The sequence below is a fragment of the Nocardia sp. NPDC056611 genome, from assembly GCF_042792755.1.
In the GTDB taxonomy this organism is placed as follows: Bacteria; Actinomycetota; Actinomycetes; order Mycobacteriales; family Mycobacteriaceae; genus Nocardia.
The window spans coordinates 1-55,846 of record NZ_JBHTVV010000005.1 but is presented as its reverse complement, the minus strand read 5'-3'; the positions used below and the strand labels follow the sequence as shown (position 1 = coordinate 55,846).

At 68.8% G+C, this 55,846-nt stretch carries 55 protein-coding genes (1 of these 55 cut by a window edge); 31 read left to right on the top strand and 24 right to left on the bottom strand.

Features of this window, described 5'->3' with window-relative positions; translation table 11 throughout:
- The 3 genes in view from ACFRAQ_RS25740 to dmpG are tightly spaced (each overlapping or abutting the next) and all read left to right on the top strand, a layout consistent with a single transcriptional unit that may run on beyond the window.
- Positions 1-225, top strand: partial view of a 2-keto-4-pentenoate hydratase gene (locus tag ACFRAQ_RS25740; protein WP_379103934.1) — the 3' end only. 594 nt of this gene lie to the left of the window's left edge; the window shows 225 of its 819 coding nt (coding positions 595-819); the start codon falls outside the window, past its left edge; the stop codon is at positions 223-225.
- Positions 222-1,184, top strand: coding sequence for an acetaldehyde dehydrogenase (acetylating) (locus ACFRAQ_RS25735; RefSeq protein WP_379103932.1), 963 nt, complete (start codon positions 222-224; stop codon positions 1,182-1,184). The genes ACFRAQ_RS25740 and ACFRAQ_RS25735 overlap by 4 nt, the downstream gene beginning before the upstream one ends.
- Positions 1,181-2,197, top strand: coding sequence for a 4-hydroxy-2-oxovalerate aldolase (dmpG, locus tag ACFRAQ_RS25730; protein WP_379103930.1), 1,017 nt, complete (start codon positions 1,181-1,183; stop codon positions 2,195-2,197). The genes ACFRAQ_RS25735 and dmpG overlap by 4 nt, the downstream gene beginning before the upstream one ends.
- 2 nt (positions 2,198-2,199) lie before the next feature.
- Here dmpG and ACFRAQ_RS25725 read toward each other — a convergent pair whose 3' ends face one another.
- Positions 2,200-2,838: a TetR/AcrR family transcriptional regulator gene (locus tag ACFRAQ_RS25725; protein WP_379103928.1), complete on the bottom strand. Its 639-nt coding sequence runs from the start codon at positions 2,836-2,838 to the stop codon at positions 2,200-2,202.
- 91 nt (positions 2,839-2,929) lie between these two features.
- On the opposite strand from ACFRAQ_RS25725, the gene ACFRAQ_RS25720 reads away from it, so the two are divergent.
- Both ACFRAQ_RS25720 and ACFRAQ_RS25715 read left to right on the top strand, forming a co-directional pair.
- Entirely contained in the window at positions 2,930-4,054 is a 1,125-nt protein-coding gene (locus ACFRAQ_RS25720; protein ID WP_379103926.1) for an amidohydrolase family protein, read from the top strand.
- Positions 4,055-4,119: 65 nt separating this feature from the next.
- Positions 4,120-4,791: an O-methyltransferase gene (locus ACFRAQ_RS25715; RefSeq protein WP_379103924.1), complete on the top strand. Its 672-nt coding sequence runs from the start codon at positions 4,120-4,122 to the stop codon at positions 4,789-4,791.
- A 4-nt stretch (positions 4,792-4,795) separates the two neighbouring features.
- On the opposite strand, the gene ACFRAQ_RS25710 is transcribed toward ACFRAQ_RS25715, so the two are convergent.
- Entirely contained in the window at positions 4,796-5,338 is a 543-nt protein-coding gene (locus ACFRAQ_RS25710) for a PadR family transcriptional regulator (RefSeq protein ID WP_379103922.1), read from the bottom strand.
- A gap of 87 nt (positions 5,339-5,425) precedes the next feature.
- Here ACFRAQ_RS25710 and ACFRAQ_RS25705 point away from each other — a divergent pair, with 87 nt between their 5' ends.
- Together ACFRAQ_RS25705 and ACFRAQ_RS25700 are read left to right on the top strand one after the other, a co-directional pair.
- Complete coding sequence (locus ACFRAQ_RS25705; RefSeq protein ID WP_379104933.1) at positions 5,426-5,833, top strand: nuclear transport factor 2 family protein; 408 nt, start codon at positions 5,426-5,428, stop codon at positions 5,831-5,833.
- Positions 5,834-5,837: 4 nt separating this feature from the next.
- Entirely contained in the window at positions 5,838-6,248 is a 411-nt protein-coding gene (locus tag ACFRAQ_RS25700) for a YchJ family protein (protein ID WP_379103920.1), read from the top strand.
- Between the two features lie 153 nt (positions 6,249-6,401).
- On the opposite strand, the gene ACFRAQ_RS25695 is transcribed toward ACFRAQ_RS25700, so the two are convergent.
- Entirely contained in the window at positions 6,402-8,753 is a 2,352-nt protein-coding gene (locus ACFRAQ_RS25695; RefSeq protein WP_379103918.1) for an arylsulfatase, read from the bottom strand.
- Between the two features lie 216 nt (positions 8,754-8,969).
- The gene (locus ACFRAQ_RS25690) at positions 8,970-9,638 is read right to left on the bottom strand and encodes a TetR/AcrR family transcriptional regulator (RefSeq protein ID WP_379103916.1); all 669 of its coding nucleotides are present in this window, start codon (positions 9,636-9,638) and stop codon (positions 8,970-8,972) included.
- Between the two features lie 127 nt (positions 9,639-9,765).
- Here ACFRAQ_RS25690 and ACFRAQ_RS25685 point away from each other — a divergent pair, with 127 nt between their 5' ends.
- Entirely contained in the window at positions 9,766-11,265 is a 1,500-nt protein-coding gene (locus ACFRAQ_RS25685) for an MFS transporter (RefSeq protein ID WP_379103914.1), read from the top strand.
- On the opposite strand, the gene ACFRAQ_RS25680 is transcribed toward ACFRAQ_RS25685, so the two are convergent.
- Positions 11,262-12,101 (bottom strand): hypothetical protein, encoded by an 840-nt coding sequence (locus ACFRAQ_RS25680; RefSeq protein ID WP_379103911.1) that lies wholly within the window; start codon positions 12,099-12,101, stop codon positions 11,262-11,264. The genes ACFRAQ_RS25685 and ACFRAQ_RS25680 overlap by 4 nt on opposite strands.
- A gap of 114 nt (positions 12,102-12,215) precedes the next feature.
- Here ACFRAQ_RS25680 and ACFRAQ_RS25675 point away from each other — a divergent pair, with 114 nt between their 5' ends.
- A complete protein-coding gene (locus ACFRAQ_RS25675; RefSeq protein WP_379103909.1) occupies positions 12,216-13,112 on the top strand; it encodes an SDR family NAD(P)-dependent oxidoreductase in 897 nt (298 codons plus the stop codon).
- Here ACFRAQ_RS25675 and ACFRAQ_RS25670 read toward each other — a convergent pair.
- Positions 13,101-14,078, bottom strand: a complete 978-nt coding sequence (locus tag ACFRAQ_RS25670) for a zinc-binding dehydrogenase (protein WP_379103906.1) — start codon at positions 14,076-14,078, stop codon at positions 13,101-13,103. The two genes, ACFRAQ_RS25675 and ACFRAQ_RS25670, sit on opposite strands and share 12 nt — an antisense overlap.
- Before the next feature lie 167 nt (positions 14,079-14,245).
- Here ACFRAQ_RS25670 and ACFRAQ_RS25665 point away from each other — a divergent pair, with 167 nt between their 5' ends.
- The 4 genes from ACFRAQ_RS25665 to ACFRAQ_RS25650 all read left to right on the top strand — a co-directional run bounded on the left by ACFRAQ_RS25665 (position 14,246) and on the right by ACFRAQ_RS25650 (position 16,647).
- Positions 14,246-14,467 (top strand): hypothetical protein, encoded by a 222-nt coding sequence (locus ACFRAQ_RS25665; protein WP_379103904.1) that lies wholly within the window; start codon positions 14,246-14,248, stop codon positions 14,465-14,467.
- A gap of 61 nt (positions 14,468-14,528) precedes the next feature.
- Positions 14,529-15,161 (top strand): urease accessory protein UreF, encoded by a 633-nt coding sequence (locus ACFRAQ_RS25660; protein ID WP_379103902.1) that lies wholly within the window; start codon positions 14,529-14,531, stop codon positions 15,159-15,161.
- Positions 15,162-15,227: 66 nt separating this feature from the next.
- Positions 15,228-16,007 (top strand): urease accessory protein UreG, encoded by a 780-nt coding sequence (ureG, locus tag ACFRAQ_RS25655; protein ID WP_379103900.1) that lies wholly within the window; start codon positions 15,228-15,230, stop codon positions 16,005-16,007.
- A complete protein-coding gene (locus ACFRAQ_RS25650) occupies positions 15,997-16,647 on the top strand; it encodes an urease accessory protein UreD (RefSeq protein ID WP_379104931.1) in 651 nt (216 codons plus the stop codon). The genes ureG and ACFRAQ_RS25650 overlap by 11 nt, the downstream gene beginning before the upstream one ends.
- Before the next feature lie 155 nt (positions 16,648-16,802).
- Here ACFRAQ_RS25650 and ACFRAQ_RS25645 read toward each other — a convergent pair whose 3' ends face one another.
- The 5 genes from ACFRAQ_RS25645 to ACFRAQ_RS25625 all read right to left on the bottom strand — a co-directional run bounded on the left by ACFRAQ_RS25645 (position 16,803) and on the right by ACFRAQ_RS25625 (position 21,635).
- Positions 16,803-17,582: a hypothetical protein gene (locus tag ACFRAQ_RS25645; protein ID WP_379103898.1), complete on the bottom strand. Its 780-nt coding sequence runs from the start codon at positions 17,580-17,582 to the stop codon at positions 16,803-16,805.
- A 188-nt stretch (positions 17,583-17,770) separates the two neighbouring features.
- Positions 17,771-18,640 (bottom strand): hypothetical protein, encoded by an 870-nt coding sequence (locus ACFRAQ_RS25640; protein ID WP_379103896.1) that lies wholly within the window; start codon positions 18,638-18,640, stop codon positions 17,771-17,773.
- Positions 18,641-18,759: 119 nt separating this feature from the next.
- Positions 18,760-20,211: an NAD(P)/FAD-dependent oxidoreductase gene (locus ACFRAQ_RS25635; RefSeq protein WP_379103894.1), complete on the bottom strand. Its 1,452-nt coding sequence runs from the start codon at positions 20,209-20,211 to the stop codon at positions 18,760-18,762.
- Between the two features lie 217 nt (positions 20,212-20,428).
- A complete protein-coding gene (locus tag ACFRAQ_RS25630) occupies positions 20,429-21,319 on the bottom strand; it encodes a tat pathway signal sequence (protein WP_379103892.1) in 891 nt (296 codons plus the stop codon).
- A gap of 109 nt (positions 21,320-21,428) precedes the next feature.
- Entirely contained in the window at positions 21,429-21,635 is a 207-nt protein-coding gene (locus ACFRAQ_RS25625) for a hypothetical protein (protein WP_357277243.1), read from the bottom strand.
- A gap of 178 nt (positions 21,636-21,813) precedes the next feature.
- Between ACFRAQ_RS25625 and recC the strand changes: the two genes are divergently transcribed.
- From recC to ACFRAQ_RS25600, 5 genes are all read left to right on the top strand, one after another.
- Complete coding sequence (gene recC / locus ACFRAQ_RS25620) at positions 21,814-25,212, top strand: exodeoxyribonuclease V subunit gamma (protein WP_379103889.1); 3,399 nt, start codon at positions 21,814-21,816, stop codon at positions 25,210-25,212.
- Between the two features lie 49 nt (positions 25,213-25,261).
- On the top strand, positions 25,262-29,053 hold the full coding sequence (locus tag ACFRAQ_RS25615) for a UvrD-helicase domain-containing protein (RefSeq protein ID WP_379103887.1): 3,792 nt from the start codon (positions 25,262-25,264) through the stop codon (positions 29,051-29,053).
- The gene (gene recD, locus ACFRAQ_RS25610; protein ID WP_379103884.1) at positions 29,050-30,969 is read left to right on the top strand and encodes an exodeoxyribonuclease V subunit alpha; all 1,920 of its coding nucleotides are present in this window, start codon (positions 29,050-29,052) and stop codon (positions 30,967-30,969) included. Before ACFRAQ_RS25615 ends, recD begins: the two co-directional genes overlap by 4 nt.
- 144 nt (positions 30,970-31,113) lie before the next feature.
- Complete coding sequence (locus tag ACFRAQ_RS25605; RefSeq protein WP_379103882.1) at positions 31,114-31,956, top strand: alpha/beta fold hydrolase; 843 nt, start codon at positions 31,114-31,116, stop codon at positions 31,954-31,956.
- A 45-nt stretch (positions 31,957-32,001) separates the two neighbouring features.
- Positions 32,002-33,501 carry a flavin-containing monooxygenase gene (locus ACFRAQ_RS25600; protein WP_379103880.1) on the top strand — a complete coding sequence of 500 codons (1,500 nt, stop codon included), beginning with the start codon at positions 32,002-32,004 and terminating at the stop codon, positions 33,499-33,501.
- Here ACFRAQ_RS25600 and ACFRAQ_RS25595 read toward each other — a convergent pair.
- A complete protein-coding gene (locus ACFRAQ_RS25595; protein WP_379103877.1) occupies positions 33,467-34,294 on the bottom strand; it encodes an ankyrin repeat domain-containing protein in 828 nt (275 codons plus the stop codon). The two genes, ACFRAQ_RS25600 and ACFRAQ_RS25595, sit on opposite strands and share 35 nt — an antisense overlap.
- A gap of 108 nt (positions 34,295-34,402) precedes the next feature.
- Here ACFRAQ_RS25595 and ACFRAQ_RS25590 point away from each other — a divergent pair, with 108 nt between their 5' ends.
- Positions 34,403-34,903, top strand: a complete 501-nt coding sequence (locus ACFRAQ_RS25590; protein ID WP_379103875.1) for a DUF2199 domain-containing protein — start codon at positions 34,403-34,405, stop codon at positions 34,901-34,903.
- On the opposite strand, the gene ACFRAQ_RS25585 is transcribed toward ACFRAQ_RS25590, so the two are convergent.
- Positions 34,857-35,825, bottom strand: coding sequence for a DMT family transporter (locus tag ACFRAQ_RS25585; protein WP_379103873.1), 969 nt, complete (start codon positions 35,823-35,825; stop codon positions 34,857-34,859). The genes ACFRAQ_RS25590 and ACFRAQ_RS25585 overlap by 47 nt on opposite strands.
- A 54-nt stretch (positions 35,826-35,879) precedes the next feature.
- Complete coding sequence (locus ACFRAQ_RS25580) at positions 35,880-37,073, bottom strand: hypothetical protein (RefSeq protein WP_379103870.1); 1,194 nt, start codon at positions 37,071-37,073, stop codon at positions 35,880-35,882.
- Positions 37,074-37,328: 255 nt separating this feature from the next.
- Here ACFRAQ_RS25580 and ACFRAQ_RS25575 point away from each other — a divergent pair, with 255 nt between their 5' ends.
- On the top strand, positions 37,329-38,588 hold the full coding sequence (locus tag ACFRAQ_RS25575) for a glycosyltransferase (protein WP_379103868.1): 1,260 nt from the start codon (positions 37,329-37,331) through the stop codon (positions 38,586-38,588).
- 72 nt (positions 38,589-38,660) lie between these two features.
- On the opposite strand, the gene ACFRAQ_RS25570 is transcribed toward ACFRAQ_RS25575, so the two are convergent.
- Complete coding sequence (locus ACFRAQ_RS25570; protein WP_379103866.1) at positions 38,661-39,362, bottom strand: TetR/AcrR family transcriptional regulator; 702 nt, start codon at positions 39,360-39,362, stop codon at positions 38,661-38,663.
- 89 nt (positions 39,363-39,451) lie between these two features.
- Between ACFRAQ_RS25570 and ACFRAQ_RS25565 the strand changes: the two genes are divergently transcribed.
- The 3 genes from ACFRAQ_RS25565 to ACFRAQ_RS25555 all read left to right on the top strand — a co-directional run bounded on the left by ACFRAQ_RS25565 (position 39,452) and on the right by ACFRAQ_RS25555 (position 43,183).
- Complete coding sequence (locus ACFRAQ_RS25565; RefSeq protein ID WP_379103864.1) at positions 39,452-41,023, top strand: succinic semialdehyde dehydrogenase; 1,572 nt, start codon at positions 39,452-39,454, stop codon at positions 41,021-41,023.
- Positions 41,024-41,057: 34 nt separating this feature from the next.
- On the top strand, positions 41,058-41,885 hold the full coding sequence (locus tag ACFRAQ_RS25560; protein ID WP_379103862.1) for an SDR family NAD(P)-dependent oxidoreductase: 828 nt from the start codon (positions 41,058-41,060) through the stop codon (positions 41,883-41,885).
- 407 nt (positions 41,886-42,292) lie between these two features.
- Positions 42,293-43,183, top strand: a complete 891-nt coding sequence (locus tag ACFRAQ_RS25555; protein ID WP_379103860.1) for an SAM-dependent methyltransferase — start codon at positions 42,293-42,295, stop codon at positions 43,181-43,183.
- A 40-nt stretch (positions 43,184-43,223) separates the two neighbouring features.
- On the opposite strand, the gene ACFRAQ_RS25550 is transcribed toward ACFRAQ_RS25555, so the two are convergent.
- Positions 43,224-43,565, bottom strand: a complete 342-nt coding sequence (locus ACFRAQ_RS25550) for a hypothetical protein (RefSeq protein WP_379103858.1) — start codon at positions 43,563-43,565, stop codon at positions 43,224-43,226.
- A 140-nt stretch (positions 43,566-43,705) separates the two neighbouring features.
- On the bottom strand, positions 43,706-43,921 hold the full coding sequence (locus tag ACFRAQ_RS25545) for a hypothetical protein (protein ID WP_379103856.1): 216 nt from the start codon (positions 43,919-43,921) through the stop codon (positions 43,706-43,708).
- 241 nt (positions 43,922-44,162) lie between these two features.
- Between ACFRAQ_RS25545 and ACFRAQ_RS25540 the strand changes: the two genes are divergently transcribed.
- Entirely contained in the window at positions 44,163-44,750 is a 588-nt protein-coding gene (locus ACFRAQ_RS25540) for a suppressor of fused domain protein (RefSeq protein WP_379103854.1), read from the top strand.
- Positions 44,751-44,783: 33 nt separating this feature from the next.
- Here the strand turns inward: ACFRAQ_RS25540 and ACFRAQ_RS25535 are convergent, their stop codons facing one another.
- Positions 44,784-44,936: a hypothetical protein gene (locus ACFRAQ_RS25535; RefSeq protein ID WP_379103852.1), complete on the bottom strand. Its 153-nt coding sequence runs from the start codon at positions 44,934-44,936 to the stop codon at positions 44,784-44,786.
- Between the two features lie 18 nt (positions 44,937-44,954).
- Between ACFRAQ_RS25535 and ACFRAQ_RS25530 the strand changes: the two genes are divergently transcribed.
- Complete coding sequence (locus tag ACFRAQ_RS25530; protein ID WP_379103850.1) at positions 44,955-45,608, top strand: hypothetical protein; 654 nt, start codon at positions 44,955-44,957, stop codon at positions 45,606-45,608.
- 21 nt (positions 45,609-45,629) lie between these two features.
- Here the strand turns inward: ACFRAQ_RS25530 and ACFRAQ_RS25525 are convergent, their stop codons facing one another.
- Together ACFRAQ_RS25525 and ACFRAQ_RS25520 are read right to left on the bottom strand one after the other, a co-directional pair.
- The gene (locus ACFRAQ_RS25525) at positions 45,630-45,935 is read right to left on the bottom strand and encodes a hypothetical protein (RefSeq protein ID WP_379103848.1); all 306 of its coding nucleotides are present in this window, start codon (positions 45,933-45,935) and stop codon (positions 45,630-45,632) included.
- On the bottom strand, positions 45,922-46,305 hold the full coding sequence (locus tag ACFRAQ_RS25520) for a hypothetical protein (RefSeq protein WP_379103846.1): 384 nt from the start codon (positions 46,303-46,305) through the stop codon (positions 45,922-45,924). The genes ACFRAQ_RS25525 and ACFRAQ_RS25520 overlap by 14 nt, the downstream gene beginning before the upstream one ends.
- Before the next feature lie 163 nt (positions 46,306-46,468).
- On the opposite strand from ACFRAQ_RS25520, the gene ACFRAQ_RS25515 reads away from it, so the two are divergent.
- The 5 genes from ACFRAQ_RS25515 (at position 46,469) to ACFRAQ_RS25495 (ending at position 51,419) form a co-directional block, all read left to right on the top strand.
- Positions 46,469-47,353: a helix-turn-helix domain-containing protein gene (locus ACFRAQ_RS25515; RefSeq protein ID WP_379103844.1), complete on the top strand. Its 885-nt coding sequence runs from the start codon at positions 46,469-46,471 to the stop codon at positions 47,351-47,353.
- Between the two features lie 2 nt (positions 47,354-47,355).
- The gene (locus tag ACFRAQ_RS25510) at positions 47,356-47,568 is read left to right on the top strand and encodes a DUF397 domain-containing protein (protein ID WP_379103842.1); all 213 of its coding nucleotides are present in this window, start codon (positions 47,356-47,358) and stop codon (positions 47,566-47,568) included.
- Between the two features lie 189 nt (positions 47,569-47,757).
- Positions 47,758-48,942, top strand: coding sequence for an SPFH domain-containing protein (locus ACFRAQ_RS25505; RefSeq protein ID WP_379103840.1), 1,185 nt, complete (start codon positions 47,758-47,760; stop codon positions 48,940-48,942).
- Positions 48,943-49,828: 886 nt separating this feature from the next.
- Positions 49,829-50,893 (top strand): hypothetical protein, encoded by a 1,065-nt coding sequence (locus tag ACFRAQ_RS25500; RefSeq protein ID WP_379103838.1) that lies wholly within the window; start codon positions 49,829-49,831, stop codon positions 50,891-50,893.
- A 25-nt stretch (positions 50,894-50,918) separates the two neighbouring features.
- Complete coding sequence (locus ACFRAQ_RS25495; protein WP_379103836.1) at positions 50,919-51,419, top strand: hypothetical protein; 501 nt, start codon at positions 50,919-50,921, stop codon at positions 51,417-51,419.
- A gap of 107 nt (positions 51,420-51,526) precedes the next feature.
- Here the strand turns inward: ACFRAQ_RS25495 and ACFRAQ_RS25490 are convergent, their stop codons facing one another.
- From ACFRAQ_RS25490 to ACFRAQ_RS25480, 3 genes are all read right to left on the bottom strand, one after another.
- Entirely contained in the window at positions 51,527-51,931 is a 405-nt protein-coding gene (locus ACFRAQ_RS25490) for a hypothetical protein (RefSeq protein WP_379103833.1), read from the bottom strand.
- Positions 51,928-52,719 (bottom strand): GNAT family N-acetyltransferase, encoded by a 792-nt coding sequence (locus ACFRAQ_RS25485; protein ID WP_379103830.1) that lies wholly within the window; start codon positions 52,717-52,719, stop codon positions 51,928-51,930. Before ACFRAQ_RS25485 ends, ACFRAQ_RS25490 begins: the two co-directional genes overlap by 4 nt.
- Before the next feature lie 674 nt (positions 52,720-53,393).
- Positions 53,394-54,236, bottom strand: a complete 843-nt coding sequence (locus ACFRAQ_RS25480; protein ID WP_379103828.1) for an SDR family NAD(P)-dependent oxidoreductase — start codon at positions 54,234-54,236, stop codon at positions 53,394-53,396.
- A gap of 374 nt (positions 54,237-54,610) precedes the next feature.
- Here ACFRAQ_RS25480 and ACFRAQ_RS25475 point away from each other — a divergent pair, with 374 nt between their 5' ends.
- Complete coding sequence (locus ACFRAQ_RS25475; RefSeq protein WP_379103825.1) at positions 54,611-55,222, top strand: TenA family protein; 612 nt, start codon at positions 54,611-54,613, stop codon at positions 55,220-55,222.
- A 224-nt stretch (positions 55,223-55,446) separates the two neighbouring features.
- On the opposite strand, the gene ACFRAQ_RS25470 is transcribed toward ACFRAQ_RS25475, so the two are convergent.
- Positions 55,447-55,656 (bottom strand): hypothetical protein, encoded by a 210-nt coding sequence (locus ACFRAQ_RS25470; RefSeq protein ID WP_379103823.1) that lies wholly within the window; start codon positions 55,654-55,656, stop codon positions 55,447-55,449.
- Between the last annotated feature and the right edge of the window lie 190 nt (positions 55,657-55,846).

The window sequence follows — 55,846 nt, the reverse complement described above, 5'->3', positions numbered from 1 at the left end:
ACCGGAACAGGTTCCGCGTGTCTCGGCGATCCGCTCAACGCCCTGGCCTGGCTGGCGCGGACCGCCCGTGACTTCGGGGAACCGCTGCGCGCGGGGGAGCTCGTGCTGTCGGGGGCGCTGGGACCCATGGCCGTGCCGCGGCCCGGCGCACGGGTTCGATCCCAACTGTTCGGTGGCGCCAGGCTGCTCGGTGCCGTCGACTTCCTGCTGGAGGAGGAGCAATGAGCCGCACCAAGGTAGCCGTCATCGGCTCGGGCAATATCGGCACCGATCTGATGATCAAGGTGCTGCGGTCGTCGCCATCGCTGGAGATGGCCGCCCTGGTGGGCATCGATCCGGCCTCCGACGGGCTGGCCCGCGCGGCGCGACTCGGTGTTCCGGTCACCGCCGACGGTGTGGACGGGCTGATCGCCATGCCGCACTTCGGGGAGATCGACATCGTCTTCGATGCCACGTCCGCCAGTGCGCACCACGCCAATTCGGCCGCGCTCGCATCGCACGGCAAACGCCTGATCGACCTGACACCGGCGGCGCTGGGCCCCTTCGTGGTCCCGGCGGTCAATCTGGACGCACACCGGGGCGCGGTGAACGTGAACATGGTGACCTGCGGCGGACAGGCGACGATCCCGGTCGTCGCCGCCGTCTCCCGGGTGACCGCGGTGCCCTACGCCGAGATCGTGGCCTCGATCGCGTCGAAGTCCGCGGGGCCGGGCACCCGCGCGAACATCGACGAATTCACCGAAACCACCTCGCGCGCCATCGAAGACGTCGGCGGCGCGGCGCGCGGGCGGGCCATCATCGTGCTCAATCCGGCCGAACCCCCGCTCATCATGCGCGACACCGTTCTGGCGCTCATCGACGATCCCGACTCCGAACTCGAAGCGGCCGTGCGGGACTCGATCACCGCCATGGTGGCCGAGGTCGCGGCCTATGTGCCCGGCTATCGGCTGAAGCAGGACGTCCAGATCACCCCGCTCGCCCCGGACGCCGCGCTGCACACGCTGACCGGCAACGCCCCCGTCACCCACCAGGTGTCGGTCTTCCTCGAGGTGGAAGGCGCCGCCCACTACCTTCCGGCCTACGCCGGCAACCTCGACATCATGACCTCGGCCGCGGTGCGCGTCGCCGAAGACCTTGCCGCGGCCGCGATTTCGGCCGCGCCGACCCCGGAGCCCGCCCGATGACCGGCCTGTACCTGCAAGACGTGACCCTGCGCGACGGCATGCACGCGCTGCGCCACCGCATCAGCCCGCGGACCGTCGCCACCATCGCGGCGGCCCTGGACGCGGCCGGAGTCGACGCGGTGGAAGTGGCCCACGGCGACGGCCTGCACGGCGGCAGCCTCACCTACGGCCCCGGCAGCCACACCGATGGGGAATGGCTGGAAGCCGCCGCGGGCGCACTCACCCGCGCCCGGCTCACCACGCTGCTGCTGCCCGGCATCGGCACCGTCGCGGACCTGCGGCGCGCCCACGACCTCGGGGTGCGGTCGGTCCGGGTGGCCACCCACTGCACCGAGGCCGATATCGCCGCTCAGCACATCGGGTGCGCCCGCGAACTCGGGATGGACGTCTCCGGATTCCTGATGATGAGTCACCTGAACAGCCCCGAGGGGCTGGCCGCGCAGGCGAAGCTGATGGAATCCTATGGCGCGCACTGCGTCTACGTCACCGACTCCGGGGGTCGTCTCACCATGGACGGCGTGCGGGACCGGGTCCGCGCGTACCGCGATGTCCTCGACCCCACCACCGAGATCGGGATCCACGCCCACCAGAACCTGTCCCTCGCGGTGGCCAACAGCGTGGTCGCGGTGGAGCAGGGTGCGATCCGGGTCGACGCCTCCCTCGCGGGTCTGGGTGCGGGCGCGGGCAATACGCCGCTGGAAGCCTTCGTCGCGGTCGCCGATCTGTCGGGGTGGGAGCACCGCGCCGACCTGGACGCGCTCACCGATGCCGCCGACGACCTGATCCGCCCGCTGCTCGAACGTCCGGTCCAGGTCGATCGCGAGACCCTCACCCTCGGCTACGCGGGCGTGTACTCGAGCTTCCTGCGGCACGCCGAACAGGCTTCCGGCACCTACGGCGTCGACGTGCGGTCACTGCTGGTGGAGGCCGGACACCGCCGCCTGGTGGGCGGCCAGGAGGACATGCTCGCCGATATCGCCCTGGACCTGAGCGCGCGGGACGTCAGGCGATGAATTCAGAGCTGTGGCAGCGGGGGCAGCTCGCCGGTGGTCAGCTTCTCCGCCGCGCGCTTGGTCATGCCGAACATGCGCAGCATGTGAAAGGTCATCTCATCGGTGAGCGCGCCCGCGTCGGCTTCGGGTCGCGCGTCGAGCATCTGGAGCAGACCGAGCAGCGCGCCACCCGCGGCCATGACCGCCATATCGGGATCCATCGGCTCGAAGCGGCCCGCCTCCTGGGCGGCCACGATGTCGTGGCGGGCCCGCGGGGCCAGACCCTCGTCGCGCAGCAGGATGGAAGTGCCGGAGTTCAGGATCACCCGGACCCCTTCGGGCAGTTGCCGTTGCAGCCGGCCGGTCATGCGGAAGCTGACCGCGAACACCTCGGCGGGGTCGGTGTAGACCGCCACGATGTCATCGCGCATCTCGCTGTAGATGTTCAGTACCGCGCGGACGGCCTCGTCGAAAAGCTCTTCCTTGGAACCGAAGTGGTTGTAGAAGGAGCCGAAGCCGACATCGGCGGCGTCGGTGATCTCCTGAATGCTCACCGCGGAACGGCCCTCCGACAGGAACTTCTGCGCCGCGCCCAGCAAGGCGGTGCGCGTGCGTTCCCGCCGCCGATCGGTGCGGGTCCGCGCCTCCGGTGCTGCGGCCATGTGCTCCCTCGTTCCGCTCGGCACTGTTACCCGAATCGTATCTGACGAAAATATCAGAAGCGATGTCGACCATGATCGAAAGGCGAACCCCGTGACGAACTCTCGACCGGCACTCCGCATCGACCTCACCCGGCGCGCCGCACTCGGCGGCGGCCTGGCCGGACTCGCCGCGGCGGCCTGGCCGGCGAGCCTGGGCACACCGGCGCGCGCCGAGCAGCCCGCACCGGCCGGGACCTACCGCATCGACCTGCACGCGCACTTCCTGCCGCCGGACTACCGGGCCGCGCTGCTCGAGCACGGCCACCTCACCATCGGCGGCTACCCGACCCCGGACTGGTCGCCCGAGCAGGCCATCGGCTTCATGGACTACTACGGCATTCAGGCGCAGGCGCTTTCGGTGTCCGACCCGGGCGTGTCGTTCCTGAGCGGCCGGGACGCCATCGACATGGCCCGGTACTGCAACACCTACGCCGCCGGACTGTTCACGACCCACCCCACCCGGTTCGGCGCGTTCGCGGTCCTGCCGATGCCCGATATCGCCGCCTCGATCGCGGAGGCGATCTACGCCCTCGACGAACTGCGGCTCGACGGTGTGATCCTGCTGTCCGCCTACAACGGCGTCTACCTCGGCGATCCCCGCTTCGAACCGCTGATGGCCGCTTTGCGCCAGCGCAACGCCTACGTCTTCGTGCACCCGGCGGCGATCCCCGACAACGCCAAACCCGCACTGCCACTACCGGACTTCCTCGAGGAGTTCACCTTCGACACCACCCGCGCGGCCACCATGATGATGGTCACCGGCATGACCCAGCGCTATCCCGGCATCCGTTTCCAGCTCGCGCACGCCGGCGGCGCCGTGCCGTTCCTGTCCCATCGCATCAGCGTCGCCTCTCAGTCGGTGCTGGGCCGGTTGTGGCCCGAGGACCTGCCGAAACCCTCGATCCTCGACACCCAGAACCAGATCTCGCGCTTCTACTACGACACCGCGCTCAGCGGCTCGGCCGCGGCCATGGCGAGCGTGCTCGCCGTCACCGGCCGCGACCACATCGTCTTCGGATCCGACTGGCCCTTCAGCGCACTCACCCTGCCCCAGACCGGATCCCACGACCCGGCTCCGGGCCTGTCCGCGATCTTCGACGCCGACCAGCGCATGGAGATCGAACACCACAATCCACTCCGCCAACTCCCGCGGCTCGCGGACGCGGTCAAGTCCTGAGCGCGAAACTGTCAGCGTGAGGACAATGCTGGGCGGGTGCCCGAACCCCTGGCAGACTGCGAGGTATGACGACTGCCGACTGGGCCGATGTTGATCGCTACCTCGTCGAAACCCTGGTGGGGGACGAGGATTCGGGGACGTTGCGGGCCAATGCGGAGGCGGGGTTGCCCGCCATCGACGTGTCGCCGCCGCAGGGGAAGTTCCTGTATCTGCTCGGGAAGTCAGTGCGGGCGCGGCGGGTGCTCGAGATCGGGACGCTCGGCGGGTACAGCACCACGTGGCTGGCGCGGGCCGTGGGGAAGTCCGGGCGGGTGGTGACGCTCGAATTCGAGCCGCTGCATGCGGAAGTCGCGCGTGAGAACCTGGATCGGGCCGGGGTGGGGGATCGGGTGGAGATTCGGGTCGGCGCGGCGCTGGACTCGCTGCCCGCGCTCGAGGCCGAGCGGCCCGAGCCGTTCGATCTGGTGTTCATCGATGCCGACAAGGTCAACAACACCAACTATGTGCGGTGGGCGTTGACGCTGACCCGGCCCGGATCGGTGATCGTCGTCGACAATGTGGTGCGCAACGGCGCGATCGCGGACGCGGATTCGGCGGACGCGGCGGTGCGAGCCAGCCGGGAGGTCATCGAATTCATCGCCGCCGAGCCGCGATTGGACGGGACCGTGGTGCAGACCGTCGGCGGCAAGGGGTGGGACGGGTTCGCCTACGCGGTCGTGGCCGGCGACGACGACTGACCGGTCACGGCCGCGGATCGGGGTTCGCGGCCAATTCCTTCCAATAGTCCACGTACGCCTGCTCGTGCATGATGCCCAGGCGCAGGATGCGGGCCCGCGAGGTGGCGCGGACGCTGTCGGTGGGGTCGATCTCGTCGTAGAGCGCGCGGTACATGTCCAGCCAATGCCGGTGCTCGGCGACCTGATTGCGGGCCAGGGCCACCACGTCGCCGGGCTCGCCCAGGTCGGCGAAGAACAGTTTCAGCTGGGCGGGGTCGCGGGTCTCGGGCTGGGGTGAGGTGGGATCGCCCAGCCAGCGGGTCAATTCGGCGCGCCCGGCGTCGGTGAGGTGGAAGATGCGCCGCCGGCGGCCGGACTCCTCGGCCTCCTCGCGGAGCAGGCCCTGATCGGCCAGGCGCGGGGGGACGCGGTAGAGCTGCGCGTGGGGGATGGGCCAGAACTTGTCGACGCTCTCCTCCAGCCGCGCCTTGATGTCGTAGGGGGTCAGCGGTCCGTGGCGGGCGATGAGTCCCAGCACGATGTGGTCCTGCGGGCCTAGCTCGGCCATTCCGAATCCCCTCTCGTTTGACACCGTATCGCTGAGACTATACCTTGATGCCAGTCATACGGTATCAATGAGACTATTGGAGTGGATATGCGCGACTACGCCATCGACCTGTTCGACCGCTGGACCCAGATGTGGAACGGCGACCTCGCGTTGGCCGACGAGATCATGGCCCCCGCGTTCACCCTGCGCTACGCCCAGCCGGGCGCGGACGCCTACGACAGCGTGCAGGACCGCGCGGCCTTCACCGCCGCCATCGACACCTTCCGGGCCGAGCGGCCGGGCCTGGAGTTCTCCACGCAGGGCATCCCGGTCGTCGAAATGGACGACACCCGAACCGGAATCATCGCCCGCCCCTACGGCGCCCGGATCACCGCACCGGACGGGACGATCGTGCGCGAACTCAGCGGCACCGACATCCTGCGCGCCGAGAACGGGCAGATCGTGGAGGTGTGGTCGGTGTCCGGCGGGGCCGAAGGACGGAGCTTCTACGCTTGAGCCCATGTCGAAGCGCCGCGAGAACCGTCCCGCGCCCGAGGCCTGCCCGTGCGGCCTGCCCGCCGCCTATGCCGACTGTTGCGGGCGGCTGCACCGCGGCGAACGGGCCGCCACCACCGCCGAGCAACTGATGCGGTCGCGATTCAGTGCCTTCGCGGTCGAGGACGAGGCGTACCTGCTGCGCAGCTGGGACCCCGAAACCCGGCCCGCCGAGGTCGATTTCGATCCGGGCATGCGCTGGGATCGGCTCGAGATCCTCGGCGCGACCGGTGGGGGACCGTTCCACACCGAGGGGACCGTGGAATTCCGGGCGCACTACCGCGTGCACGGGGCAGCGGGAGAACTGCACGAGAACAGCCGATTTCGCCGGGATGAGGGGAAGTGGGTGTACCTCGACGGCGATATCGAGCGCTGACCGGGGCTCGTAACTCCTTGCCGCCTCTGCGTATTCGCACACCGCGTGACCGTGCACGATCGGCAATCGTGCACAGCGTGCCACAACGGCTGCGCTCGGGGCGGCGACCAGCGGAAAGTTCCGACGGGAACACCGCCGCCCCGAGCGCGCGGCTCAGTCGCGCGAGAACGCGGCGGCCGCAGCCATTTCCAGATCCATGTACGGCTTCCCGCTCACGTCCTCGATCACCTGGTGCATGGTTCCGCCGGTGAACGGGAACGGCGAGTGGTACCGGCCCGACACGGACTGGCCGGTGTCCCGGCCGACCCGGACGCCCTCCCCGACCCCGGAGAACACGGTCGGCTGGATCCGCATGTCATCGAGTGAGCCCACCGGGTTCTCGTCGATGTAGAGGATGGCCTCACCCGTGGGCGTGTAGTGGTCGGGCCGGGTGCCGTGCCGTTCGTAGCGCACCCCGAGAATGTGATCGCCGAGCGGCACCCGGCAATCGGAGACGATGGCCTGCTCCTCCTCGCCGAGGAAGTTGTAGACGTAGCAGAGGTGACCGTCCTGGACGAACAGGGCGTGCCCGCCGAGCCGCCCGCCGTGGGCGAACAGCACGCCCTCCGCGTCCGGGCTGACGATCGTCGTCTCGGCGAGCAGCGCGAACGAACGGCCCAGAATCTCGAGCGCCGCGCCCGGTCCGACCTCCGCGCTGTCCGGGTAGTAGACGGCACGGTCCAGGCCCCTGGCGTACGTCGGCCGATAGCGCACCAGCGCGGAGACGATATCGAGATCATTGAGCGGCATCCCGTTGTACTTCTCCGCCTCGGAGAACCACAGCGCCTTCAATTCCTCCAGCTTCTCGGGATGCTCCGCGGCCAGGTCGTGCATCTGGCTGCGGTCCTGATCGATATGGAACAGCTCCCAGCGGTCCTGATCGAAGTGTCCCCAGCCGGACGGGCAGGCCGCGTGCACGGTGTCGGCGAACCAGCCGCGATGCCAGATGCCGCGCGTGCCCAGCATCGAATAGAACTGGGTGTGCTTGCCGACATCGGCGTCGGCGTCGTCGAACAGGGCCCGGAAACTGACTCCCTCGAGGGGACGCTGCGGCACGTTCTTCACCGTGTCCGGCGGCGTGATGCCCAGCAGCTCGTAGACGGTGGGGGTGACGTCGCAGACATTGAGGTACTGATGGCGGATCTCGCCGCGAGCCGGGATGCCCGCCGGCCACGCCATCAGGCAGGGATCGGCGATGCCGCCCTCGTGTGAGGCGTACCGCTTGTACAGCTTGTACGGGGTGTTGAAGGCCATCGCCCACCCGATGCTGTAGTGGTTGTAGGTGGTCGGCAGACCCAGCTCGTCGAGCTTGACCAGGCTGTCCTCGATCGTGTCGATGTAGCCGTTGAAGAACTTCATCTCGTTGACCGAACCGTTCGGGCCGCCCTCGCCGCTGGCGCCGTTGTCGGAGAAGGCCACGATGATGGTGTTGTCCAGCTGGCCGGTCTCCTCGAGGTAGTCCAGCACCCGCCCGATCTGGGCGTCGGTGTAGGAGAGGAATCCGGCGAACACCTCCGCCTGTCGGGCGAAGAGCCGTTTCTCGTTCTCCGACAGCGAATCCCAGGCGCGCACCGTGTCCTGCGCCGGCCACGGCTTGCCATCGGCGCTGGTGACATCGCTGTACGGGTTCATGGGCGACAGCTCGGTGTTCTCCGGAATCAGGCCCATGCGCTTCTGGTTGTCGAGCACGATCTCGCGGTACTTCTCGTAGCCCAGGTCGAACTTGCCGCGGTATTGATCGGCCCACTCCTGAGCGACATGGTGCGGGGCGTGCCCGCAGCCCGGGCACAGGTACATGAACCACGGCTTGTCGGGGGCGATCACCTTGGCGTCGCGAATGAACTCGATCGACTTGTCGGCCAGATCCTTCGACAGGTGATACCCGTCCTCCGGCGAATACGGCTGCGCGATCGGGTGGTTGTCGTACACGAGATTCGGATACCACTGGTCGGCCTCGCCGCCCAGGAAACCGTAGAACCGTTCGAATCCGCGCCCCAGCGGCCAGTGCCGCTTCGAGGCCGCGAGATTCTCCTCCTCCAACGGCGTCATATGCCATTTGCCGACGGCGTAGGTGTTCCACCCGCGTTCGCCGAGCACCTCCGAGCACAGGGCGGTGTCGGCGGGGATGCGTCCCGACAGGCTCGGGAATCCGTCACTGAACTCCTCGATGGTCGCCATGCCGACCGACGACGCGTTTCGCCCGGTCAGCAGGGAGGCGCGGGTGGGTGAACACAGTGCGGTGGTGTGGAATTGCGTGAATTGCACGCCACTGTCGGCGATCCGTTTCATGTTCGGCATGTCGACCAGGCCGCCGTAGCAGTCCCAGGTGGCGATGCCGATGTCGTCCCACACCAGGTACAGCACATTGGGCGCGCCCGGCGGGGCGGTCGGTTCCGCGTACGGTCCCCAGTCGGCGACCGAATCACGAATATCGAGCGCGATATGTCCTTCGAACTTCCTGGCCATCATTCACCTCGGAAAAGGAGAATCGTTGGTAGTGAGACCCAGCTCCGGCGTGACCGCTGGGAGTTCATCGACGCGTCGGTGACCACGCTGTTCCGGGACTCGGCGTCCGGAACCCGTGCGGATCACCCACCTTTCGCACGCCTCAAAGAGTACCGACCGGAATGTACTTGCGGTGGCGGTTGAACCAGCCCGATACCGAACGGTTTTCGGGGCGGATCAGAGCGCGGCGCGGGCCGCGAAGCCGTCGCAGAGCGCGGTGAGGCCGGTGTCGAGCAGATGCTCCGGGTTCAGCAGGGCGGTGTCGCGGGTGCCCTCGAGTCCGGCCAGGGCGGGTGGCACCGGCCAGTGCGGATCGCCGTCGAGCAGCGCGGTCAGACCTGACCGGTCTTCCCCATCACTGTCGCGGCCGCGCAGCATCCGGGCGCTGACCTCCTGCAAAGCCACGCCCGCGATATAGCTCCACACCGACAGCGACATCCGCGTCGCCTCGCGGGCGTCCACGCCGAGTTCGGCGAAGCCCTCGACCAGCCAGCTCAGCACGATCAGGCTGTGCTCGCCGAAGTTGTAGCGCGGCACCGCGAAGGTGAACAGCACCCACGGATGCTCCTGGTAGAGCCGCCAATCCACCTCGGCGGCGATGCGCACGCGGTCGCGCCAGGTCCAGTCCCGCCCCTCGGCCGGGGGATAGGGATTGCGGCGCGAGACCTCGTCGGTCATGGCGGCGAGCAGGGTGTCCTTGTTGGGGACGTGCCGGTAGAGCGACATGGCCCCGGCGTTCATCCGCTCGGCGATGCGGCGCATGGACAGCGCGTCGAGTCCGGACTCGTCGGCGAGGGCGATGGCGGTGTCGACGATGGCGGCCCGGGTGAGCTTGGCCTCGGTCATCGGACGAATTGTTCCCTTCCGGCGCGGGGTGTGCGTACACTGTACCCGCGCTCGAGCGTACGTTGTACGCCCGGGCGCGTTCCATGGACAGGGCCCGGTGGGCCCCGAGCAGCCCGAAGGATAGGTCATGACGAGTACCCTCGCGCGCCCCGGCGCGAAGACGCCGCGCCGTGCCTGGGCGGGCCTGGCCGTCCTGCTGCTCCCCGTGCTGCTGGTGTCGATGGACATGTCGGTGCTCTACCTGGCCATGCCCACCCTGACCCAGAGCCTGGATCCGTCCGCGACCCAACAGCTCTGGATCCTCGACATCTACGGCTTCATGATCGCCGGCCTGCTCATCACCATGGGCAATCTCGGCGACCGCATCGGGCGACGCAATATTCTGCTGGCCGGGGCCACCGTCTTCGGAATCGCCTCGGCGCTGGCCGCTTTCGCCCCCAGCGCGGGCGTGCTCATCGCGGCGCGGGCGCTCATGGGCTTGGGCGGCGCGACACTGCTGCCCTCCTCGCTGGCGCTCATCTCCACCCTGTTCCCCGAGGACCGCTCCCGCGCCACCGCGATCGGCGTGTGGACGGCGTTCTTCGCGGGCGGCTCGGCGGTCGGGCCGATCATCGGCGGCATACTGCTGCACCACTTCTGGTGGGGCTCGGTGTTCCTCATCAACGCTCCGGTCCTGTTGGTGCTGCTGGTCTTCGGGCCGCTGCTGCTCCCCGAGCACCGCGCCGCCGCGCGCGGCCCCCTCGACTGGGTGAGTGTGCTGCTGTCGATCGGCGGCATCCTGCCGATCGTGTACGCCGTCAAGCGCTTGGCGGCCGAGGGCTTCGACCTGCCCGCGGTGGGCATCGGCATCGTCGGCGCACTTCTGCTGACCGCGTTCGTCCGCCGCCAGCGCCACCTCGAGGAACCGCTGCTCGATCTGAGCCTTTTCCGTCGCGGACTGTTCTCGGTGGCCATCGGCTCCAGCACGGTCGGCATGCTCGCCCTGGCCGGGATGAGCTACCTGACCAGCGTGTACCTGCAGTCGGTGACCGGCCGCGACCCGCTGGCCGCGGCGCTGCTCGGGATTCCGGGCGCGGTCGTGGTGTTCGTATTCTCCATGAGCGGCGCGCGGATCGGGCGCGTGTTCGGCACCAAGACCACCTTCGTGCTCGCCCTGGGCCTGGCCGCGCTGGGCAACCTGATGCTGCTCGGGGTCGGCGTGAACGGTGGAATCGGCTGGTACGTGGCTGGATCCGTGGTCGCGGGCGCGGGCTTCGGCATCGCCTTCACCCTGGTGTCGGAGGTGGCGGTGTCCTCGGTGCCGCCGGAGCGGGCCGGTTCCGCGGTCGGCATCTCCGAGACCAGCTTCGAACTGGGCAATGGCTTGGGCCTGGCGCTGCTGGGTTCGCTGGCCGCGCTGGTGTTCCGGTCCGGCGGGAACTTCGGGTCCACGCTGGGGGAGACCGTCGCCGAGGCCGGGGACGATACCGCCCTGATCGATTCGGCGCGCGAGTCGTTCGTGACCGGCATGCACGTCGCGACCACCGCCGGCGCGGTCCTGCTGGCCGCGATGGCGGCGGTCGCGTTCTTCGCCAAGGCCGGGACGCCCGTGAAAGAGGCTGCGGTGAAAGCCGGTTCCGCGCACTAGCCGAACAGGCCGGTCCACACCTCGGTGATCCGGGCGCGCCAGGGCATGATCACGCGCTGATACAGCCTGCGCACCGGATCGGCGAGGGCCCGCCAGGCCCGGGCGACGGCCGCGAACAGCGGTCGCAGCACCGTGCGATGCAGCCATCGGCAAGGGGCGACCACCGTGACCGCGACGACGGCGGTGGCCACCCGCCAGCCGAACACGATCACCGCGACGACCGCGTAGGCGATCGGCCGCAGCAGCCAGCGCCACAGCTGCCTCGCCGGCCACACGATCAGCCATTCGACCAGCGGCTCGATGACGGCGGTCATCAGCCAGCGGCCGCCGGGGCTCAGCACATACCGCCACAGCGTCGAGAGCGGCACCGCGACAAGCCATTTCCAGAGATTCGCCACGGTCCAGCCGATCGCCTCGGCGATGGGTTTCACGATCGTGCGGAACACCCACGGGATGCCGGGCTTCAGCACCCGCCGCCACAACCATTCCTCGATCGCGCGCTGGATCGGGCGCAGGAAGTACGCGAGCAGGAACGCGCCGATCGGCGTGAGCACCATGCCGAACAACAACTGCTGGATCAGCAGATGCCACAGGTAATTGCGCACGAAATTGCGCAGCGGCCGGAACACCCAGTCCCGGAACAGGATCGCGAGCGGTTTCGCGAGATGGTCGGTGAACAGCCGGAACGCCGCCGCGATCAGTCGCGGCACGCGGGTGATCCCCTCCCACAGCAATCGCGGCGGCACGAACACCACCAGCACCACCGCGCGAGCGCACCAGCCCCAGAACGTCACCTCTTCCGGCGTCGGCCGCTCCGGCGTGCGAGTAGTCGTCATCGGTTTCCTTCCCCCGGGATATCGTCCTCATCCTGGTGCAGGAATCCGCAGTGCGGCCAGGGTATTTCCACTCATTCGCGATCACATACCGGTCCGGCGGTTAGGCTCGGAAACGTGGCTGAGCACGACGCCCCGAACCAGCCGGCCGGGCCGAACGGCCGACCGCTGGCCGAACGCGTGGCGACCAGAATCTTCTACCCGACCTCCCGGCCGCGCGAGAAAGCCCTGCGCGAGGCGGTGTCGGGCACCGTGATCCTGGTGACCGGGGCCTCGCACGGCATCGGCAAGGCGGCGGCTCGGAAGCTGGCCGCCGCGGGCGCGACGGTCCTGCTGGTCGCGCGATCGCGCGAGGACCTCGAGGACGTGGCCGCCGAGATCACCGCCGCGGGCGGGATCGCGCACGTCTACCAGTCCGACATCACCGAATTCGACGCCGTCGAAGAACTGGGCCGCCTGGTGCTGGCCGAACACGGCCGGGTGGATGTGGTGATCAACAACGCGGGCCGTTCGATCCGCCGCCCGATCGACGAATCCTACGACCGTTTCCACGATTTCACCCGCACCATGGACGTCAACTATCTGGGCCCGGTGCGGCTGCTGCTGACCCTGCTACCCGGCATGCGCGAACGCGGCCGCGGGCACATCGTGAACATCTCCACCTGGGGTCTGCGCATGCCGCCCGCGCCACGCTGGGCGGCCTATGGCGCCTCGAAGGGCGCGTTCGACATCTGGCTGCGGACGGTGGCCACCGAGATCGCCGCCGACGGCGTCACCACCACCTCGGTGTACATGCCGCTGGTGCACACCCGCATGAGCGCGCCCACCGACTTCTCGGGCGTGCCCGGGCTGACCGCCGACGAGGCGGCCGACCTGGTCTGTCACGCCGTGGTCGCGCGGCCCCTCGAGATCTCGCCCTGGTGGACCGGCCCGGTGCAGGCCTGGACGGATCTGCGTCGCGGGGCAGCGCAGCGGTTCATGGAACGCAGCCTCAGGCGGCGGTCAGGGGACTAGGACCACTTTGCCGGCGGTCGCGCGGGTCTCCAGGGCGTGGTGCGCGGCCGCCGCCTCGGCCAGCGGGAAGGACTGCACCACCGGACGCAATCGGCCCGCCGCGGCCTCGGCCAGCGCGCGCGTCTCCAAGGCGCGCAAGCCGCCCCCGCGCTGCAGCATGGGCGGACCGAGCGTCACCTGCGAGGTGATGCCACGCGCGGCCAAGGCCTGCTCGTCGAGTTCCACCTCCCCGCCGGACCAGCCGAACACCAGGCGGACGCCGCCGTCTGCCAGCAGATCGACCGCGGTGCGCGCGATCTCGCCGCCGATCCCGTCGAACAGCAGGGTCGCGGGTCGCTCCCCGTACTTGGCGCGCACGGCCTCGGGCCAGGACGGATCGAGGTAGTCCAACGCGAGGTCCGCGCCGTTCTCGTACACCTGATCGGTCTTCACCGGGCCGCCCGCGAGCCCGATGACGGTCGCGCCCGCCGCGACCAGGTACTGCACCAGCAGGGTGCCGATGCCGCCCGCCGCGGCCGGAACCAGGGCCATGGTCTCCGGGCCCACCTCCGCGAAACTCAGAACGCCCAGTGCGGTCCGGCCGGTGCCGATCATGGCCACCGCCGAACCCGCGTCGAGGCCGTCCGGAATCGGGTGCAGCCGTTCGGCTTCGGTGACCACGAGCTCGGCGTACCCGCCCGGCGCCTGCCCGATGTGCGCGACAACCGCTCGCCCGAGCCAGCTTTCGTCGCTGCCGGGCCCGACCCGGTCCACGGTCCCGGCGATCTCGCGGCCCGGAATCGTGGGCAGCTCGGGCAAGGGCAGCGGGCCGCCCGCCACGCCCTGCCGAATCGAGGTGTCCAGCAGGTGCACCCCCGCGGCGCGGACGGCGATCCGGACCTGCCCGGGCCCAGGCTCGGGGTCCGCGACGGTCTCGTACCGCAGGTTCTCGGCGGGCCCGAACTCGTGAAGACGGATGGCGTGCACGGCGACTCCTCTACCTCGTTGACGTTCTGCCCGCCCAGTCTGCAACCTCAACTAATATTCAGGTCAAGTCGCGCATTTTGAAACAAACACCGTTCACACCTGTGGAACGTGGGTTAGTCTCGCTGCGATCACATCCTGTGAGGATGCTGTGTGAGAAAGGGAAATTCATGAAAAACGTTGCACTGAAAGCCTTTGCCGTCGCCGCCATCGCCTCCGGCATCGGCGCCGCCCCGGCCATGGCCGCCTCGGTCGAGTTGGTGCCCGTCACCGATACCGGCGCCGCCCCGGTCGCCGGGCTGGTGCCGATGACCGGCTCGGCCGGGCTGTCCAACTCCATCACCTGTGCGCTGCAGAGCATCTCGGCGGCCATGCCCTGCCTGCTCACCTAGTCGTCACCGCCGCTCCGGGTGCCGCTTAGGATCGACCCATGCGACACCCGGAGGTGCGGCGATGAGCCTGGCCACCCTGCTGACCCTCGCCGACTCCCGGCTGCCGATCGGCGGGCACGTGCACTCCGGCGGCGTCGAGGAGGCCATCGCCTCCGGTCTGCTGCGCGACGTGCCCAGCGTGGAACTGTTCCTGCGCCGCCGCATCCGCACCTCGGGACTGGTGGCGGCCTCGCTGGCCGCCGCGGTCTGCGCGGGCACCCTCGACCCGCGGCGCGCCGAACTCGAGGCCGACGCGCGCACCCCGTCCCCGGCCGCCCGCACCGCCTCTCGCGCCCAGGGCCGCGGCCTGCTGCGGCTGGCCAAACAGGTCTGGCCGCACGCCGAGTGGCACGCGCTCGGCGCCCGCCCTCATCTGTCCACCGTGCTCGGCGTGGTCGGCACGGTGTGCGAGGCCACCCCCGCCGATATCGCCGCCGTCACCGTCTACACCACCATGACCGGGGCGGCCACCGCCGCACAGCGCCTGCTCGCCCTCGATCCGGCCGCCGTCGCCGCCTGCACCATCCGCCTCGCCCCGGTGTGCGACGCCACCGCCCGCACCGCCACCGAATCGCTGGCCGCGCTGTCCGACCCGCTGCAGGACGTGCTCGCCGAACGGCACCCCCGCCGGGACATGCCGCTGTTCGCGTCGTAGCCGGTCACGGGCCAGGTAACACCCGGTTTACGTGACTGGGTCAGGATGGGGGTGAAAGGAGCGCACATGCCACCTCACCTCATCGACGGCGAACCGCACGATCACAGTCACGACCGGCCCAAGCGCGAGCGGACGCCCGGGGAACCGGTGCGGATCGGGATCGGCGGTCCCGTCGGATCGGGCAAGACCGCGCTGACCGCGGCCCTGTGCCGGCAGTTGCGCGACGAGCTGTCGCTGGCCGTATTGACCAACGACATCTACACCACCGAGGACGCCGACTTCCTGCGGCGCAACGCGGTGCTGCCGGACGAGCGCATCACCGCCGTGCAGACCGGCGGCTGCCCGCACACCGCCATCCGGGACGACATCACCGCCAACCTCGACGCCATCGACGACCTGATCGAGGCCAACCCGCCGCTGGATCTGATCCTGGTGGAATCCGGCGGCGACAACTTGACCGCCACCTTCTCCTCCGGCCTGATCGACGCCCAGATCTTCGTGGTGGACGTGGCCGGTGGCGACAAGGTGCCGCGCAAGGGCGGCCCGGGTGTCACCTGGTCGGATCTGCTGGTCATCAACAAGACCGATCTGGCCCCGATGGTCGGCGCGGATCTGTCGGTCATGGACCGTGATTCGACGACCGTGCGCGAGGGCCGCCCGTTCGTGTTCACCTCCCTCACCGAGGATCCGGCCGCGACGCCGGTGCTGGCGTGGGTGCGCGAGCAGCTGCGGCTGGCCGCCGAACAGGATGCGGGCGTTGCTCATTCGCCCACCGCGGGCGGTGCCCATTCGCTGACCGCGGGCGGTGCCCATTCGCTTACCGCGGGCGGTGCCCATTCGCACTGAGCTCCGTATCACCGCGTCCGCCGGGACGCTGCCGCGCATTCACGCGGTCGGCGGCCTGGCGGCGCGGCACACGGGCCCGGACACGGTGCACCTGATCGGCACCGCCGCCACACCGCTGGGTGGCGACGTCCTGGACATCACGATCACGGTGGGCGCGGGCGCGCGGCTGCGGGTGCGGTCGGTGGCCGCGACCATCGCGCTGCCGGGCCGCGAGACCCGGAAGTCGGTGGCGCACTGGCGTTTCGAGGTGGCCGCGGGCGGGGAACTGGACTTCGATCCGGAACCGACCGTGGTCGCGGGCGGCGCGGAACACGACACGTTCACCACGGTGCGCCTGGAAGACGGTGCGCGGCTGCGACTTCGGGAACGGGTGCAGATCGGCCGCACGGGGGAGGACCACGGTCACTGGACCGGGGAATTGATCGCGGATGCCGGTGCGATTCCGCTGCTGCGGCACCGACTGGAACTGGGTTCCGAGGCGATCACCGATGACGCGCTGTCGGGGCCGCGGGCGCTGGAGAGCGTGCTCACCTATCCCGATGATCGCCCGGCCGATACGGCGGGCCTGGATCAGGCGCTGCTGCCGCTGGCCGCGGGTGGCACGCTGTTCACGCGGACCGGTCGTCTGCTGACGGCCTGACCGGAGTATCGAAAAACGGCTGTCGCGCAAGAACTTCGATCCGTGCGCGGAGCCTTCGGGCCACAGCGGTCGCGTTCGCGGCGGGAACCAACCTCACCGCTGGTTTCCGCCGCGTGCGCACATCTACCTGGTCGAGCGGCCTCGTCGGGGAGGGATCAGTCGCCGACGACGCGGGGCGGTGCGTTGAATCCGTTGAACGCGCCGACGGCGGCGCCGACCGCGGCACCGGCGACAGCGGCCGGGATGGCGATCATGGCCGCGCCCGCGGCCGCGCCGAGAACGGGACCGGCCACCAGGCCGACCGGGAACAGCGGGACGCCGACGGCCAGGCCCGTCACCGCGCCGACGGCGGCGGCGCTGAGCTCGATCGGGGCGGCCGCGACAGCGCCGGCGACAGCGCCCATGGCCGCGGTGCCGATGGTCTGCCCGGCGATGCGGTCGGAGCGGCTGCGCTCCATGCCGACCGAGTCGAGGAAGGTGGCGAGATTCGCCTCGACCTGCGCGGCATTGTCATTGATCTGGATCGCCTGTTCGTTGTCGATCCAGTCGGGCGCCGGAACCGTCACGTCGCCGAACCGGAACATGCCCGGCGGCGGCGCGATCGGTGGCACGGCCGAAACCGGAACCGGCGGGTGGAGTACGCCCACGGGGGCGAGGTAGCTCTTGTCCGGGGCCTGACGCGACCACTGGAGGGAGCTCTTGGTGTCATTCGGAATGTGCAGGCCCTCATAGGGATTCACATTCGGGGCGGCCGCGGCCGGCCACTGGGCCTTGGGCGCGTCGTCACGCTGCGCCGCCGGAGCGACCTCGGACGGGGCGGCGTTGGCGGCACCGGATCCGACGATCGCCATGACTAGTGGGACCGCACCCGCCGCCACCACATTGCCGACCTTGTTCCGGTGCGGGTTGAGCGCTCGGTGCTTACCTGCGGCCATACATGACCTTTCTGGACAGGGGGAACATCGGGACGACCGACATTCGAACCCACCGACCACCTGGATTGGTGAGGACGAGGACGACCGAAAATCGTTGTGATAACCGAAAATTAGCGGATTGAGCGGGTTCTGCATAAGCAAGAGGCCGGAATCCTCGACAACGGATTCCGGCCTCGTTAGCTCGGCGATCACTCCTGAACGGACGCCTCATCGGCGCTCGGCGCGTCCACCGTGGTGGTGTCGTCGAGACCGGTCGCCCGGTCCACGACGGCGCCCGGGGTGGCCGGAGTCAGGTACCCGTTGACCGCGCCGACGGCGCCGCCGATCACGGCCCCGGCGGTGGCCGCCGGCACCGCGATCAGGCTCACGGCGGCGGTCGCGCCCACCGCGGCCGAGCCGATCGTCGCGGCGGCCATGCGGTCCGACCGGCTCGGCTCGAAGCCGGCCGAGTCGTAGGTGCGGGCCAGTTCGGCCTCGGCGCCCGCGGCGAGCGCGTTCACCTGGGCGGCCTGGTCCGCGTCGAGCCAGGCCGGGATGTCGACCTGGGTGTCGCCGAGGCGCAGCTTGCCCTCGGGTGCCGCGATCGGCGCCACCTCGGGGGCGGCCGGCGAGTCGGGCCGGCGCAGCTTGCCGTTGTCGACGGGAGTCAGCGGCGCGTTGGGGATGTCACGCACGCCGGTGGTGGAGTTGCGGCTGACTCGCACGGGGAGGACGACCTCGGCGGCGGGCTCGATCAGCTCGTCCGGGGCGACCTCGGCCGCGGTGGCGGCCAGATAGGTGTGCGCGCCGTCGGCCATGGCCTGCGGCATCGGCACGGCCAGCGTGCCGAACGGGGTGTCGACGACCACGCCCGGCTGGGCGTCGGTGCCGCCCGGCAGCATGGCGCCGGGCTGGTTGTCGACCACCGCCGACTGGGTCTCGTCGGACGAAACCGGTTCCGCCGCACTGGTTCCGGCGGCGGCGAGGGCGGCGACCAGCGGCAGCGCGCCCGCGACCGCCAGTGTGCCCAGGCGCCGTCGCCGCGGCGAAACAGTATCGACCGGTTGGCGTTTGCCCATGAATGACCTTTCTTCCGAATATCGACAGACGTCGGACATTCGGATCCGGCGGTGTGCCGGATTGGTCTGGACACGCCGCCCGGTCCGACCCTCATTCGAAGGACGGCCGGGCCGAGCTGTCAGCCCGCGCGCTGTTCGGTGGATTTCGCCGAGTCGGAATTCACCACGGATTTGCCGTTCCCGGAAGCGTTTTCGGCCGCGCCGATCTGTTTGGCCAATTCCAGCGCCTCGGCGGGATCGTCGAGCGCCTCGAGTGCGAGCCGCGCGAACACCCACTGCTCGGTGGCCGCCATCTGACCGCGGTGGCGGCCCAGGAACGACACGAACCACTCCAGCACCGTGACGAAGCGGCTGCGGAAGCCGACCAGGTACCACAGGTGCAGACCCAGCCAGGCCAGCCACGCGAAGAAGCCGCTGAACTCCAGCTTGCCCACCTGGCAGACCGCGTTGAACCGCGACACCGTGGCCATCGAGCCCTTGTCGAAGTACTTGAAGGGCTTGCGGTCCTCGACCTTCTGCTTGCCCTCGGTCTCGGCTTTGATGGCCTTGGCGGCATAGGTGCCGCCCTGGATCGCGCCCTGGGCCTGCCCGGGCACGCCCGGCACCGACATCAGGTCGCCGACCACGAACACGTTCGGGTAGCCCTTGATGGTGAGGTCCGGTTCGACGATGACGCGCCCGGCCCGGTCCACCTCGGTGCCCTTGGACTTGTCGGCCAGGATCTTGCCCAGGCCGCTGGCCTGCACGCCCGCCGACCACACCTTGCAGGCGGATTCGATGCGGCGCTCGGAGCCGTCCTTGTCCTTGACGGTGACCCCGCGCGCGTCGACATTGGTGACGATGGCGTTGAGCTGGATCTCCACGCCCATCTTCTCGAGCCGCTTGTGCGCCTTGGCGCCCAGCTTGGGGCCCATCGGGGCGAGTACCGCGCCCGCGCCCTCGACCAGGATGACGCGCGCGTCGCGGGTGTCGATATTGCGGAAGGTGCCGTCCAGGGTGCGGTCGGCGAGTTCGGCGATCTGCCCGGCCAGCTCGACGCCGGTGGGGCCGGCGCCGACCACGACGAAGGTCATGAACCGGTCGCGGGTCTCCTGGTCGGTGGCCAGTTCGGCCTCCTCGAAGGAGCCCAGGATGCGCGCGCGCAGTTCGAGAGCGTCGTCGATGGTCTTCATGCCCGGGGCGTAGGTGGCGAAGTGGTCGTTGCCGAAGTACGACTGCTGCGCGCCCGCGGCGACGATGAGGCTGTCGAAGGGGGTGACGTAGTCCCGGTTGAGCAGGCGCGAGGTGACGGTGCCGCCCTCGAGGTCGATATCGGTGACCTCGCCCATGATCACCTGCGTGTTCTGCTGCTTGCGCAGCACGATGCGGGTGGCCGGGGCGATCTCGCCGACGGACAGGATGCCGGTCGCGACCTGGTACAGCAGCGGCTGGAACAGGTGCGTGGACGTCTTGGAGATGAGTGTGATGTCGACGTCGGCCTTGCGCAGGTGCTTGCAGGCGAACAGTCCACCGAACCCGGACCCGATCACCACCACCCGATGGCGCTGTGCGACGGAATTCTCGGCGTTCATCTAGTTCCTGCTCCTCGCCAGACGGTGAAACTACGACAACTCACGCACAACGGTAATGCAGTGTGAGTAGCGCAGCCCAATCAGGACCGACCGAAAACAGACCTTTCAGACAGCTCACCCGAAAATACAATATGGGCGGTCGTTCAGTGCGGATTGGCGCGAGCCCGGTGGCGGGCGGCCGGGAAGGCCGCCCGCGCTGATGTTCGGGCGAGGTGGCTCAGCGCCCCTGGAAGAGCAATTGCGCGACGCGCGTGGTGGTTTCGGAGCCTTCGAGGTAGCCGCCCTGGTTGCCCTGCTCGGTCATGATCGCCAGGGTGTAGCGCTCGCCGGGACCGGCGAAGCCGACCGAGTTGACCACCCAGCCGCCCTGCTCATCGGACCACCCGTTCTTCAGACCCGGGTTCATGGCCGCGCCCGCGCCCCACACGCCCCAGTGCTGGTTGGTGTCGACGCGGCGCATGCGGTCGAGCAGGTACGCGCGGTCGTCCGGGTGCATGCGGGTGAGGATGTTGTCCATCAGCCGATCCAGGTCGGCGGGCGAGCACTGCTGGAAGCCCCAGTCCGGAAACAGCTTGATCTGCTCGAGCGAGGTGGTCGGCGGCAGCGGGATCAGCCCGACCATGCCGTTGGCCCGGAAGGCGTTGTTGAACGCCATGCGGTCGAAGCCGGCGAACTTGTTCCACAGGATGTCGGCGGCATTGTCGTTGGAGGTTGCCAGCATCGACTCCATGAGCGCGCGGTCGTCGGGACCGAGCGCGATGGCGCCGACCCGGGCGCGATTCAGCAGATCCTCCGCGATCGCCAGCTTGATGGTGGACGCGGTCCAGAAGTTGGTGTCCGCGTTGCCATTCCGGTAAATGCCGCCGGTGACGCGGTCGCGCATCACATAACCGGTGACGCCGGGGCGGGTGGCGAGATAGTCGTCGACCGCGGCGATGCGTCTGCTCATATCCGCGTCGAATCCCGCGATCGGGCCCTGCGCGTGCGCGGGGACCGCGCCGGCGACGGGAATGAGGACGGGCGCGGCCGGAATCAGGGCAGCGGCCGCGAGGACACAAGCGGAGGAGGCCACGCGCCGGGCCTTGGGGGAACGCACGAGGGAACACAATAGAGGGGACAATGCCCGATTCGCACGTCTTGCAGGTGATCGGGTTGTCTGTTATCGAATCGACACTGTCACACGGATTTTCGTGTACGGCTTGCGAGTTTCGTCCGGATCAGCGGAAAGCTGCCCGTAGCTCTTCGATTCCGCGGCCGTTGAGCCGGTAGCAGTGCTCGAAGGCCTCGGTGTGGCGGTCGCGCGGCCAGGACTGCAGCACCACGCCGCGTCCGTAATGTCGGGAGTTGACCAGCTCCCAGCGCTCTCCCACCCGTCGCACCGTGAACCCGGTTCGGGGCACCAGGGGAATCACCGACGCAGACATGTACGCGGACCAGCCTTTCAGCGAGAATTGAGAACCACCCCGAAAGGCACTGTCGCATACCACACTCGAATTTCGCAGTGACGCGCCCTAGCAAATATTCGGCATGTGGCAGGTGTCACCCGGCGAGCCGCGCAGCCCGGTGTTTGCATGTCGTTCGCCGACTGTATAAACACAGGTCGTGCACATTCACCGGGCGGAACGAGCGGACACGCTCGCCGACGCGCTCGCCGGGCTGCTGATCGAACCGCTCGGCGATCCGTTCACCCCGGAAGTCGTCGCGGTTCCCGCCAAGGGGATCGAGCGCTGGCTCACGCAGCGGCTGGCCACGGTACTCGGCGCGGGTGGCGGCCCCGACCGCGGTGCGGCTGGCGGGCTCGACCGCGGTGCGGGTGGTGGGCTCGGCCGTGGTGCGGCTGGCGGGCTCGGTACCGACGGGATCTCGGCCAATATCGACTTCGCGGATCCGGCGGCGCTGGTGTCGGCGGTCCTCGCCGAGGCGACGGGAGTGGATCCGGAGCAGGATCCGTGGTCGCCGGAGCGACTGGTCTGGACCTTGTTGCCGGTCCTCGACGACGTGCTGTCCGAACCCTGGAGCGCGGTGCTCGCGCGCCACCTCGGCCACGGCGACGCGGGCGGGTACCGGGTGGGACGCCGGTACGCGACGGCGGCGCGGATCGCGGCGCTGTTCGACAGCTACGGCACCCAGCGCCCGGACATGATCACCGAGTGGGCCGCGGGCAGCGACACCGACGGCGCGGGGCACGCGCTCCCGGCGGATCTGGTGTGGCAGGCGATGCTGTGGCGGCGGGTGCGCGGCGTGGTCGGGGTGCCCAGTCCCGCCGAGCGGCTGGCGGCGGCGTGCGCGCGGCTGCGGGCCGAGCCGTCGATCGTCTCGGTGCCGGAACGGATTTCGCTGTTCGGAGTGACGCGGCTGACCACCGATCAGCTGGAGGTGCTGTCGGCGCTGTCGACCGGTCGGCAGGTGCACCTGTGGTTGGTGCACCCCAGCCCGGCGCTGTGGACCAAGCTCGCCGACGCCGAGGTGATCCCGAATTCCGGTGTGCGCGTGCGGCATCCGCTGCTGGCGGCGCTGGGCCGGGATGTGCGGGAGCTGCAGGAGCGGTTGGCGGGCTACGACCACATCGACACCTATCACCCGGGACCGGACGAGATCGGGCCGCGCACGCTGCTGTCGGAGCTGCAGGCCGCCGTGCGTCAGGACCGCTGGTCGCTCCTGCCCGACCCGGGCCTGGTGGATGGGACGGTCACCGTGCACTCCTGCCACGGGCCGTCGCGGCAGGTGGAGGTGTTGCGTGACGCGCTGCTGAGCGTGTTCGCCGCCGATCCGACGCTGGAACCGCGCGACGTCATCGTGCTGTGCCCCGACGTGGAGAGCTACGCGCCGCTGGTGCGGGCGGCGTTCGGGCAGTGGTCCCTCGACGGGGCCGAGCCGGGGCATCCCGCGCACGGGCTGCGGGTGCGGCTGGCCGATCGCGCCCAGCGCGCGGTCAATCCGGTGCTGGATGTGGTGGGCACGCTGCTGGAGCTGGCCGACGGCCGCGTCACCGTGACCGAGGCGCTGGATCTGTGTGCGACCGAACCGGTCCGGGTGCGCTGCGGATTCGACGACGACGATATCGAGCGGCTGCGGGAATGGGCGGCCGAGACCGGGGCGCGCTGGGGGATCGGGCAGCGGCAGCGGCAGGCGTTCGGGCTGGGCGACTTCCCACAGAACACGCTCAATGCCGCGGTGGACCGGATCCTGCTCGGGGTCGCGGCGGGCGAATCCAGTGAGGACTGGCTGGATCTGGTGCTGCCGCTGGACGACGTGGACAGCAATGACATCGATCTGGGCGGCCGGTTCGCCGAATTCGTGGACCGGCTCGCGGTGTGCCTGCGCGACCTGCGCGGCTCCACCATGGACGAGCCCGCGGGCAGCGCGCGGCCCGCGTCGGAATGGGCCGCGGTGCTGGGGCGCGCCCTGGATCTGCTGACCGAGGTGCCGTCCGGTCAGGGCTGGATGGCGGTGCAGGCGCGTCGCGAACTGGCGACGGCGCTGGAACCGGCGGGTTCGATTCCCTTGCGGCTCAGCGATATCGGCGCGCTGCTCACGGCTCGGCTGGCCGGTCGGCCCTCGCGCGCCAACTTCCGCACCGGGGAGCTCACGGTGTGCACCATGGTGCCGATGCGGTCGGTGCCGCATCGGGTGGTGGTGCTGCTGGGTCTCGACGACGAGGTGTTCCCGCGCGCTGGCGGCGTGGACGGGGACGACGTGCTGGCCCGGCATCGGTGCCCCGGGGATCGGGATCCGCGCAGCGAGGATCGGCAGCTGCTGCTGGACGCCATCATGGCGGCGGGGGAGCGGCTGGTGTTGCTGCACACCGGATCCGATCCGGTCTCGGGCGCGCACCGGCCGCCCGCGATCCCGCTGGCCGAGCTGCTCGACACCGTGCGCGCGCACATCGGTGCGGGGGCGATGGATCAGGTGGTGACGCGGCATCCGTTGCAGCCCTTCGATCGCCGCAACTTCCGGCCGGAGAATCCGTTCAGTTTCGACACCGTCGCGCTGGCGGGTGCGGTGGCGGCGGGTCGTGCGCCGGAGCCGCGGCCGCTGTTCCTGCCGACCACGCTGCCGGGCCGCGAGCCCGGAGATGTGGAGCTGGCCGATCTGGTGTCCTTCGCTGAGCATCCGGTGCGGGCATTCCTGTGGCAGCGCTTGGGAATTCGGGTGCCCGAGGACGAGGAGGAGATCGCCGACCGGCTCCCCATCGAACTCGACGGGCTGACCAAGTGGAATATGGGCGAGCGCATGCTGTCAGCGCGGCTCACCGGCGTGGATCCCACGGTGTTGCGGGCCGCGGAGTGGCGGCGGGGGACGTTGCCGCCGTTCGGGATGGGCGCGGCCGTGCTCGACGAGGTCGAGGGGACCGTCGACCAGTTGGTGCGGGTGGCGCGTCCGTTGCACGAGATCCCGTCGCGCACCATCGATATCGCGGTGGATCTGGGTGACGGGCGTCGCCTGACCGGCACCGTGCCCGATGTCCACGACGACGCGTTGCTGCGCACGACGTTCTCGCGATTGGCCCCGAAGCATCGGATGGCGGCGTGGATTCGCGTGCTGGCGCTGGCCGCCACCGGGACCCATCAGTCGTGGCGCGCCATCACCATCGGGCGCGGGAAGCACCATCGTCCGGCCTGGCAGTCGACGCTCACCGCGCCGCCCGCCCCGCTGGCGCGGGGGCTGTTGCGGGAGCTGGCGTTGTTGCGCGACGAGGGCCTCACCGAACCTCTGCCGATCGCGCCGTCGGCGTCGGCCACCTATGCCGAGCGCCGTCTCGCGGGCGCGTCGCCCGAGGACGCGCTGCATGCGGCGAGCCAGGACTTCGACGATCGCTTCGGTGAACACACCGACCGCTACTTCCGGCACATTCTGGGCCGGTCGCCGCGGTTCGATCAGCTGACCGAGGCCGCCGCGCCCGTGCTGCCGGGGGTCGAATCCGAACCGACCCGTTTCGGTGAGCTGGCGCGTCGTCTCTGGAATCCCCTGCTGACCAACGAGAATCAGGGTCAGCCATGACCACCCCGAGGAGGACTCTCCTGCCCGTGACCGTCCCCGGGAGCCCCGCATGACCGACGACCTGTTCTCGTTCACCGATCCCGACCTGGCCCCGCGGCCCGCGCGGCGAAGGCTGCTGCGGGCCGACCCGGCGGTGGATGAACCACGGCGTCCGGAGGGCGCGCCGGCTGATTCCGGCGCCCCGGATCTGTTCGGCACGACCGAACCGGCACCGCCGGGTGGGCTGGACTCGGGCGCCGACGCGCGCGAAACGGTCGCTGAGGAGTCCGATCCCGGCGGGCCGCAGGGGTTGTGGGCCGCCGCTCCCGAAGCGACCGGTGGGCAGGAGCCGCGGCTCGCCGATCCGTCCGGGGCGCACCACGATTCGGATACCGCCGGTGCGAGCGTCTCTCCGCGCTCGGGTGATGAATCCGGGGGACAGGGGTTGTGGGACGACGGCTCGGCGGCATCGCGATCAGCGGAGGGAACGGTGTCCGGGGGCGCCGTGTCCGGAACCGGCGACGCATCAGGGGCTTTCGCGGATTCGGGGAACCGGTTCGAGCTGACCGGGCCGCTGCCGACGGGGACGACCGTCCTCGAGGCAAGCGCGGGCACCGGCAAGACGTACGCCATCGTCGGATTGGCGGTTCGATTCGTCGCTGAACTGGGCGTGGATGTCTCGGAGCTGCTGCTGGTGACGTTCAGCCGGGCGGCGACCCAGGAATTGCGGGAGCGCACCCGGGATCGATTCGTCGGGGTGGCGGCCGCGCTGGCCGAACCGGAGCGGGCGCTCGCGTCGAACGACGAGCTGATCCGGCATCTGGCGCAGGGCAACCCGGGCGAGATCGCGACCAGGCGGGAGCGGCTGCTGACGGCGCTCTCGGACTTCGACGCGGGAACCATCGCCACGACGCACAGTTTCTGTCAGCGGATGCTCGACGAGCTGGGGCTGTCGGGGGAGCAGGACCCGGGGGTGCGGCTGGTCGAGAGCGTCGCCGACGTGGTGTCCACGGTCGCCGACGACCTGTATCTGAGCCGGTACGCGCGCGGCGGATCGGTGTTCGGTCCCGCCGACGCGCAGCGACTGGCCGCGGCGGTGGTCGGCGACCCGCACGCGCTGCTGATGCCGGAGGCCGAGGGCGACGACGATCCGGCGGCCGAGCGGGTGGCGTTCGCGTCGGCGGTCCGGGTGGAAACCGCTCGACGCAAACGGCTTTCGGGACTGCGCGACTTCGACGACCTGCTGGTGCTGCTGCACGAGGTGCTCGCCGACCCCGAGCACGGCCCCCGCGCCTGCCGGCGGATTCGGGACCGGTATCGGGTGGCGCTGGTCGACGAATTCCAGGACACCGACCCGCTGCAGTGGGACATCCTGCGTCGCGCCTTCCACGGGCACGCCACCCTGGTGCTGGTCGGCGACCCGAAGCAGGCGATCTACGCCTTCCGCGGCGCGGAGGTGCTCAGTTACCTGGACGCGGTGGCGCACGCCGACAGTAAGCGGGAACTGACCACCAACCGGCGCAGTGACGCGGGGCTGCTGGCCGCCCTCGAACACGTGCACGGTGGTGCGGCCCTGGGGCACAAGGAGATCACCGTGCACCGGGTGGCGGCGACGCGCCCGTTCTCGCGGCTGTCGGGTGCGCCCGAGCGGGTGACGCCGCTGCGGCTGCGGTGCTTGCCGCGCAGTGGGGCGGGGCCGCTCAACAAGTCCGGGTATCCGACGGTGGGCCGGCAGCGGGAGCGGGTGGCCATCGATGTGGCCGCCGATATTGTCGGGCTGCTCGGGTCCGGGGTGCGCATCGATGCCGGGACTCCCCGCGAAAGGGCCATCGGGCCCGGCGATATCGCGGTGCTGGTGCGCAATCGCGCGCAACTGGAGATGGTGCGCACCGAGCTGGAGGCGGCCGGGGTCGCCTCGGTGCTGGCCGGTGGCGCGAGCGTGTTCGGGACGCCCGCGGCCACCGAATGGCTGTGGGTGCTGCGGGCGGTGGAGCAGCCGCATCGCGGGGACCGGGTGCGGCTGGCGGCCGGGACGGCGCTGCTCGGGGTGAGCGCCGCCGAGATCGACGCCGGGGGAGCCGATCTGGTGGGTCGGCTCAGTGCGGACCTGCGCGACGCGGCCCGGCTGTTCGCCCGCGCCGGGTTCGCGGCGGTCGCCGAGAAGCTCAGTGCCGAAACCCGATTGGCGCCGCGCCTGCTGGCGCTCGAAGGCGGGGAACGGCAGCTCACCGACCTGCGGCAGATCGCGCAGCTGCTCGACGACGCGGCCCTGCGTGAGGGTCTGGGACTGTCCGCGCTGACCCGGTGGCTGGCCGACCGCGTGCGCGATCCGGCGTCCGGGAGCGTCGCCGATCGGAGCCGTCGGCTCGATCGCGATGCCGCGGCCGTGCAAGTGGCGACCGTGCACGCCAGCAAGGGGCTCGAATTCCCGGTCGTGTACCTGCCGTTCGCGTGGGACGCCGCGAAGCTGCGCAACCCGCCGACGCTGCTGTTCCATGACGAGCAGGGCCGCCGCGTCCTCGATGTCGGCGGCTCCGACGCGCCGGGCTACAACTCCCGGCGTCTGCGCGCCGAAACCGAGGAGCAGGCCGAGGAACTGCGGCTGCTCTATGTGGCGTTGACGCGGGCGGGCGCGCAGGTGGTGGCGTGGTGGGCGCCGGCCTACGACACCCAGACCGCGCCGCTGCATCGCATGCTGCTGGGGCGCGAACCGGGCAGCCCCGCCGTCGCGGACAAGGTGCCGGTGCCCGCGGATTCGGTAGTGCTGGAACGGATCCGGGAGTGGGCGTCGACCGCCGAACCCGGGGTCGTCGCCGTCGAGCCGGTGCGGGAGATCACCCGCGCCCGGCTCCCGCACGACGACACCACCACGGCCTCCGAGCCCTTGGCCGCGGCCCGCTTCGACCGGGTGCTGGATCAGGCGTGGCGGCGGACGTCCTATTCGGCGTTGACCGCGGGCGCGCACGACGCCCTGCCCGCCGCCGATCTGCCCGAGGGCGGCGGTGTCTCCGACGAACCGGCTGATCCGGCTGTGCTCGCCGACGATCTGAGCGCGTTCGCGGGAGCCGCGCCCTCGCTGATGAATTCGCTGCCCTACGGCGCGGAGTTCGGCACCCTGGTGCACGAGGTGCTGGAGTACGTCGACACCGACGCCGCCGACCTGGCCGCCGAGATCCGGGCGCGCTGCCTGCACGCGGTGAACGAGCAGATGTTCGACGCGGACCCCGACGTGTTGTCGGGGGCGCTGCTGGCGGTCATGCATACGCCGATCGGGGACGGGACGCTCGCCGGGTTCTCGGCGCGGGATCGGTTGAGCGAACTCGATTTCGAACTGCCGCTCGCCGGTGGCGACGATCCGGTCGCGGCGCGAGTCACCGTGCCGCGTATCGCCGATCTGCTGCGCCGGCATCTGCCCGCCGACGACGTGTTCGCGCCCTACGCCGATCAGCTCGCGCACCTGGACGACACCCCGTTGCGCGGGTACCTGACCGGCAGCATCGACGCCGTGTTGCGGACGGCCGGGCCCCGATTCCTGGTCGTCGACTACAAGACCAACCGGCTCGGCGTCGGCGATCTCACGGTGGCGCACTACACCCGCGAGCGCATGGCGGCGGAGATGATGCGCTCGCACTACCCGTTGCAGGCGATTCTGTATTCGGTTGCGCTGCACCGGTATCTGCGGTGGCGGCTGCCCGGCTACGATCCGGCGCGACACCTGGGCGGCATCCGGTACCTGTTCGTGCGCGGCATGATCGGGCCCGACACCCCGCACGGCTGCGGTGTGTTCGACTGGCAGCCGCCCGCCGCTCTGGTGGAGGACCTGTCGGCGCTGCTCGCCGGCGACACGGGAGTGGTGCGATGACCTCGATTCAGTTGGCGCAGCGCGGCACCGGGCTGCTGCAGGTGTTCAATGCCGCCGGGGTGCTGTCGGCGGCGGACGTGCACGTGGCGCTGCGGCTGGCGCGGCTCGGCGGGGAACGGTCCGAGGCGGTCGTGTTCGCGACCGCGCTGGCGGTTCGCGCGGTGCGATCCGGGTCGGTGTGCCTGGAAGTGCGGCGCATGCACGAGATCGGCGTGGACGCTCAGGACACCGAGGAATCGGCCATCGATCCGGCCACACTGCCCTGGCCGGACGTGGACAGGGTGATCGCGGCCCTGCGGGTGAGCCCGCTGGTGACCGGAAGTCCGGCCGGGCCGCTGCGCCCGCTGCGGCTCATCGACCCGTCCGGCGGTGACTCCGGCTCGCGTGGCGGTGGTGACGCGGGCCCAGGGCCGCTGCTCTACCTCGACCGGTACTACCGGCAGGAGGAGACCATCCGGCGGGTGCTCACCGAACGGGCCGCCTCCCACCCGATGGTGGACGCGGAACTGGTGCGCCGCGAACTCGATCGTTTGTTCCCGGATCACAGCGGGCCCGGCGAACCGCCCGACCGGCAACGCTTGGCGGCGGCGCTGGCCACCACGCAGTGGACGACCGTGGTCGCGGGCGGGCCGGGTACGGGCAAGACCCACACCATCGCCCGGGTACTGGCCTTGCTGGTGGCGCATCAGCAGACCGTGCCGGGCGCGCCCGCGCTGCGTATCGCGCTGGCCGCCCCGACCGGTAAGGCCGCCGCCCGCATGCAGGAGGCGGTGCGTGAGCAGGCCGGGGAGATCGGACTGCCCGAGCTGACCGCCGCCACCCTGCACCGGTTGCTGGGCTGGCAGCGCGGCGGCGCGGGGCGGTTCAAGCACAACGAATTCAATCGGCTGCCGTACGACGTGATCGTGGTGGACGAGACCTCCATGGTGTCGCTGACCATGATGAGCCGCCTGCTGCCCGCGGTCCGGCCGGACGCGCGGCTGGTCCTGGTCGGAGACCCGGACCAGCTGGCATCGGTCGACGCGGGCGCGGTGCTCGCCGACCTGGTGGCCGGACCTGTTCCGGGACAGGCGAATCCGGCGCTGGATCGGATCCTCGGCGCGGACCTGCGGGCGACGGCCGCGCATCCGGACGCGCTGTCCGGGCGGGAACGGGAACGGCTGCGCGGCGGCATCGTCCGATTGACGCGCGGTCGCCGCTTCGGTGGGCGGATCGCGGAGCTGGCGGTCGCCATTCGCGCGGGTGACGCCGACGGCGCGCTGGCCCTGCTCGCCGATGGCGGTGACGAACTGTCGCTGCACGCGCCCGACGACATCGCCGGAGTGCGCGCGGATGTGCTGCGGGCCGCCCGCGAGGCCACTGACGCGGCGCTGACGGGAGACGCGACCGCCGCGCTCACCGCCCTCGAATCGCATCGTCTGCTGTGTGCGCACCGGCAGGGTCCGGCCGGTGTCGAACGCTGGGACCGGCTGGCCGCGGGCTGGGTGATCGGGGCGGGGATCAGCGCCGATCCCGGTGCCGGGCACTGGTATCCGGGGCAGCCGCTGCTGGTCACCGCCAACGACCACGAGGCACGGATCTACAACGGCGACACCGGTGTCATCGTGCGCGCTCCCGACGGGACGCTGCGCGCGGCGCTGCAGCGCGGCACCGAGCCGTACCTGGTGCATCCCACCCAGTTCCCCGGGGTGACCACCGTGTACGCCATGACGATTCACCGCAGCCAGGGCAGTCAGTACGACACCGTGTCGACCGTGCTGCCCGGGCCCGAATCGACGCTGCTCACGCGAGAGCTGCTCTACACGGCCGTGACCCGGGCCCGCAAGCATGTGCGGATCCTCGGGACCGAGGAATCGATCCGGTCGGGCATCGCCCGCCGCGTCCTGCGGGCGAGCGGCCTGCGTAATCGGGAGTGATCCGGGGCCGGGACACGCTGCGGGGGTGCGGAGTTCTGCCGGGCGTGGGCGTGGTGGCCGGGGCGGCGTAGCGTGGGCGGTGCTCGATGCCGCTGTCGCCGTGGTCCTTCTGAGCAGGGCGGCCCGACTAGGGGAGGGCTTGTCATGGTCGATTTCGAAGCCGAACCGAGCGCGGACTCCGTGGTGTCCGAGGACGGGACCCGGATCGCGTACCTGAGCAGGGGCAGTGGGCCCGCGGTGATCGTGATTCCGGGAGTGCTGGCCCTGGCGAGCGGATACGAGCGGTTCGCGACGGCCCTGGCCGGCGGGTTCACCGTGCACACCATCGAGCGGCGGGGGCACGGGGAGAGCGGGCCGCAGCGCCCCGGGCACGGGGTGGAGGACGATTGCGCGGATGTGCGAGCGCTCCAGGACAAGACGGGCGCGGCATTTCTGATCGGGCACGGCTACGGGGGGTTCGTGGCGCTCGAGGCGGCCCTGCAGAACACGGGGATCGCGAAGGTCGCGGTGTACGAGCCGGGACTGTCGGTGAACGGGTCCATGCCGTTGGGATGGATGGACGCCTACGAGAAGTATCTCGCCCAAGGCAAACCCCTCGAGGCCTTCATCGAGTTCCTGCGGGCGATCGGGCCGGACGCCATCCGGAAGACGCCGCGGTGGATGTTCCGGCGCATGATGCCGGTCATGATGAAAGCGCCCGAGAAAGACGAGGTCATCGCGCAGCTGCCGCAGAATCTCGTCGAGCATCGGCAGTACGCGCGGTTCGACAATACGTATCGGAATTACGCGGAGATCAGCGCCGAGGTGCTGCTCGTCGACGGGGACAAGGACCGGCGGGCATGGACCGTCTCCGACCAGGAGCTACTCGCCTCGGTGATCCCGCGGTGCGAGCGCGTCACCGTGCCGGGGCTGGACCACTTCGGTATCGACAAGGGCGCGCCGGACCGGGTGGCGGGCGTGATCGGGGAATTCTTGGCGCGTTCGTAGCCGCATCGGGCACTGCGCTCGCGGCGTGAAGAATACGCTGGGGGAATGGCCACTACGCCGGAGCACGTCGATGTGCTCATTGTCGGGGCCGGATTGTCCGGCATCGATGCCGCCTACCATGTGCAGCGCGCCTTTCCCGAGCGCACGTATGCCGTGCTGGAGGCACGCGAGGCCAGTGGCGGCACGTGGGACCTGTTCCGCTATCCGGGCATTCGCTCCGACTCCGACATGTTCACCCTCGGCTATCGATTCCGTCCGTGGCTGGGGGAGAAGGCCATCGCCGACGGCGACGACATCCTGGCCTACCTGCGCGACACCGCCGCCGAGAACGACATCGACGGTCACATCCGATACCGGCATCGGGTGGTGCGGGCCGAATGGTCCTCGCCGCGCAACCGCTGGACGGTGACCGCCGAGCACGACGGGGAACCGGTCACTCTGACCGCGGATTTTCTGTTCAGCTGCTCGGGCTACTACCGCTACGACGAGGGCTACACCCCGGATTTCCCAGGCACGGAACGCTTTCCGGGACCGATCATCCACCCGCAGCACTGGCCGGAGTCGGTCGACGTGGAAGGCCGACACGTCGTCATCATCGGCTCGGGCGCCACCGCCGTCACCCTCGGTCCCGCGCTGGTCGAGCAGGGCGCGCATGTGACCATGCTGCAACGGTCGCCGTCCTACATCATCTCCCTGCCCGCCCGTGACGGCCTGGCCGACCGCGCCCGCCAGTTCCTGCCCGCCCGCGCCGCGTACGCGGTGGCCCGCGCCAAGAACGTCGCCCTGAGCACCGCGATGTACCAACTGTCGCAACGCTATCCGACGCGCATGCGCGCCTGGATCCGCGGCTGGCAGCAACGCTGGCTCCCCGAGGGTTTCGACATCGACACCCACTTCAATCCCAGCTACAAGCCGTGGGACCAGCGCCTGTGCCTGTCACCCAATGGGGACTTCTTCCGCGCCATCCGCCAGGGCAAGCTCGACCTGGTCACCGACCGCATCGCCACCTTCACCGAAACCGGCCTGCGCCTCGAATCGGGCCGTGACCTCGACGCCGATATCGTCATCACCGCGACCGGCCTCAACCTGATCCCCTTCGGCGGCGTCGCCCTCGCCGTGGACGGCCACGACGTCAACCTGCCCGACACCATGGCCTACAAGGCGATGATGCTCTCGGGCATCCCCAATTTCGCCTTCATCATCGGCTACACCAACGCCTCCTGGACGTTGAAGGCGGATCTGGTGTGCGAATACGTCGTCCGTCTGCTCCGCCACATGGATGCCGAGGGCTACACCAAGGCCACTCCGGTCCGCGACCCCGCCGTCGGCCCGGCCCCCTTCCTCGATTTCGAGCCCGGCTACGTCCTGCGTTCCCTCGACATCCTCCCCAAGCAGGGCACCCGCGCCCCGTGGAAACTGCACATGAACTACCTCCGCGACCTGCCCGCCCTGCGCTTCGGCAAGATCACCGACCCCGCCATCCATTTCGAACGCGCCGAGCCGCTCGGCGTCACGTGGGTTTCACCATCGCCGCGATCTCACTGAACCCGCGGCGCACCGCGTGGTCATAAGCGGTGCGCCCCTTGGCATCACGAATCGAGACGTTCGCGCCATTGTCCACCAGCACCCGGACGATATCGCGATACACGGCGCTGCCATTGCCGTAGTAGACGGCTTCGAGGAGCGCGGTCCAGCCGAGATCGTTCACGTGATCGATGTCGATATCGGTCTGCCGCAACACTTCTCGCACGTAATCGAGATGCCCCTTCTCCGCCGCCGGAATCAGCGCGTTCCCGCCGAACCGATTCCGCAACGTCAAATCCGGTTGCGCGGGCAGTAGCAATTCCATCATCGCGACACTGCCGGTGACCCCGGTATTCACCCAGGGACTCTCCCCGCGATCATCTTTGGCATCCGGATCCGCCTCGAATTCCATCAGCACCTTGGCCACCGGCAGATTGTCATCCAGTACGGCGATCATCAATGGAGTCCGTCCCGACCCATCCCGAGTCTCCACCTGTGCCTTCTGATTCAACGCGGCCCGCACCCCGTCCGCGTCGCCATCCTTGGCCGCCCTGAGCAACGCCTTGTTCGCCTGTTCCACCGGCACGTCGACCGGACCGGAACCACTGTTGTCGGACATCATCACCGATCTGTTTTGTGTCTGCCGACTCGTGTCCGCGGTTTCCTTCTCCGCCGGCTCGGCCGAGCAAGCGGCCACGAGCACCGCCCCGGCCAGCACCGCGACCCCGACCCGGGCTCCCCGAGCACGCCCACGCCACCACGAGGTCCCCATAACCGCTGCTCCATCCGTCGAGTGATTGCCTTCCTCTCCCATGCTCCGCACCCCCACCTACGCCCGAATCGGTGCACCGGCTCCTTCTCCCACCCCCATCCGGCCGACACCACTGTCAACCGATCGGCTGACCCCGCCTACGCTGCCGTCGTGACCAGCTCAACTTTCACCTGCACCAGCTGCGATGAACTCCACGACGGCCCACCGCTCAGCTTCGCCTTCCCCGCCCCGGCCTACTGGAACGACGCGGTAGCCGAAGCGCCCGGCAGTGTTCTGGGTGAAGAGCAATGCGTCATCGCCGGCGAACACTTCTTCGTCCGCGCCCGCATCATCCTGCCCATCCTGGACAGCGACGACGAATTCGCCTGGGGCGTCTGGATTTCCCTCAGCGAACAGAACTTCCACCGCATGTCCGAACTGTGGAACGACCCCGCCCGAGTCGACGAACCACCCTATTTCGGCTGGCTCTCCACCCAGATCCCGATCTACGCCCCCACCACCATCAACCTGAAAACCAAACTCCACACCCAGCCGCTCGGAACCCGCCCCCTCCTCGAACTCGAACCCACCGACCACCCCCTCGCCATCGAGCACCGATCCGGCATCACCCACGCCCGAGTCCAGTCGATCGCTGAGCAGCTTCTCCACTGACACCGCCGACCTGCACCGCCGTCGCGCCGATCAGCATGATGACCGCACCGAGGATCTGGGTCGGGTGGAGCGACTGGCCGAGCAGTAGCCATGCCAGGACGGTGGCGGCCAGGGGCTCGACCACGGCCAGGACACTGGCTGCGATCGGGGACAGGTCGCGAAGGGCTCGAAGACCGGTCAGGTAGGGCACGGCGGTGCCGAGGGCGGCCAGGATCAGCAGGACCAGCCAGGCGGGCGGGTGCCGATCGCCGAGTGCGGTTGGTGCCGTGAGCAGGTCGGACGAGAAGGTCCACGGAGGAGCGATCACGGTGACCGCGACGGCTCCGATCAGGAGGCCGGTCGCGGTGAGGCCGAAGGGGTCGGATCGGCGGGCGCCGTACTCGCCCAGCAGAAAGTAGGCGGCCGAGCAGATCGCCGATCCCAGGGCTGCCGTGAGACCGAGGAGGTTCAGGCCGGAGGTCTGCCAAGGTCGGGCGACAATCGCTAATCCGGCAATGGCGAATGTGATTCCCACCCAGACTGACCCGCGCAGGCGCGCACCCCGGGCGGTTCGCATCCACACTGCGACGAATGCGGGGGCGAGGTTGACGAGAACTATCGCCACCCCGACCGGAATTTTGGCCACCGCGACGAAGAACAACAACTGAACGCCCGCAACACCGAGCAGTCCATACGCGACCGGTAACCAAAGATCCGACCGCGAGAACCGGAGCCCTTGCGGACGAAACCAGGCCACACCCGGCAACAACAACACCGCCGCCAGGACGATACGCGCCGAGGTCACCGCCACCGGGCTCCAGCCGCCCACCATCATGGCCTTGGCCAACGGCCCCGAGCCGGCGAACAACACCCACGACACCAGGCCCCACCCGATCGCCTGAACCCGGACCGGAATCCGGCCCGCCCTCTCCGTGACAGCCATCGCTGGATTGTGAGTCCGGGACCAGGAAACCGGCCACTGGATTTCTCTGCCGGTCTAGCGTCCTGGTGGCAGTTGTGAGATGAGCGGGCCCGCGATGCCGAACAGTTTGCCGCACAGCTCATCTCGGCTGTAGTTTCGATCGCTCCACGACGAGACGACCATCTCGACCACACCCACCGGTGCGCCGGCCTGCTCGCCTTGCGGTGCGTCGAAGGCGAGGTTGCAGCTGTGCTCGCTGTAGGACTCCTTCGGGAGGCTCAAGCCCACACGCCCGCCGATCCCGATCGGTCGGAACGTGGTGTGGAATCCAGGGTAGAAGAAGGCATAGAGGAACCGATTGGACCCGGCACTGATCGAGAAGTCGAAATCGTCCTTGTGCCACTGGCAGGCCTTCTTGCCGTCGAACAGGCTGTATCCGCCGATCTTCTTACTCGCCGGATCCAACCCCGCGGCCGTGATCGAGGAGTCGGGAATCGTGCACGGATCCCACACCGTCATGGGTGGTTCTTCGATCGGAGGGCTTGTCGTCGACGGCGTCGGCAGTGGCCAGGTGAGCGTGGTCCGCGGCAGGTTCCTCGGGAGGTCAGCGGCCAGAGCGGTGACGAGGGATTCCGCGCCCGAGCGAAGATCCGGCTTCAAATAGCGCGACTCCCACACGGGCACGGCTTCACCGCCGGACCAGTCCATACCGGAGAGCGTCACATCGATGCGGAGCGTACCGACCCGAGCAGTGGCTCCGCCTTCGTCGTATCCCGGTCGCTGCTGGCCGGACCAGCTCAGCGCTTCCTCACCCACACCAGGCAGAGGCGTGGTCGACGTGACCCAGGGATCCGGCCGGTTGGGCTTCATGGTCGTGCTGATACTCAATGGCGGGGAGACGTCGAGGTTGATGACGATGGTGCGTGACAGTGGCCCGGCCGCGGGCACATCGGCCGTGCGTGGCACCGGATTCTCGAGGACTAATTCGCAGCGCACCGAACGGGAGTAGCCCGAGAAATTGGAGCTCTCTGTCCGCAGATGCCGGTTCTCTTGGAACAGCTTTGGGACATAGTCGCGCAGCGCGCTCCGTAGGGAGCGGTCGGCATCGTCGCAGGAGGGCGGCGAGGTGAACCCGGTCGGGCTATCTGTTTCGGTACCGTACGAGCAAGCTGGCACCGTGAACAGAATGCCCGCCAGCGCCGCCGACAGCCGAAACCGTGTGCGCCGGTTCCGTTGCCGCGGTGTCGACGGCAGTGAAATCTGTTGCATGTGTTGGTGTGTCCTTCCCCCGAGTCGATCTTGACCACCGGTGCAGAACGCTACCGACTTCCGCGATGGAGTGTTTCGCGGCCGTCGAGTTCGCTACCCCTGCCGGTGGTACCGGACGGTGAGGGTGCCCGAGGCCGTGGTCGTCCGCCAGCCGCACGCACATGACTGGGGTGTTCGATCAGTTGCCAAGTGGGAGTGCGCATTCGATATTCGAGGGGTGAATTCGATCGGGTCTCGTCGGGCAGGAGTTGACGCGTGAGCAAGTTGGTTATTGCGGCGATGGGGACTCGGGGGGACGTGGCGCCGTTGCTGGATGTCGCGTTGCGGTTGCGGGACGCGGGGCATGAGGTGGTGGTGGCCGCGCATTGTTTGTTCCGGGAGTTGATCAGCGAGGCGGGGCTCGAATTTCGGCTGATGGGGGCCGACGTCAAGGTGGACGAGTCGGATCCGTTCAATGTCGATCTCAGTGGGCACGAGGATCTGGTGGTGCCGGACAAGCTGGCTTGGCCGGAGGGGCAGCGGTTCCTGGGGAACGGGTTGATCGAGGCGTTGATCGATGAGCCGATGGATGCGCTGTTGTTGAGTCCGATCACCGAGTTCTCGGGGTTCCAGCTCGCCGAGGCCAAGGGGATTCCGGCGATCGGATTGCGGCTGTTCCCGTTGTCGGCGACCACGCAGCATCCGCCGAGTCTGGTCGGGGACAAGGACTTCGGGGGGTTCCGGAATCGGCTGACGGCCGATGTCGGGGCATGGGTGTTCGACACCGTCTATCGCGGGCCGGTCGCCGAATTCCGGCGGGACCTGGGGTTGCCGAAGGTGTCCGCCCGCGCACTGCGGCGACGGCGCACCGCGTCGGAATGGCCGGTGCTGCACGGCTATTCGCCGAGTGTGTCGCCACGGCCCGCGGACTGGCGCCCGGGGCTCGAGGTCACCGGCTATTGGTGGCCGCCCCGGCCCATCGACTGGGAGCCGCCCGCCGAGCTGGTGGACTTCCTCGAAGCCGGCCCGCCCCCGGTGTTCGTCGGATTCGGCAGCACCACCGAAGGTCGCGATCGTCGCGCCGAATTCTCGGAGCTGCTGAACGAGACGCTGCGGCGGTTCGGCGGCCGCGCGGTCGTGCAGACGGGCTGGATGAACCTCGACATCAGTGGTGACGACGTCCTGACCATCGGAAGTGTGCCTTACGACTGGCTGTTCCCGCAGGTCGCCGCCGCGATTCACCACGGTGGCGCCGGAACCACCTCGGCCAGCCTGCGCGCGGGCATGCCGTTCGCCGCCGTCCCCGGCCAAGCGGACCAGGGCTTCTGGGCCCGACGGACGCGGGAACTCGGCGTCAGCCCGGCCACAATCGCGCAGCAGGAACTCTCGGTCGACCGCCTGGTCTCGGCCCTGCACGCGATGACCACCGACAGCTTCTACCGCGACAACGCCACCCGGCTGGCGGAACGGATCGCTCAGGAGGACGGCGCGGGCACCGCGGTCAAACTCATCGAAGCTCACCTCGACGCACACTGAACGGATTCGAATCCGTTCAGTCCGTACGCCATTCGATCGCCGGTCCGGGCCGAACGCATGGACTGGCCCGGATCAGGCTGATTCGAACAGCCCCGGAACGGTGAGTGCGTACTCCACGTCCTGGCGGGTGCCGAGCATGGTGAGCACGCCGCGAATCATGGTCAACCGCGCGGCATCGATGGTGGCCTGGTCGGGTTCGCCGTGTGGGGCGGCAGCCGAGATGCGGAACACGACGTACTCGCAGGTGTGCAGCGCGGTATCGAGTTCGAGGTCCGTGGGGGCGGGCCGCCCCAGCCCGGTGATCTTGTTGCGCACCAGAACCCGGATGTCGTCGACCACCCGATTCCGATACTCCGACACGGGTGAGCTCGGATCGTGCAGTTCGGCGAACAACGGCGCCAGCATCGAGCCGTGCCCGCCCGCCCAGTGCAGATACGCCTCGATCATGTTGATGCCGAGTTCGACCGGCTCCTCGGTCCGTTCCAGGGCCGACCGGATACCGCCGACGAGGTCGTCGTTGGAGACGGTGAGCACCGCGTGCAGGGGCTCGGTGGCATTGGCGAAATACCGGTAGAAGGTCGGCCGTGCGATCCCGGCCTCCTCGATGATGCGGGCCACGCTCAGCCCGCGGGATCCGTGCGCGGCGAAGACCTCGGCGGTCGCCAGCACTATGCGGGCGCGCACCTGGTCGGCCTGTTGCTCCGTCTGCGGGGGGCGGCCGCGGCGGGCGGGGGTGGCCTTGTCCGCCGGAGGGCTTGACATCGCATGCGTCACGTCTATTAATCTAACACTGGTGTTCATGTAACACTGGTGTTCAGTTAATAGTGAGCTCCACCGGATCCGACTCTTCGAGAGGGCGACCAATGACGACTGCCCCGCAGCTCGCCGCCGCCGATGCGCTGCCTTTTGACCTGGTCCAGCGCCTGCTCGGCCATGCCGTCGCGGGCGGTGCGCCCTCGGTCGAGGTGTTCGCGCCCGCCACCGGCGCCAAGATCGCCGACCTGCCGCAATCCTCGGTCACCGATATCGAGGCCGCTTTCGCCACCGCGCGCGCCGCGCAGGCCGAATGGGCGAAGGTGCCGGTCGGGGAGCGGGCCGCCCTGCTGCGCCGCATCCACGATCTGGTGCTGGCCGAGCAGGACGCCATCCTCGACATCGTCCAGCTCGAGACCGGCAAGTCCCGTGTGCACGCCTTCGACGAGGTGTCCGATGTCGCGGTGAACTCCCGCTACTATGCCGCCGAGGGCAAATCGATTCTGGCGCACCGCAAGCCGCGCGGCGTGATGCCGGTGCTGACCCAGGTGGAGGTGCGCAACCGGCCCAAGGGCGTGGTCGCGGTCATCTCGCCGTGGAACTATCCGCTCGCGCTGGGCGCCTCCGACGCGCTGCCCGCGTTGCTCGCCGGTAACGCCGTCATCGGGCGGCCGGACAATCAGACCGCGCTGACCCTGCTGTGGGCCATCGACATCGCCGAGCGGGCGGGCTTGCCCAAGGGGCTGTGGCAGGCCGTGCTCGGGCGCGGCGCGGTCGTCGGCACCGAGGTCATCGCGCGCGCCGACTACGTCGACTACACCGGGTCCAGCGCCACCGGCCGCACCATCGCCCAGCAGGCGGGGGAGCGGCTGATCGGCTACTCGCTCGAACTGGGCGGCAAGAACCCGCTGCTGGTGCTCGAGGACGCCGATGTCTCCGCGGCCGCCAAGATCGCGGTGCGCGCCTGCTTCGCCTCCGCCGGTCAGCTGTGTGAGTCGATCGAGCGAATCTACCTGCACGACAAGGTGTACGACCAGTTCGTCCGTGAATTCGTCGCGCACACCAAGGATTTGACGCTCGGCAAGACCCTCGACTTCGGCTACGAGATCGGGTCGCTGACCTTCCCGCGCCAGATCGACAATGTCTCCAAGCACGTCGACGACGCCGTCGCCCAGGGTGCGACCGTCCTCGCCGGCGGCAAGGCGCGCCCGGACCTGGGCCCGTACTTCTACGAGCCCACCATCCTCGAGGGCGTGCGCGAGGGCATGACGGTCTACCGCGAGGAAACCTTCGGACCGGTCGTGTCGCTGTACCGCGTGCACAGTGACGACGAGGCCGTCGAGCAGGCCAACGACACCGCCTACGGCCTCAACGCCAGCGTGTGGAGCCGCGATACCGCCCGCGGCCGCGAGGTGGCCGCCCGCGTCAACGCCGGATCGGTGAACGTGAACGAGGGCTTCATCGCCGCCTGGGGTTCGGTCGCCGCGCCGTCGGGCGGACTCGGAATCTCCGGCACCGGCCGCCGCCACGGACCCGAGGGACTGCTGAAGTACATCGACACCCAGACCATCGCGGTGCAGCGGGTGCTGCCCATCGCGCCGCTGCCGGGCATGTCGGAGCAGCTGTGGGCCAAGACCATGACGCTCTACCTGAACGTCATGAAGACACTGCGGCAGAAGTGATTCCGCCGACCATTCGACAGGGGTACAGAGGGGTATGAAGACCGTAGCCGGTAAGAAGGTCCTGGTCACCGGGGCCGCCATGGGTCTGGGCAAGTCGTTCGCGCGCCGCGCGGTGGCCGAGCAGGCCGCCGACGTGGTGCTGTGGGACGTCAATGAGACGGCGCTGAAGGAGACCGCAGCCGAGCTGGCGGCCCTGGGCAGCAGCCGGATTCACCACTACGTGGTGGACGTGTCCGACCGCGACGCCATCGCCGAGGCGGGCGCGACCGTGCGCGCCGAGGTCGGCGGCATCGACGTGCTGGTCAACAACGCCGGCATCGTGCGCGGCAACGGCTACTTCTGGGAGACCGCGAACAAGGCCGACATCGACAAGACGATGGCGATCAACTCGCTGGCCCCCATGTACATCACCCTCGAGTTCCTGCCCGCCATGGTCGCCAACACCGGCGTCGAGGCGCGTGTGCTGAACATCGCCTCCTCCGCGGGCCTGGTCTCCAACCCGCGCATGAGCGTGTACGCCGCCTCCAAGTGGGCGGCCCTGGGCTGGTCGGACTCGGTCCGCCTGGAACTCGAACAGTCCGGCACCGACCACGTCAAGTTCACCACGGTGTGCCCGACCTACATCAACACCGGAATGTTCGACGGCGCCAAGGGTTTCTGGTTCACCCCGATCCTCGAACAGGAGGAAGTGGTCGACACCTCCTGGACCGAGATGAAGAAGGGCTCGGCCCTGGTCGTCCTGCCCTGGACCTCCCGCCTCAACCGCGCCATCTCCGGCCTTCTCCCGCTGAAGCTACGCGACTTCTATCTCAACACGGTGGGCGTCTACCACTCGATGGACGAATTCACCGGCCGCAAGTAGGGATTCGCGCGGCACGACGAACGCGCTCCGACGCGACGCACCGACACCACCCGGCCGTCTGGTCCGGGTGGTGTTCGCTATCGGGGCCCGGTATGGATCGATACAGAATTCACCCGGGCCGGCGATGCGGCAGACTTCCTATCATCGAGGATGCCTGAACATTGCTGAAAGTCAGAACTGACGGCTGTTCGGGAACATGGCGGAGAATCCCGGACTGATCCCCAGATTGTCGTTGGCCTCATCTTCGTGGTGCAACGGGTCGTCGCGTGTATACGTGCAGGACCTGGCTACGGAAGGTGTCTGGATGGTTGCCGGAGTTTCCGTATGGGCGCAGAATCGACTGGGTCGATACTCGCGTTCGGCTCGACGAAACTCGGACGATCTCTGACACCAGTGGGGTGACCTTGATGCGAACCGAAGGGGATAGCTGGGACATTGTGACGAGCGTGGGCCTGACCGCCCTGGGCGTCGCCACGTTTCGCGCACTCGAGACGGTAGATCCCGAGCCGATGATCCACGACGGCTACGCGGCGTGGTTCGTCGAAGCGGCCGGTGAACCGCATTTCATCGACATGCTGGCCGACCCGGAGTCGGTGGGCGAGGCCAGGCGGTTCGGGCGGTTCATGGGCGTTCGGACGAGGTTCTTCGACGAGTTCTTCGCCGCGGCGTTTCAGCGGGGTGTGCGGCAGGCGGTGATCCTGGCGTCCGGTCTGGACGCGCGGGCGTACCGGCTGGATTGGCCCGCCGGCGCGGTCGTCTTCGAGATCGATCAGCCCCAGGTGCTGGAGTTCAAGGACCGGGTTCTCGCCGAGCACGGTGCCGTGGCCAAGGCCGATCGCCGCGTGGTGGCGGTCGATCTGCGCGACGACTGGCCCGCTGCGCTCATTGCCGCCGGATTCGATCCGGGCCAACCCACGGCGTGGTCGGCCGAGGGGCTGTTGCCGTTCCTGCCGGGTCACGCGCACGACGCCTTGTTCGAGCGCATCGACGCGCTGTCCGCGCCCGGCAGCAGCGTGGCCTCCGACGAGTTCAGCCGCGGCCTGGACCCCCAACACTTCGCCGACACCGAGGAAAAATTCTTCGGCACCAACCCCTTCGGCAACCTGGACGTCAGCGACCTCCTCTACGACGACGCCCGCGCCGACCCAGGCGACTGGCTGTCCCGCCACGGCTGGTCGGTCCACGTCACCACCCCCGTCGACCTCGCCGCCGCCTACGCCCACCCGATCACCGACCTACCCGCCGAATTGCTCGACCTCATGCGCCAGGGGCACTACTCGCGCGCCGAGAAGCAGTGAACCCGGTACGGCTCCATCGCCCCGTAATCTCCTTCGACGGTCATCCCAGGCGCTCCGGCGAGACGGCGTTGGCGTAGTCGGATTCGCGACCGCCCGACGGCATCACGATCACCTGGCAGTTGTGCGATTCATGCCAGTGCACATGGCCCTCGACCAACTCGCCGCGGGCGGGCAGCTCCGCATCCGTTGGCAGGAAAGTGACCCTGACCAGGCCGATGGCATCCGGGATCTGGTCGATCTCGATGAAGACCCCGAACGGCTGCCGCCCGATCACCTTGCCGGTCACCGGGCTGCCCACCGGCAAGGACTCCACCGTGGCGGCCCATGCCGCACGGCTGCGTCGCGCCAATTCCACGTTCTCGGGCCAAAAGTGCTCAACCACGGTACGAGCATGTCACCAGCGTGCTCCTGTGCCGCGAACGAGTCTCTACCGCATAGCGTTCCGGCCGCTGCGGGGTGCAGGAATGGCGGCGGCCCGCTCGGTCGAAGCCGAGCGGGCCGTCGGTGGTGTGGCTGTCGGGGTTACGGCCAGCACCAGTCCAGGGTGGCGGAGCCGGGGGTCGGGATGTGGAGGCAGATGGTGATCGAGATGTAGGGGGCGTCGATGTTCTGCAGCGCCGCGGGCTGGGCGGGGGCCGAGGCGGCGGGCTCGGCCGCGGAGGCGGACGGGGCCGCGAGGGTCAGCAGGGGGACTGCGAGTGCGGCTACTGCTGCCGAGCGGGCGATGGATGCCAGCATCTGGGTTCTACTCCTCCAGGTCGCGACTAGGGCGGCGCCAGATGGTTGCTGTCGGTTGTCTATGACAGGTCAATAGGGCCGTGAGCGCTACGTTAACACCAGAAGATTGGTTTGCTGGAAAGTCTCTACGTCACTTGCCCGTGTTGGCACTCGTCAGTGTGCCCACCCCGCTTCGAAGCATGGGTGCCGGCGGTTCGACGCACTGCCGGACACTCGTGCCCGGCACCGTAGGCTCGCTGTCGTGGAGCACGACGAAGCCATCGAACGTCATGTCGAAGAACACTTCGGGCCAATCGAGTTCGTGATGCACGAGGTCGGCATGGCGGATCGCGTGCATGTGCTCGTGGTGGGGCCGACGGAAGGCCGACCGTACCGGACGCTGGTCACCGAGGGGATGAGCGGACGGCCGATGCGAGTGCCGGAGGGGGTGAGCCCCTTCGCCGAGTTGATGATCGGCTTGCCCGCGGATTGGCCGTTACCGGACGACGGCGGGTCGTGGCCGGTCCACCTGCTGAAGTACATGGCTCGGTTCCCTCACGAACGCGAGACATGGCTCGGCGCATGGCATTTGGTCCCGAACGGCGATCCGGTTCAGCCCTATGCCCCGGATACGCCGTTCGCGGGTGTGGTCGTGACTCCGATGCTCGACGTCGAACCGGAAGCCAGGGTCATCGAATCCAGCACGGCCATCAACCTTCTCGCCCTGGTGCCGCTGCATCAGGCAGAGGTTGCGCTGAAGATCGATCATGGCACCGACGCCCTCATCGCGACGCTCGATCGAGGCGAGGTCAGCGAGGTGTTCGACCCGGATCGGCCCTGTCTGCTCTGATACATCGAGGCCGAGGACTACACGGGCTCAGCCCTACGCCGGCCGATCGTTGAGGCGGGCGTGGAGGCGGTCGCGGATTTCGTCGGGGGTGTAGGCGCGGCGTTTGCGTTCGGAGCGCACGATCACCACTCCGGTCGCCGCGACACCTGCGGCGCCTGCCAAGCCGAGCCACTTCCACCAGCGCATGCGCCTAGGCTAGCGGTTGTGTCACGCGAAGCGCTGTCGAGTGTCGGTTTGGATGAAGCGGTCGATCTCACCAGGACCGGTGATCTGTGGCTGTTTCGGGGGCATTCCGGTGCCGACCGGGCGATTCGGGGGCTGACGAACAGTCCGGTCAACCATGTCGGGATGGCGGTGGTGATCGATGATCTCCCGGCCCTGATCTGGCATGCCGAGCTCGGTCGTTCGCTGCCCGACGTCTGGTCGGGCAACAACCATCGTGGGGCCCAGCTGCACGACTTGCGGGCCGCGGTCATGCGCTGGGCCAACGTCTATGAGCAGCAGGCGTGGATCCGCCAGCTGGATCGGCCGGTCACCCGGGAGATGGAGGATGCCGCGCTGCGGATGGTGGCGAGGCTGGACGGCATGCCCTTCCCCTCCACCACCGCGCTCGCGGGACGGTGGTTGCGCGGCCGGGTACCGCGAGCGAAGCGATCGGCCACGCCCGAAACCACTGCGGGACTGGAGAACGCGTACTGCGCGGAGATCGTCGCCATGACCTACCAGGCGATGAGCCTGCTGCCGGAGAAGCGCCCGAACTGGTATGACCCGGGCCGGTTCTGGAGCGGTGACAACCTGCGTCTGGCCGACGGTTACCACCTCGGAGGGGAAATCGCGGTCAAGGTCCCCGCGGACTGATCCGGAGCCATCCGGAACGGTTCAGTTCATCGGCACGGTGTGATGGTCGAGGACGTCCTCGATCGGGCGGAGGCCGGTGTCGGGGTCCGTGGCTTCGGCGCCGTCGAGGATCGTGTCGAGGATGGCGGCGTGGTCCAGAGTCGCGGGGAGACGGCGGGATTCGCGGGCGCTGACGATGACCGCGTGCAGCACGGTCGCGTACACGCGGGAGCGGGGGACGATCAAGCGCCAGCCGTGGCGTTCACGGTCGCGCAGGCGAGCCTCGATGGCGTCGAGAACGTCCTGGATGACCTGAATCTCGACCTGGTCCGGGTCATCGCACGGCATGGCGACCACCGAAAAGCAGTGTGCTGTAGGCGACCGCGGCCACCCGAAGCAGAGTGAGCAGCGACCGCTTGGGTGACGCCGAGGGGCGTTCCGCGCGTGCGTCGAGCACCATGCGCCCGGCGGAGACCAAGGCGGTGCGCGCCCGCCGCCGCACCAGGCAGGTGCCGACACCGCACCCGAGGTGCAGTTGCATCGCGATATGCGCTTGCGCGGCAGTCAGTTTGCCGGGATCCGAATAGCACGACCACAGCCCGCGCACCGCATAGCCGACCACTGCGGTCTGCTCCGCCGCCGTGTCGGCCGCCTGGCGCTTCTCTCGTTCGATCCGGTCGATGATCGCCTGCACCGACCACGGGTTCTTGCTGGACATCGTCACCTACCTGGGGTGTCGTCGTTGTCCGTCAAGGAGACCACCCCACGATCAGCTGTGACATTGTCATTTAGGGATTCTCGTAAAGCAGCCGCAAAAGCCCAGCAGCGCTGTCACTCTGGGATCGGAGCAGTGCCACTCTGACCGAGTCGAGGAGTTTGCGATGCCCGAGGAGAACCCCCGCGCTTCGCTGCCACGTCGGCAGCTCGGGCGGTACATTCGCCGCCAGCGCGAAGAGAACACCGTACTCACGCAGGCTGAGGTAGCGGCTGCGATGCAATGGAGCCACAGCAAATACTCCCGGCTGGAGCGGGGTGAGCCGGGGCGGATTCTCGATCGCGATCTCCGCGAGCTCGGCAAGATCCTGGAGATCCCGGACGAGAAGACCGACGCCATGATCGAACTCGCCCGGCAGGTGGCCGAAAAGACCTGGTACAACAGTTTCAACGACCTCATTCGGGCCAACTTCGACGTCTACATGCGGATGGAGACCGAGGCCGAATCGATGGAGATCTACCGACCGGACCTGGTTCCAGGGCTGTTCCAGACCGCCGACTACGCCCGCTCGCTGAACCGGACCTACTTTCCGAAAGACTCTGAGGAAGAGCAGGATCGGCGGATCGAGCTGAAACTGAGGCGGCAGACGATCATCACGCGCAAGCGGTCGCCCATCACCGTCGATCTGGTGCTGCACGAATCGGCCCTGCGCACCACAGTCGGCAATGACGTGATCATGGCAACGCAACTTCGGCATCTGGCCGACCTCGGTACTCGCCCGAACATCACGGTTCGCGTCGTGCCGTTCCAGGCGGGATTCCCACTCGGGACACCGGTCGGGCCGTTCGTAACGCTCGACTTCAAGCCGGACGTGAAGGGCGTCGCGGAACCGACGGTCATCTATGTCGAGAGCTATACGGGCGATATGTACCTTGAGGGAGAGGCAGATGTCGGCAAATACCGTCGGGCGTTCGCGACGATCCAGCACGTCGCGATGGATGCGGTCACGAGTCGAAACATGCTGCGGCAGTGCGCAAGAAGGGAATTCTGAGGATGAACGATCGTCACCTTGCTGAAGCCGAATGGATCAAGAGCAGCCGCAGCTCTGGAAACTCGGAATGTGTGGAGGTCGCGTTCCTCGACGGGGGGATGGTCGGTATCCGGGACTCCAAGAATCCGACCGGTCCGGCGTTGGTGTTCGCGCCCGGCGAGTGGGACGCCTTCACCGCCGGCGTGGCGGGTGGGGGGCTCGGCGCGCCCGCCTGAGCCGCGCGGCTAGCGGTAGCCGACCGCTATGGCCTGTGCGGGAAAGCCCGCGCGGGCCTTGGTCGTTCATGGATCATTAACACTGCTCGTGGTTGGCTCGATAGCCATCTGACGGTGACCGGCGCGTTGCTGACCTGTGCCATACTCGGCGCGGGCTGCGGTCGCGCCTGAGGGAGGAAAGAGAGCTCGATGGGCCTGTTCGACATGATCCGCGGCGAATTCGTCGACATCATCGAATGGCTGGATGACAGCCGGACCACGTTGGCCTGGCGGTTTCCGCGGTACGAGAACGAGATCAAGAACGGTGCGGAGCTGATCGTCCGGGAGGGGCAGCAGGCCGTCTTCGTGTATCGGGGGCAGCTCGCCGACAAGTACGGGCCCGGGCATTACACGCTGACCACCGAGAACATGCCGATCATGTCCACCCTGCAGGGGTGGCGGCACGGGTTCAACTCGCCGTTCCGGTCCGAGGTGTACTACGTCAATACCCGCGCGGTCACCGATATGCGGTGGGGCACACCGCAGCCCGTCACCGTGCGCGACCCCGACTTCCGGATGGTGCAGATCCGCGCCAACGGCACCGCGAACGTGCGGGTCACCGATATCGAGGTGTTCCTGCGGCAGATGATCGGCACCAACGCCGAGGTCGACGCGGACGTGCTCAGTGAGCAGCTGCGCGCCAATGTCGCGCTCGCGTTCTCCGACATGGTGCTGGCCAGCGGGCTGGGCGCCATCGACCTGCAGGGCCGCCAGGTCGAATTGTCCGACAAGCTGCGCGAATTCGTGGGCCAGCGACTGTCCGGCTTCGGTGTCGGGGTCGAGGGCGTCACCATGAGCATCTCGCTGCCCGAGGAGATCCAGCAGGCCATGACCCGCGGCGTCGCGCGCGGTGTCGAGGCCGGCGGGTTCATGAACAATGTCGACCTCAACCGGTACCAGCAGATGCAGGCCGCCGACGCCATGCTCGCCGCCGCCCAGAACCCCGGCGGGGGAATGGGAGCCGCCATGCAGGCCGGCATGGGTGTCGTGCTGGGCGGGCAGATGGCGGGCGCCATGCAGGGCAGCATGCAGCCGCAGCCCGGCTACGGTCAGCCCCAGCAGGGCGGCTACGCCCAGCCCGCGCCGCAGCAGGCCCCGCCGCCGCTGCCGGGTCAGCAGCAGTTCCACTTCGACAATGGCGGCCAGGCCGCGGGCCCGTTCCCGATCGACCAGCTACGCCAATACGTTTCGGGTGGACAGCTGACCCGCGATACCAATGTGTGGGCCGAGGGCATGGCGGGCTGGGCCCCGGCCTCGACCGTCCCGGCGTTGCAATCCCTCTTCGCGACCCCGCCGCCGCTGCCGGGCACTCCGCCGCCGCTGCCCCCGCAGTAACGGCGACCTCCGCAACCGGACCCGCCCGGCCCACCCGTCGGCGCTTGACCGCCGACGGGTCGTTTCGCCGTACCCGAATCCGGTCACCCGCCCGATCGAACGCCCGACAACTCGGTGCGTCCCGAAACTCCTTCCACCGCAACAGCGTGACCAGCGAGTCCGCCGCACCGAGTGAGCGCACATGAACGACCACCAGCCCCCGCAGCAGCCCGCGGGCCCGCCCCCGCTGCCCGGCGGCGACGCCGCCCCGCACACCGCGGAACCCCGCCAGTGGACCCCTCCCGTCGCGGCCAACCCCGGCGGCGAGACGGCGGCCCCGTCCGGCCCGCCGCCCCTCCCGGGCGCCGCGCAACCCGGACGGACGATGCCGCCGCCGATGCCCGGCGTCGGAAACCCTGTGCCGCCCCCGCTTCCGCCGCGCGATGTGACCGGTGTCCCGCCGATGCCCCAGGGCGCCGCGATGCCGCCCCAGGGTGCCGTGAGCCCTCCGCCCCTGCCCGGGGCCACGGGATCTCCGATGCCGCCGCCGCTTCCCGCGCAGGGGTTGCGCGGTCCTGTCGGCGCTCCGCCCGCCGGTGGGGGCGTGGGAATGGCTGTGCCGCCGCCGCTTCCGGGTGGATTCGCGCCGAATGCGCCGATGCAGCCCCCGATGGGTGCGATGCCGCAGCCGATAGTTGTGGCTCCGGTGTTCGTGCCCGGGGCGAGCGAACCCGAGCATGGAGCGGGAGGGCCTGGGCCGCGGGCTCAGCCGGTGGCGCCGGATCGGGCCATGTTGCACGGCACGGAGATGACACGGACGTATCCATGTACGGCGTGTGGGGCGCAGTTGGTGTTCGATCCGGCGGGGCAGGATCTGCTGTGCCCGAGTTGCGGGAACCGGTCGCCGGTGACCGCTCCGAACGTGCCGGTGCAGGCTCGGGAGTTGGGGCCCGCGATGGCGGCGCTGCGGGAGTTGCAGGGGCAGGCGGCGGGGCCGCAGGTGACGGGGGAGTGGGAGGTGAAGTGTCAGAACTGTGGTGGGACAACGGGATTCAATGGCAGCCTCACCGCCACTCGGTGCCCGTACTGCGCTACCCCGATTCAGCGTGATGACGTGCACAATGCGCCCGCTCGGCTGCCGGTGGACGGGGTGGTGCCGTTCCTGGTGGGGGAGAAGCAGGCTCGGGAGCTGGTCGAGAAGTGGGTGTCGAAGCGGTGGTTCGCGCCGTCGAACTTCCGGAAGTACCGGCGGATCGGTGCCTTCTCGAGTCTGTACACGGCCTACTTCACCTATGACGCGGACACCGCGAGCTGGTATCAGGGTGAGCGCGGCGACGACTATCAGGTGCGGGTCGGGACCGACGAGGACGGCGATCCGATCTACGAGACCCACACGCGATGGCATTCGGTGGCCGGCGAGGTCGGCAACGAGTTCGCCGATCTGCCGGTGCTGGCCAACGAGAACTTGAACCGGGACCGGATCCGGTCGCTGGAACCGTGGCCGGTGGAGCAGGCGCGCGCCTACTCGCCGGAGTTCGTGGCCGGGCACCTGTGCCGCACCTACGACAAGGACGCCGAGGAGTCGTTCCCGGAGGCGCAGCAGCGGATCGAGTCGGCCATCGAGTCGAGCGTGCGCGCCGACATCGGCGGCGACCACCAGCGCATCCACGAGCTGAACACCAACTGGAACTGGCTGGCGTACAAGCATGTGCTGCTGCCGATCTGGCTGCTGACGGTCGTCTACATGGACAAGACCTATCAGGTGTACATCAACGGCCTGACCGGGCAGGTGTCCGGTGACCGGCCGTGGAGCAAGGCGAAGATCATCGCCGCGATCCTGGCGGTGCTCGCCGTGATCGTCGCGGTGGTGGTGGCGTTCGCGGTCGCGCGCGGGCATCACACGCCGAGCCATCATCCGAGCGGGCCGAGCCACTCCACCGTCGTACCTCCGCGCCCTACCACCCATCGATGACCCACCGAGCAGAGCGGAACCGACCGTGTTGATCTTCGTAGCCGTCGCGCTGATCCTGATCGCCGCCGTGGCCGGCGGCATCGTCCTGGTGTCGCGCGGTCAGCGGGCCGCGACCGCCACCGCCAACCAGGTGGTGCCGGGCATGCCGACCCGGGCCCCGGCCTCGTGGGCGGGCTCGCACGACCCGGAGCCGCGCCTGCACCGTCGCCTGCGCGACGCCATCCGTGCCCTGCACACCGCCAACACCCTCGACGACGCCACCACGATCGTGTTGCGCGCCGAACTCGAGCAGGCCGCCCTGGCCTGGGACGACCGCTTGGTCGCCATGGCGGCCCTGCCCGCCGCCGCCCTGACCGAGCAGCGGGCGACCGCCACCCATGCCGTCGAATCCATCGAAGCCGCGGTGGCGCAATACGTTTCGGCCGCCACCCAGCGCACCGCCGCGGAGGTAACCGCCGGACTGACCGCGGCGCGGGCGCAACTCGAGATCCAAGCCGAGATCCGCAAATCCCTCGAGGCCGGCTGAACCCGGGGAAGCGCTGCGCAGTCCCTCTGGGCTCGGGCGGTTGTCGTTTAGGACCGGACGTAGGGTGAGGACCTGTGGAATCAGACAGCAAACTGGAGGACTTACGGTCAGCCCTCTCCTGCGTTTTCGAGAAGCTCGGTGCCGAGAGCCTCACCGAGCCCGACCGGGTCGAGTTGGTGGCGCGCGCCGAGGTGGTCCAGAACCAGATCGATGCGATTCAGGATGTCATCGACGACGAGGAGCGCGACCACTTGCCGACTACGCCTGCACCGGCGCCTTCGGGTGATCGGTTGTTCTGAGGCGTCGCTGAACCGCGCGGGTCGCGGCATGAGCGTGCGTGTGGCTGAGGACACGCCCTGCGGTTCGCTATCCACCCCCAGAACCCCGATGAAGTCCTTACTGGCTGCCTTCGATTCGCAAAACCAGGCATAGACAACCTGGACCTGATCGCCAACAGCAACAACGGCTATGCCGCCTTCGGCGACGACCCGCCGAGAACTCGGCAGGGTCAAGGCATTTCCGCAGTCACCTGCCGGTGCTCGTACCAGATTCCCGGGACGACCGATCCGTTCGGCAACTGCTGCGCTCGACGATCTTTTTCCGTCGCTCCGATCCTGTCGCAGATGCGCTGCACCGCGAGATTCGACTCGCTCGTGCCGATCTCGACGGTAGTGAAACCGGCGTCGTGGATCGCCTCGACCAGCGCGGCCACCGCTTCGCTCGCGTAGCCGGCGCGCCGGTGCCGTGGTCCGATCCACCAGCCGAGAGTTTGCGCCGATGTGTCGCTACCGCTCGGGTGCACGCTCGCGCCACCTACCAGGGACCCGTCCGACCACGCCTCGAACACGAGAAGCCCAGGAGTCGGTAGCCCCGACCCGACGGCCTTCACCATTACCTGAGCATCGCGTTCCGACCACCCGTTCCCGGCAAGCATCTCCGCATCGATCGTCGCGGCGAGCGCGACCGCGTCCTGCCGTACCGGCGGGCGCAGCAGCAGTCGTGCGGACTCGACCTTCCACAGCACGCCATAACGCGCCCTGATTTCCTTGTCGACCAGCCCACTGACCCTCCACGCCCAGAGCCCGCCCGCGACAAGCACGACGCCCACCATGAGCATCACCCAGAAGGCGATAACGAGTCCCCGTGCAGCGGAGCCCGATACGACCGTCAACACGACCCCGACAGTCACCGCCGGAGCCCCGACCATCACGATCCAACTCGCCAGCCCACGAGCGGTGGCACGCCAGGGGCCTTGCTGAAGGGCCGCTCTGACATACGTGATTCGCCACATCGGAAACATGCGCGAACCATATTCGATGCTGTCGAACCGACGCGGATCCCGGCCTAGAAACAACAAAAGCCGTAGGTCGGTGACCTGCGTCGGTGGCGAGGTCTACACATAATCGGCAGTAGCGGATGTTCCTGCACCGCGGTCAGTCTCAACTGGGGTCCGCCCCGCGCTGGTCGGTTCGGTCAGCGCTGTCTGCGGCATTACCCCATGTTCGGGTCGTGCCTGTTGTCGAGCTTTGGCTGGGCGTCGCCATCCGTCGCCCAGGCAGGCAGTGGCTCTCGCGCCGACAACCACTGCGGAGGTATTCCGCGTACGCCGCTTCGCGTGCCGATGCCACCGCAACATCACTGCCCCGATACCAACGTCCGTACGGCGCCCACCAGCGCGCCGCACGCGGACAACGCGCAGACGCGGATCGGCTCAGCGGGCAAAGGGATATCGCGGTTGCGGCGGCCGCACGACCTTCGGCATGACCGCTGGTCGAGCAGCGCCACGGTGGCCGAACGCGATGGGCCGCTGAACCTTCGGGGCATTGACAGCGTCACCGTCGAAGAACAAGTAGCTGGCGCGCAAACCGTAACGGGTACAGACTCATTGAGCTCCACCCGGTGTTCCGCGCGGGGCCCAGTCGTGTCGCTGGCCGTCTGCGGTGGCAGGTTCGGTCACCGCGGCATGCGGCGGGGTCAGTTCCACCCGGTGGGTGATGCTTGGGCGATGGCGTCGGGGATGGTGCTGCCCGGGAATCCGATCCGGTCGACGATGGGTCGGATGAGGCCTGGGATCCGTGCGGGTAGGCCGAGTCGTTTCGGCACGACGATCAGGTCGGCGCGGCGTTCGATGCCTGAGACGATGCCGGCGACCACGTCGTCGAGGGGGATCATCTTCCACAGGCCACTGGCGTTTCCCTTCCACAGGGTGTTTCCGGCGGGATCGGAGTGGATCTGGTCCATCATCGGCGTCTTGAAGAAGGTGGGGTGCGCACTACCGACACCGACCCCGAGGTGGCGCACCTCGAGGCGGGTCGAGTCGGCCAGTGCCCACACCCCGGCCTTGCTCGCGGTGTAAGCGCCTTGCAAGGGAGAGTGCACGAACGCTGCCATCGAGGAGATCGCCAACAGGTAGCCCTTCTGCTGGGTGACGTGTGGGAGCCCGGCGCGGAACGTGCGCCAGACGCCGTTCAAGTTGATGTCGGTCACGCGCTCGAAGACGGCGGGGTCGACAGTGGCCAGCGGAGCCATTGCCCCGACGCCGGCGTTGGCGATCACCACGTCGATACGACCGAAATGCGCGGCCGCAGCATCGATTGCCCGCTGAAGGCTGTCGAAGTCCCGGACATCGGCGGCCCACCCGCGGGCGGCGGTGTCGGGGCCCAGCGCTTCGGCTTGCCGCGCGGTGGCGTCGCCATCGAGGTCGAGCAGCGCCAGGTTGGCGCCGCGGGCGGCCACGGCGCGTGCGAGCGCGGATCCGAGTCCGCCGGCGGAGCCGGTGATCAGGACGGTGCGTCCGGCGAGGTGGTAGCGAGACACGGTGGATGACTCCTCGGTTGCGATCGAAGGTGCGCGGTCGATTCAGGCGGTGAGGGGACGTTCTGAGCGAGGAAAGCGAGCTGGTGCGCGATATTTCATTCGAAGTGTTCGCCGACGTAGATGTCGAAATGTTCGGCAGGGGGTGGTCAAGAGGAGATTTTGACCCGTGGACTTCGTCATCGATCTGAACCACGCCGCTGCCGCGATCATCTCGCGCCTGCCTGCCTGGACCGTGGCTGGGCTACCGACATCGTTCAGTAGTGACAGCACGATGTACTCGATGCCAGACTGCCGCTCGCGAGGTTCGGTCAGCGCGGCGGACCCGGCGCAACACCGCCGCCACCGCGATCAGGCGAGTAGGAGAGACTTCTCGCATGAGTCTTGCAGCACGTTTGGAGCAGCTCGGCCGCCCGCTGGTCGAGGAGCAACTTGCGCATCCGACCGTCGCGGGGATCGCGAAAGGCGACCTCGCCGAGCCGGTGTTCCGCTCCTGGCTGGAACAGGACTACCTGTTCCTCCTCGACTACGTCCGCGTCTTCTCCCGCCTCGCCTGGCAGGCGCCCGCCGCCCACCTCGGTGACCTGGTCGACCTCGCGCACGCCACTTTCCACGACGAAATCTCGCTGCACCGTAGTCTGGCCGCGGAGTTCGGCGCCGACCTCGACGGCGCCACCAAGGGCGAGCCGTGCACGAAATACACTGCGTTCCTGCTGGATTCGGCCGCGAACTACGCCGACGGCCTGGCCGCCCTCTACCCCTGCATGTGGGGCTATTCGACACTCGGCGCGATCCTCGCCCAGAACCCTCCCGCCGACCCGCGCTACCAGCGCTGGATCGACACCTACGCCGACCCCGGCTTCGCGGCCCTCACCGCCCGCTGCGCCCAGATGCTCGACGAAGCCGGCGGCGACAACGCGGAGGAGCTGTTCCTGACCGGCATGCGCCACGAACTCGCGTTCTGGGATGTGCCGGTCAGCCGCGGCTGAACCGGTAGGTCGTCCGTCGAATCCGCCTGACCGAAATCAGCCGATACCTCGACTACCTCGGCCGCGAGATGGTCCAGGCCGTTGAACGGTGGCACGCATCAGGGACACGACCCGACGGTTGCTGATACGCAGATGGTGTCGGATTTCGCGCTCATAGCCAATCGTTCCTGGATCCGCGCGAAGGTGCCACGTCCTCGACTACGCGGTCGAGCGTCAGATACCTTTCAGTGGCCGCTACCGGGGGCGCAGATGAACGGACCGGCTCGCAGCAGGTCACAGACCACCAATTCGACGACGTTCCAGTACATGTCACTCGAGCCCTGGCTCACCGAGAACCCCACATCGCCGCCGAGCGCGCGTTCCAACGATCCGGTTTCGGCCATGCGGATCCCGTCGCCGAGAGGCACATCCTGGAGGGGTTTGTCCAGTTTCACCTCCACTACGTGCCACTCGGCATTCGCCAGCAGCGGACTTTCTGCACCGCAACAGGTTCCGGCCGCCCGCGCCGGCCGGTTCGTCAGCGCGGTATTCGGCTAGTTAGAGACTGGTGTCAGGATCGGATCCCGGCCAGGATTTGATCCAGGTGCCCGGTGGGAGGCTCCCAATATTCGGCTGCCCGCTGTC

What these genes read in the sequence shown, in the direction of transcription:
- ACFRAQ_RS25640 (WP_379103896.1), bottom strand. Translation starts at nt 18,640, where the DNA reads ATGGGCAAACGCCAACCGGTCGATACTGTTTCGCCGCGGCGACGGCGC.
- ACFRAQ_RS25725 (WP_379103928.1), bottom strand. Translation starts at nt 2,838, where the DNA reads ATGGCCGCAGCACCGGAGGCGCGGACCCGCACCGATCGGCGGCGGGAA.
- dmpG (WP_379103930.1), top strand. Translation starts at nt 1,181, where the DNA reads ATGACCGGCCTGTACCTGCAAGACGTGACCCTGCGCGACGGCATGCAC.
- ACFRAQ_RS25690 (WP_379103916.1), bottom strand. Translation starts at nt 9,638, where the DNA reads ATGACCGAGGCCAAGCTCACCCGGGCCGCCATCGTCGACACCGCCATC.
- ACFRAQ_RS25735 (WP_379103932.1), top strand. Translation starts at nt 222, where the DNA reads ATGAGCCGCACCAAGGTAGCCGTCATCGGCTCGGGCAATATCGGCACC.
- ACFRAQ_RS25660 (WP_379103902.1), top strand. Translation starts at nt 14,529, where the DNA reads ATGAGCCTGGCCACCCTGCTGACCCTCGCCGACTCCCGGCTGCCGATC.
- ACFRAQ_RS25525 (WP_379103848.1), bottom strand. Translation starts at nt 45,935, where the DNA reads ATGCCGTGCGATGACCCGGACCAGGTCGAGATTCAGGTCATCCAGGAC.
- ACFRAQ_RS25695 (WP_379103918.1), bottom strand. Translation starts at nt 8,753, where the DNA reads ATGGCCAGGAAGTTCGAAGGACATATCGCGCTCGATATTCGTGATTCG.
- ACFRAQ_RS25705 (WP_379104933.1), top strand. Translation starts at nt 5,426, where the DNA reads ATGCGCGACTACGCCATCGACCTGTTCGACCGCTGGACCCAGATGTGG.
- ACFRAQ_RS25485 (WP_379103830.1), bottom strand. Translation starts at nt 52,719, where the DNA reads ATGTTTCCGATGTGGCGAATCACGTATGTCAGAGCGGCCCTTCAGCAA.
- ACFRAQ_RS25505 (WP_379103840.1), top strand. Translation starts at nt 47,758, where the DNA reads ATGGGCCTGTTCGACATGATCCGCGGCGAATTCGTCGACATCATCGAA.
- ACFRAQ_RS25645 (WP_379103898.1), bottom strand. Translation starts at nt 17,582, where the DNA reads ATGGCCGCAGGTAAGCACCGAGCGCTCAACCCGCACCGGAACAAGGTC.
- recD (WP_379103884.1), top strand. Translation starts at nt 29,050, where the DNA reads ATGACCTCGATTCAGTTGGCGCAGCGCGGCACCGGGCTGCTGCAGGTG.
- ACFRAQ_RS25710 (WP_379103922.1), bottom strand. Translation starts at nt 5,338, where the DNA reads ATGGCCGAGCTAGGCCCGCAGGACCACATCGTGCTGGGACTCATCGCC.
- ACFRAQ_RS25635 (WP_379103894.1), bottom strand. Translation starts at nt 20,211, where the DNA reads ATGAACGCCGAGAATTCCGTCGCACAGCGCCATCGGGTGGTGGTGATC.
- ACFRAQ_RS25520 (WP_379103846.1), bottom strand. Translation starts at nt 46,305, where the DNA reads ATGTCCAGCAAGAACCCGTGGTCGGTGCAGGCGATCATCGACCGGATC.
- ACFRAQ_RS25680 (WP_379103911.1), bottom strand. Translation starts at nt 12,101, where the DNA reads ATGACGACTACTCGCACGCCGGAGCGGCCGACGCCGGAAGAGGTGACG.
- ACFRAQ_RS25715 (WP_379103924.1), top strand. Translation starts at nt 4,120, where the DNA reads ATGACGACTGCCGACTGGGCCGATGTTGATCGCTACCTCGTCGAAACC.
- ACFRAQ_RS25560 (WP_379103862.1), top strand. Translation starts at nt 41,058, where the DNA reads ATGAAGACCGTAGCCGGTAAGAAGGTCCTGGTCACCGGGGCCGCCATG.
- ACFRAQ_RS25605 (WP_379103882.1), top strand. Translation starts at nt 31,114, where the DNA reads ATGGTCGATTTCGAAGCCGAACCGAGCGCGGACTCCGTGGTGTCCGAG.
- ACFRAQ_RS25580 (WP_379103870.1), bottom strand. Translation starts at nt 37,073, where the DNA reads ATGCAACAGATTTCACTGCCGTCGACACCGCGGCAACGGAACCGGCGC.
- ACFRAQ_RS25685 (WP_379103914.1), top strand. Translation starts at nt 9,766, where the DNA reads ATGACGAGTACCCTCGCGCGCCCCGGCGCGAAGACGCCGCGCCGTGCC.
- ACFRAQ_RS25585 (WP_379103873.1), bottom strand. Translation starts at nt 35,825, where the DNA reads ATGGCTGTCACGGAGAGGGCGGGCCGGATTCCGGTCCGGGTTCAGGCG.
- ACFRAQ_RS25475 (WP_379103825.1), top strand. Translation starts at nt 54,611, where the DNA reads ATGAGTCTTGCAGCACGTTTGGAGCAGCTCGGCCGCCCGCTGGTCGAG.
- ACFRAQ_RS25545 (WP_379103856.1), bottom strand. Translation starts at nt 43,921, where the DNA reads ATGCTGGCATCCATCGCCCGCTCGGCAGCAGTAGCCGCACTCGCAGTC.
- ACFRAQ_RS25615 (WP_379103887.1), top strand. Translation starts at nt 25,262, where the DNA reads ATGACCGACGACCTGTTCTCGTTCACCGATCCCGACCTGGCCCCGCGG.
- ACFRAQ_RS25600 (WP_379103880.1), top strand. Translation starts at nt 32,002, where the DNA reads ATGGCCACTACGCCGGAGCACGTCGATGTGCTCATTGTCGGGGCCGGA.
- ACFRAQ_RS25510 (WP_379103842.1), top strand. Translation starts at nt 47,356, where the DNA reads ATGAACGATCGTCACCTTGCTGAAGCCGAATGGATCAAGAGCAGCCGC.
- ACFRAQ_RS25515 (WP_379103844.1), top strand. Translation starts at nt 46,469, where the DNA reads ATGCCCGAGGAGAACCCCCGCGCTTCGCTGCCACGTCGGCAGCTCGGG.
- ACFRAQ_RS25700 (WP_379103920.1), top strand. Translation starts at nt 5,838, where the DNA reads ATGTCGAAGCGCCGCGAGAACCGTCCCGCGCCCGAGGCCTGCCCGTGC.
- ACFRAQ_RS25665 (WP_379103904.1), top strand. Translation starts at nt 14,246, where the DNA reads ATGAAAAACGTTGCACTGAAAGCCTTTGCCGTCGCCGCCATCGCCTCC.
- ACFRAQ_RS25555 (WP_379103860.1), top strand. Translation starts at nt 42,293, where the DNA reads ATGCGAACCGAAGGGGATAGCTGGGACATTGTGACGAGCGTGGGCCTG.
- ACFRAQ_RS25535 (WP_379103852.1), bottom strand. Translation starts at nt 44,936, where the DNA reads ATGCGCTGGTGGAAGTGGCTCGGCTTGGCAGGCGCCGCAGGTGTCGCG.
- ACFRAQ_RS25595 (WP_379103877.1), bottom strand. Translation starts at nt 34,294, where the DNA reads ATGGGAGAGGAAGGCAATCACTCGACGGATGGAGCAGCGGTTATGGGG.
- ureG (WP_379103900.1), top strand. Translation starts at nt 15,228, where the DNA reads ATGCCACCTCACCTCATCGACGGCGAACCGCACGATCACAGTCACGAC.
- ACFRAQ_RS25565 (WP_379103864.1), top strand. Translation starts at nt 39,452, where the DNA reads ATGACGACTGCCCCGCAGCTCGCCGCCGCCGATGCGCTGCCTTTTGAC.
- ACFRAQ_RS25625 (WP_357277243.1), bottom strand. Translation starts at nt 21,635, where the DNA reads ATGTCTGCGTCGGTGATTCCCCTGGTGCCCCGAACCGGGTTCACGGTG.